Here is a 57671-nt window from a genome sequence, read left to right as displayed (position 1 = left end):
GGCTTAATGCTATTTTGTATCCGCGATGCAAAGCAACATTATGACTACTGCAGTGGTACCCGGATTGCCGAAAATGGCGAGGCAATTCACATCCCCCGGCAAGAAATCAGTGTAATCGTTTTAGACCATATCACGATCGATGGCACAGAATATCCAAGTCAATGGAAAATTGAACTGGCTGACGCAACACCTATTCTGATTGAAACCATCACCAAAGATTCTTTAAATAGGCTGTCGACCCAATATTGGGAAGGTCGGGTAAAAGCAACCAACGGATTTAACGGTACAGGCTATGCGGAATTAGCAGGCTATTGACCATATTGGTATTTAAAACCCTGTAAAACTTTGTTACAAAACTGAGCAACGTTTACGATTATTTTCAGCCAATTCGTGTTAGTTTTCTCACTGATTGCAAAGTGGCTGGCGGCTATCGCTGCGAGGAAATGATTATGAACAAGCTAACCTGTAACGCTGTTGCTGCACTGCTGCTTTTTGCTGCAACTTATTTTTATAGTCCGCAAACCCTGGCAGCATCAGACCACATGCTGATAGATAAATTGTCTGACCAGGCTTATATTTTGCGGTTTTCAAATTCATGGACAAATATTGGTTTAATAAATACAGATCAGGGTGTGGTGCTAATTGACCCGGCCGCAGGAACCGCCAATCTGGAACAATTAAGCCAATTTGTCGCTGAGACGTTTCCACATGCAACATGCTTTGTGTTAAACACCCATGGTCATCCTGACCATACTAGCGGCAACGATTATTTTCAGTCCAAAGGCTGCGCGCTTATCGACAATGTTGACAACTTTGAGGAGCTTCAGGCGCTTCGGTTCAGTTCCCACACCGGTAACGACCAGGTGTTTTATCACAAGCAAAGCAATAGCATTTTTGTCGGCGACATCTATGAAACCAGAGGTAAAGCCATTCCTTCATTCTGGTCTGGCGGTCTGGCGGGGCTTAACCGCGCTGTGGCAGGCATTGAGTCGCTTGGCGATAACTCGGCAGTTGTTATTCCAGGGCACGGCGCGCCGGCAACTAAAGAAAAATTAGCGTTATTCAGAACAAACACCGCAGCCTGGGTAGCCAGAGTACAAGCGCTTAACGATGATAACATGGCCGCCAGCGACATCAGCAAAGATGAACAAATCAGAAGTATTTATGAAAAATTCAATGTCAATGACGAGCAGCCATACATAGCAGAGCAGGCGCTTATCAGATTTATCGAAAGAACTTTGGACACATTTGAGCAATAAATGTAACCAAGGAGCACCTACAAGGAGCAGTCGATGAAGGCCTGGTTTTTTGTTTTATTCGCTGCAGTTGCTCCGGCTTGTGTGGCAACTGTCCATACCGACGTGCCAACGTCCCCCGAGCCGGCAAAGACCTATGTGATTTACCTGCATGGCCGGATCATTGAAAACGCCGGCCCTCGCCCCACCGATCCGCGTTTCGGGCTTTATGACTACCCTGCGGTACTGGGGGCGCTCGCTTCCCGTGGGGCAGTAGTTATTTCGGCACAGCGCCCGCCAGACACTGATATGAACGCTTACGCTGGTATTGTTGTCGCGCAAGTCGAAGAATTGATAGATCGCGGCGTCCCGCCTGAAAACATAGTTGTTGCCGGCTTCTCCAAAGGCGGCGGCATTGCAATACGGGTTTCTAGTATTCTGCGACGGCCGCAAGTTCGTTTTGTGCTGTTGGCGGCTTGCTCTCGCGGTTCAATGCCAATCCAACTACGATTAACCGGCCATGTGCTTTCGGTCTACGAGGCCAGCGATACCCTGGCAACGAGTTGCCAGTCACTTGCAGAGCTGACCGAGCAGCCGCAGTCGTTCAAAGAGATCAAAATAGCTACCGGCAATTTGCATGGTGCCTTCTATCTGCCGCATGTCGAATGGGTTGAGCCAGTACTTGATTGGGTTCACCGGGCCGGTGACTAATTCGTTTTATGCATTTTTGCCGGCTTAAAGCAGATGGTTTCAGCAGGGTTGCGACAAATCTCAAGGTGGTGTAGCAGCCAGCCAATCGGCAAGCTGACTGGCTGGCAAATAGCTATTATGGTTACCGCTATAACGAATAAGTGTGGCTATGCCGGGTGCAAAGGCCTGATGCAGTGCTTCGCTGTGGGCGTGGCCTATTATTTCGTCCTGCTCTGCGACTAACAGCAGGGTGGGGCTGTTAATGGCTGGCGCATACTCAACCGATTTATAGCTATCTTTTAACAACCACTGCACCGGAATAAACGGAAACTGCCGGCTTGCCAGCGCGCTCAGGCTATCAAAAGGGGTAATTAATACCAGTTGTGCTACGTTACGCTGCGCCGCTAGTTGCACCGCGATGCCAGAACCGAGGCTGCGCCCTATCACGGTAATGTCACTATGGTTGCTTTGCAGCTGGTCATACAGTGCCAGCGCATCGGCAACCAATGCCTGCTCTGAAGGTTTACCACTACTGCCACCATAACCACGATAATGCATCAGATAAATAGCGTGTTCAGGAAACGCCGCGGTAAATTCCGGCAAGGACACACTGACATCCTCGGCATTGCCGCCAAAATACAGCAGCGCCTGCGCACTGTCGCGCGCTTTGCGGCTAACCAGCACGGTAGCATCAGCTTGTTGCAACAGCAGCGGATCAGTGGCTGGCAACTGCGCCGCTACCGGGAAATAAATTAACTGGCGCTGCAACAGATACACTAATAAGCACAGCAGGCAATAGCCCGCCAGCAGGTAACCTGCAAGGGAAAACAGCATACGCATGTTCTGGCCGCTGGTATTACATCAATAAAAGGCAGCTTAGCGCACCCATCGGCGAAAGCAAAACGACTGCATGTTATAGATGTCGATTTACCTCTTACTCAGACTCATTTCTCATTAACGTACACATCGCCGATATTTACTGAAGCCAGTTTGGTATGCGTTTTGCTACCTATTCATTGAAGCTGATGAATTCTCCCCTTTTTTCGGGGCATTCATGCACATTTTTCCATCAAAGGAGAAAAACTATGAAATATATTCAAAAACTCGCCCTTCCTGCACTTATTGCCAGTTTAATGGCTGGCTCTGCAGTAGCAGCAGAGGGATTATACTCGATGGACAAGCTTGAAGATGCTGAGGTATTTGACAGCACCGGTGAAGAAATTGGTGAGGTCGAGAATATCCTGATGGGTAACGGTATGTCCGTCCATTCATTAGTTATTGAGACTGGCGAAATACTGGGGCTTGGCGGCAGAGAAGTCGTCGTTCAACGTGGCGATTTTACCGTTGCTCCAGAGTCGGGCAAAAAAGGCTTTAGCAACGTGGAGTATGAAGTGCATTTGGAAATGACCCAGGACCAGTTAAAGCAACGGCCCGAATACACTCAGGACTGGTGGAACCAAACCAGTGCTTCGCTGCAACAGACCTGGCAGGAGACCAAGCGCGTTAGCGAAAGCGCCTGGGAGGATACTAAAGAAGCCACCTCTTCAGCCTGGTATGAGTTAGAAGAAGGGGCTGAGGATTTAGGCGACGACATCGATGATGCGACTAATTATAACTAAATCCAGCCGTCCGTGACAAAGGGCCTGTCAGGCCCTTTATCCATCCATCTTTCTTTTATTCAGCTTATATTTTCAGTACTTATTTTGAGTGCTAAGGTGTCGGCTACTTTGTCCTGAATAGCTTGCCGGTTTGGGTCCCAGTATATCTGGATAAACCCCAGCAACCCTGTGGTAACTCGCCGTGTTTTTCAAATGCTTAAGTATGGCAAAAAGGGGAGTTTGACTCAATGCCGGCTCTGCAGGCAGCCCTCAAAAACGTTAAATTGCTTTTCAAACTCTGGCTAACTACAATGTATTACACTGTCGTTTGGTGGGGGAGTTTATCATGAGCGTTACTACAGTTCGATTGCAGACTGAGGTTGAGGAGCAATTGGAAGCCATTGCGGGTAGGCTTCATCGGAGTAAAGGATGGGTAATCAATCAAGCCTTATCTGAATACTTTGTTAAGCAGAATTTAGAGCAAGAACGCTGGCAACAAACTTTAGATGCCATGGAATCAGCTGCCCAGGGACAAGTGGTTGATGCGAGTGAGGTGCACGATTGGTTGGGCAGCTGGGGCACAGACCAAGAGCTGGATGCTCCGGGGCCAAAGTCTGGATATCAGAAGTGAGATTAGTTTATACCGCCGACGCGATAGAAGATTTGAAGCGTTTGCGGGAGTTTATCGCAGCTCATAACCCAAGTGCAGCCAGCAGGATTGCGGGAGAGTTGATTGCCAGAATTAAGGTTTTGCCAGATTTTCCAAAGATAGGCTCTCCGGTTCAAATGGCACCAGTACCTGATGACATACGTGATATGGTTTTTGGAAAATACATCGTTCGCTATTCACTGCACAGCAATACGATCATAATTCTTCGGGTATGGCATGGACTTGAAAATGAGCGTTAACAAGTTTCCAAACCCACCGGCTGGTTCATTTTGAGAATGCGCAGAGAATAAAACAGATGGTTATAGCTGGGCTGTAACCATCTGTTGTTGCAGTACCGTGCCGCAGTTACTTAATTAATAGTCACTGTATTAATAATTACTTCATTAACTGCTGACTTAAAAAGGTGTACTCGAGCGCAGTTCTTTTGGCGGTTTCCTGCAGATTCGCTGCCGCAGAGTGGCCGCCGTCAATGTTTTCATAATATTCAAAATTGTGGCCATACTGCTCTAACATGTAAGCCATTTTTCTGGCATGAGCCGGATGTACCCGGTCATCTTTGGTCGAGGTTACAAAAAATATTGCAGGATATTCGCCCTTAGGATCAATATTGTGTAACGGCGATATTTTCTGCAGAAAAGCCCGCTCTTCCGGAATATCCGGGCTGCCATACTCACCTACCCATGACGCACCCGCCAGTAAGGTGTGATAACGCAACATATCAAGTAGCGGCACCTGACACACCACGGCATTCCACAAATCAGGCCGTTGGGTATACATCACGCCCATTAATAAGCCGCCATTTGACCCCCCCATTACCCCCAGATGCTCGGGCGAGGTGATTTTTTTGGCAATGATATCTTCTGCTACCGCAATCATATCGTCGTAGATAATCTGGCGCTTCGTTTTTAACCCCGCCTGATGCCAGGCCGGGCCGTACTCACCGCCACCACGGATATTGGCCAGCACATAAACACCGCCTTGTTCCAGCCAGTTTTTACCAAGAATGCCGGAATAGCTGGGTTTCATCGATACTTCAAAGCCACCGTAGGCGTATTGCAGGGTAGGGTTGCTGCCGTCGAGGGTGATGCCTTGTTTGTGCACCACAAAATACGGTATTTTTTCACCGTCAGTAGAGCTGGCAAAATATTGCTGCACCACTAAATCAGCGGCATCAAACCGGGCCGGTGTAGATTTAATCGCTACAATATCAGCGTTGCTGACATTGACCTGATACAGGGTGTCTTGCGAGACAAAGTTTTCCTGATTAACAAAAATAATGTCGCTGTCATCATTGGCTGAAGAGACCGACATCGTGCTGTTATCCGGCAAGGCCAGCTTGTTGTGCTGCCAGTTACCGTCGTTGAAGTCATAAACATAGATCTTGTTGACCACGTTTTCGAGCACATTAAGCACCAGTTTGCTGGCGGTAATCGCTACCCCATCCAGTGTGGCACGTTGATCCGGCTGATAAACCAATTGCACAGCACCAATTTTATTGTTCTGCAGCCAGTTTTGCATATCAAAAGACACTAAATCGCCACTTTTAAAAGAGGTGGCACTGCCTTCCGGGGTCCAGTCTTGTTTCAGGCTTAAAATAAGTTGCCCTTTAAAAATGCCGTTGATACTTGACGTGTTAGGGATCGGCAACTGCACCGGTTCGCCATTTTCCGGGAGCCAATAGTACTCAGACTCGTAAAACGTAATGGCCCGCACCACCATATTTAACTGCTTATCCTGGTGTTTAACCGCATAAGGAAAGACGCCGACATCGGTTTTACTGCCACTAAACACCGTCACCGCTTCGTCCAGCGACTGGCCGCGTTGCAGTTGTTTAATCACATAGGGGTAGCCGCTGTCGGTTAGCATGCCATCACCCCAGTTGGTGCCAACATGCAGGCTGTCTGGGCTATTCCAGCTCAGCGCTGTTTTTGCTTCGGGCAGATAAAAACCGTTATCCACGAAGCTTTTGCTGGCGCGGTTCCACTCACGCATTTCTACCGCATCTTTGCCGCCATCAGATAACGACACCATGCACAGGTTGTAATCGCTTTCTGCGCAGGTTGTTCCGCTGAACACCCAGTTTTTACCTTCGGCGGCAGAGAGGGCATCAATATCCAGCAGGGTTTGCCATTGCGGTTGTGCTTTGCGGTATTCAGCCAGGCTGGTTTGCCGTAACACACCCCTGACATGGTTTTCATCCTGCCAGAAGTTGTACACCATATCGTTGCGGTAAGTGCCGTACGGGATTTTATCGGTGGCATTGACAATATTTAACGCCGCTTGCTGATACTGGCTGAAACGCGGGTCACTGGTAAGTTTGTCCAGCGTGCGCTTGTTCCAGTTGGTGACCTTGGCAAGGGCCTGTTCGCCTTCAACTTCTTCTAACCATAGCGGTGCTTCGCTAATGCTTGCTGTCATGGGTGTTTGCACTTCTTGATTGGCTTGCTTTGCGGTATCTGCAGGGTTACATGCGCTTAGTAAAGATAAGCTCGCAACCGTTACGATCATTTTTAGTTTCATTGTAGCCTCAGGGTTTTATTATTTTTATTGCACTGTATTCAATGTTTAGGGATTTAATGTAGAGGGATTTAATGTAAAGACAGTGGCGGCCAATGTAAACCAGATTATTGCCCAGGAGGTTTACCTGGAATTGGTATATTCAGCTTATATTTTCAGTACTTATTTTGAGTACTTGTTTTGTGTACTTATTTTGAGTACTTGTTTTGTGTACTTATTTTGAGTACTAAGGTATCGGCTACTTTATCCTGAATAGCTTGCCGGTTTGGGTCCCAGTATATCTGAATAAACCCCAGCAACCCTGTGGCAAAGCCTGCGCTATAGCCACCCTGGCGACCAAATGCCTGCCACAGCGTCAGCGGTGTGTTATTCAGCTGCACCACTTTTATCGCCATACAGGCTTTGCCAAGCGTCTGGCCACCATTCCAACTGATAAACAGGGTGAAATAAAACACTGCCCACCCAAAACCAATGCCTAAATCAGTTAAAATGCCTTGCAGCCATTTTAGAACACTGTGATCTGATTGGGCTAACTTTTGCCACCACGAGGTGTCTGCTTCAGACTGGGTGGTGGTTTCAATTAACTTATCGGTAGCCTGCTGCGCGGCTTGTTGGCGATGCTGTTTAATATTGCTCATCGCTTTATTCAGCGCCACTGTTTGCTCTGCCGGTGTCAGTATTGAATCCTCAAGCAAGTCTGTAATCATGCTGTCAATTTCATCGTCGGTAAGCTTACTGCCACGTAACTGTTCGCTGATATTCTCTAACTGCTCATCAGCGCAATCGGCATTGCAGTCTGTGCTGGTAAGCGCAATGGCGCTGGCGGTAATTAGTACACCTTCTTTTACGTTGTAGTCGCTGCGCTCGTCGGTTTCCCCCGGCATCAGTGGTAATAAAAACAACGATAACAGCGCGAAAACGATGACAATATTCCGGCGCCGGTTGTTGTGTTGTAAATGGCAGCGATAAGCCAGATAAGCCGCGACAGGCAGCAGGAATAAAAAGCTACCGGAGGTAAGTAAAGCGATAAGCACACCATCCAGGGCTATTGCCACACCGCGGCGCCACGGCTTTGCCAGGGAGCGACCCACCAGGGCATTGGCTACGGTAAAATCGTGCGGGGTAACCACTTCGCGCACTTGCTGCGGGGAAAGCTGGTGGCCATTAAGGTCAACATATACCCCCGGTGATACTTCCGTAATGCTGGCATTACCGTCAAACTGGTGCAAACTCATCACAATGCTGCTCTACCATTTTAAAAAAATTCAATTTACCCTAAACCGGCCGCAAAGCTATTGTAATATGTTCCCCAACGTTTAGGGTGATAAAAAGACGACCTGAAGCCGTATATTTTTGATTAAGAAAGGAGTTAGCCGATGCACTTTCTGCTTATCTATGACACCGCGCCAGATTATTTGCAGCGACGTGCTGAGTTTCGCTCGGCGCATTTGGCATTGGCCTGGCAAGCTGTTGAGCGCGGCGAATTACAGCTGGGTGGTGCGGTGGGCGAGCCAGCAGACAGCGCTTTGTTACTGTTCAGCTGCGACAGTGCAGATATTCCAGCTGCGTTTGCCAAAGCCGACCCTTACGTAGTAAACGGCCTGGTGACAAACTGGCAGGTAAAACCCTGGCATACTGTCGTCGGCGAGGGCGCAGCGAACCCGGTAAAAGGTTGAGCGGGCCGACCTTCTTGGGGTTAATGCCTGGTGTTGCTGCCCCCAGTTTTCTGCCTTAGCTACAACAGTTTGCAGACATCTTTTGTTACCTAATAATATTTTTTATTTCATATCACCCCTGCTAGTGTTATCAAGCGCTTAGCCCAAAACCCGTTGCGGCATAACGCCATGTATGGTTGTGATGTTCTTTGCAGCGTTAAGGAGTGGTGGTTGCCGGTTATTTTATCTATTAAAGCGGTTTTGGCTAAATTGCTACTGGCGATCACTATCATCGCGCTGGCGGTGATGGCTTACCGCTGGCTGCTGCTACCGGCTTTGCAGTGGCTGTTTCAGCTTGATGATCCTACTACCGCGCTGCTGCGCCGGGTAGGTATCTTACTGGCTATGTTATTGGCCTATGGTGTATATGTGCGCTATGGCGAAAAGCGGCCTGTTACCGAATTGCAATTTCCACTTACCAAGGTCGCGGTTGGCTTATTGGCTGGTGCTGGGATGATTGTCCTGGTGTCAGCACTTTTATTTGCTGGTGGTGTATACGAAGTAACCGCTTACCGTGGCTGGCAAAGCGGCTTAGCCGATATCGCCTTGGTAATTCTGGTGGCCGCTGTGATTGAAGAAATTGTGTTCCGGGCGGTGTTGTTTCAGGCGCTGGAAAGCCAGTGGGGCACGGTAACAGCACTGTGGCTGCAATCGCTGATTTTCTCCTTGCTACATATCGCTAATATTGATGGCCAGATGGACCTGCAGGCGCTAATTATTACCGTAATATCCGGCACCTTAATTGGCGCGCTCTGGACAGTAATGTATGTTTATGTGCGCAACGTCTGGGTGGTGGCGGCACATCATGCCGCCTGGAATTTTACTGTGGTGCTAACCGGGTTACCGTTATCCGGTCTGGACGACTGGCAAGCAATGGCGCCTCTGCAAAGTGTTTATCAGGGCCCAAACTGGTTAACCGGCGGCGTAGTAGGCCCGGAAGACTCGGTAATTACCCTGGTCATGGTAATTATGTCAGTAGCCGCTTTAATCTGGTTGGCAAAAAAGCAGCAGCGGTTTTATCCATCAGCCGCGGTGCGTCTGGCGCAGGCTGAAACAAAATCGGCGCGTGCATGCTGACTGTTATTTTAAAAGGCGATAGAAATTGAAGTTAGTGCTGTTGCCAGCAGAACTTCCAATTGAAAAGCAATGTTGCCAATCCTTTGTTGAGGCGCAAGCTTTTGTTACAACTTAAAGCCGTGAATAGCTATCACTTGATGCTAAATTGATGTTTTTGAGCAAGGGAAGAGCAATGAATAACTTACAAAAAGCAGGTGGTGTCACAGCGCTTTTTCAGGCTGCCATTTACCTGTCAGCTTTCGTTTTTTTTGGGGCCTTCTGGAATTTCCCTGCCGATGCTGACGCTGTCCAAAAATTTGCTTTCCTGGCTGAAAATCAGGGCATCTTGTCCATCGTAACTTTCACTATCTATGTGCTATTTGGCATCCTTCTGGCGGTATTAGTTCTGGCATTGCATGAGCGACTGAAGGTGAACACCCCAATCCTTTCCCAAATGGCTGCTATTTTTGGGGTGGTTTGGGTGGGGTTGGTAATAGCTAGCGGCATGGTATCGAATATTGGCTTAGCTGTGGCTCTGGAACTATCAGTTCAGCAACCAGAACAGGCTATGGCACTTTGGAGAACGATCAACGCTGTCGTCGAAGGTCTGGGTGGGGGTAATGAAATTGTTGGTGGGCTATGGGTTCTGTTATTAAGTATTGCAGCGCTTAAAGGTAAAGCACTTCCTACAACGCTTAACTACCTTGGGCTTTTTGTTGGCGTTGTCGGTATTCTCACCATTTACCCAGCTGATATATTCACTGAAATTTTTGGAATAAGCCAAATTGTCTGGTTTTCCTGGTTGGGTGTTGTCCTGCTTACAAGTCGTAAAAGCTAACCGGATAAGCAAAATAATATAAATGGCACTAATATACGTGGCACTGTAGCCATAATTGATAAAAGGCGATAAAACTTGAAGTTAGTGCTGTTACCAGGAATGGATGGAACCGGGCTTTTATTTGAGCCATTGGTAAAGTATTTTCAAAACGGTACAGTGCAAGAACACGCAGGCCAAGATCATAGCCTGGCAATACAGGTTATGCCTTTGCCAACGGACGGCGCACAAGACTACCGCACCTTAGCAGCCAACGTATTGGCGCAACTTCCAACAGAAGACTTTGTGCTCATTGCCGAATCATTTTCAGGCGGCATCGCCGCCTGCCTGTCTCAGCAGCCAGTGCCGCATTTAAAAGGCATTATATTTGTTGCGTCATTTTTGTCAGGTCCCAAAAAGTTAATCGCCTGGCTGGCATCGTTTTTACCGCTGCGCCATTTAACAATGCTGCCTTTTTCGGGTGCAGTTTACCGACTGTTGATGCTGGGTAAAGATGCAACACCCGAGCAAATGGCATTGTTTCAGGCTGCGTTAAATACGGTTCCTGCCAAGGTACTTAAAGCAAGGCTCAGAATAATTGCCCAGACTAAGTATGATGGGTTTACATCTGATGTACCTGCAGTATACATAGCGGCGACACAAGACAGGCTGGTACCGCCAATAAAAAAACAGGAATTTGTGCAGGCCTATAGCAATATAACGTTCGCAGAAATTAACGGCCCGCACTTTATTTTGCAGGCAAACCCCAGAGACAGCGCAGCTGCCATAGTAAAAGCTGCTAACTGTATAAAGACTTTGCTGATAACCTAATGCCACAAGGCGTAAAACCTAAAAGTTTGAACAATCATGCTAAATACCGGAAGAGTTAAAGCGACAGCAAATACCGATGCCCATATCGGAAAGGTAGTTTGGAGCTCCGTTAAATCGGTGTGGTTTCTCAGCCATTTACTGGCAACTGTTGTTGTCGCACCATTTGTGTTAACCATGTCGTCCTTCGCTATCTTTTTGCTGCTAACGGCCGTCACACTTTGCTTTGGTCACTCGCTAGGCATGCACAGACTGCTGATCCACCGGTCGTATGAATGCCCGAAATGGCTTGAGTATCTGTTTGTATATCTGGGAACCTTGGTCGGCATGGCTGGGCCGATTGGCATGATGAAACAGCACGATTTACGGGACTGGGCGCAGCGCCAAAGCCGCTGCCATGATTACCTGCTACATGGTTCCGGTATGTTAAAAGACGGCTGGTGGCAACTTAACTGTGATCTGCAATTGAAAAATGGCCCCACCTTTAATATTGAACAGGAAGTGCTTGCTGATCCGTTTTATCGCCTTATTGAGAAAACCTGGATGTGGCAACAACTGGTCGTTGCCGTACCGCTGTATTGGATGGGAGGCTTAAGTTGGTTGGTCTGGGGCGTATCAGTGCGGATAGCGGTGTCCGTAGGTGGCCACTGGCTTATCGGCTATTTTGCGCACAATGAAGGTGAACGAACCTGGCGGGTAGAGGGTGCTGCTGTGCAGGGGCATAATATTCGCCTGGCAGGCCTGCTTTCTATGGGAGAAGCCTGGCACAATAATCATCACGCCTATCCAGGCTCCGCCATGCTTGGGCTATACACCGATGAGCCAGACCCGGGCTGGTGGGTGCTAAATGCACTGCGCAATCTTGGTATCGTTAAAAATATTCGGTTACCAATACAGTTACCGATACGGCCAGAGTTAGTTACTGAGGCTAGCGATCTTGATAGCCGGGTAGAGCGAGTGCCGGAAGACTGTGAGATTGCTAAGTTTATCAGAAGAGGCTGACGCCAATGATCCTATTGAAAATTGGCAAGATTCAAAGCCTGCCCCCGTGACTTAGTATTCCGGTATCAAGTCCAATCAAAAGGGTCAAAACCATTGATTGTTAGTCGTAATCGCCTAAGCAAAGCAATCTCCATGATATCAATGACTCTGACCCCATTGGTCAAGATCTGCCCCTGAGGTTTCAAGGTAGCCAAAGCAATGGAGCGGCAAGATAATGACAGTTGTTTTTTTGGTCAAACCAGAGTTGCGTGTTGCGCAACTTGTGTCTAGAATATTCATGTCGCTGATAAAGGTCACGAACAAGGAGGTGACGATTGCGGGTAGTTGTCAAACCTGGAAAGGAAGCATGCACAGAGGCAGCTATCAATAGCCTTTCCGCGCTTGCGCGGGAAGAATTAACGGACATAATTGATATTCTTGTTAATTCGATATCACTGCAGGAGGCCAAGGAAGTTTTGTTAGACGATATGGTGTTACAGGGCAACAGTTTCAGTGTATCGATACGGGAAAACTTTCAGTTTGTGGTGGCTGGCTTAATTGGAGAAAGCGAAGACGACGAAATGCTTATGATTGAGGTTATTAGCTACAGCTAAGTTGTATTGGTGTAAAGTTGTTGCGCTATTTCAGCGCGCTGTTCTGAGCAAAGGTAATTAATGAAATGAAAAATACTACTGAATTACTGACCAGTGAAAACCTGCGTGAGATGGGCCTGATTGGCGCGCCAAAAGGGGCTGGTGCACATTTCAAACGCTTTCTGCAACGTAAAAACCTGACAGCAGCTGATGCCGCCCGAGATCTCAATGTGGCTAAATCTACAATTACCCGTTTTATAAACGGCGAAAGTGAGTTAAGTATCGACCTGGCAACCAAGATTAAGCGGGTTTATAACGCGCCGGTAGACGTGTTCTTTAGAATTGACGCCCAGTACAAGGCGTATGTTGTTTCGCAAAATATCAGCAAGTCAGTGGCATAAAAAATGGCAGGCGATTTTTCATCAGGGCACCGTGTTTAATCCACAATAATCTTCGGAAATCTTCAGTTATGCGCGTCAGCTTAAGACAAAAAATTATTGCCGTTTGTGACAAAAAAATCCTCGCCAAAGGCGAAACAGTCGGGGTTTCGTTTTATGCCTTTTTCGCCAATAAAAATGATGACCCCCAGCTACTGATGGAAGCGGCAACCTGGTGGATCCACACCCACCGGCTGGACCATTTTGAGAAAGCACTGAAAATAAAGCAGCTGGCTATAGCAGGGCTTTAGTCGCCACCAGCACGCCATTATTGTCGGCATAGACATACTGGCCGGGAATAAAATCTACTGCATAATTTTGGCGCGGCAACAGCTGTTACTTACCTGGAGTGTTAAAAACTAAACTATTAGTTGCAAGACGTTTAGTGTTCAGCTAGATTAAAAACTAATTATTTAGTAGGTGTCGTATATGGTCAGGAAAAAATCACCCGAGCTAACCAGTGCTGAGCAAAAAGTCATGCAGGTGTTGTGGCAGCATGGCCCTTGCTCTGTGAAAACCATTACGGCTGAATTGAACAAGCAAGCCGCATTAGCCTATACCACGGTGCAAACCTTATGTCGTATTTTGCTCGATAAAGGCCATGTGCAATGTGAAAAGCAGGGTAAAGCCTTTATTTATGAAGCAATAACCGTGCAGCAGGAAGCGCGTACTCAGGCACTGACCGCCTTACTAAAACGTTTTTTTGGTGGGTCACCTACCTTGCTGGCACAGCATTTACTGGAGCAGCAGCAACTGCCCGCAGAGCTGCAGCAGGAATTGCAGGAGCAAATTGATGCGCAGGCCAGCCACGCTGCTGATACGGAAAAGCAGGAGCACTGAGCATGTATGAATTCAGCTGGTTGCTGTTTTATTTACTGCTCCATCTGGGGATTGCTGCGTTAACAGTACCCTGGCTGTATTGGCTTGGCAGAAGCCGCTGGCAACCTGCGCCGCAACTTATGTTGCGTTGCTGGACCGCGCTTATCGTACTGCTGTTTATCTTACCTATGTTGCTGCTAACACTGACTTCTGAGGGCAGCCTTGAGTCGCAACCGCTTAACAGTAACGTAGCTACATTGCCCTTTCAGGCTGAACCATTAGCTCAATTGCGCTATTCTGAGCCCGCTACCGCTGAGGCTGCGCCAGAAATGACCCAACGCTTCGCGTTAACGCCGCAACTGTTTTATTTATTGTCGCCACCAGTATGGTTACTGTTGTTATTGCCGTTAGTTTGTCTGGCGCAAGGTTATCGTTTTTACCAAAGTTACCGGCTCAGCCGTCGGTTATGGCAGCAGGCACAGCCAGTAGTGCTGCCGCTAGTGCTGCCAGCAACTGCAAACGGTTACCCCGGGCTATATCAGCATCCGGCAATCAGCAGCGCAATGTTGTTGGGCTTGCGTCACCCCAGGATCCTGTTACCCACTCAGTGGCTGCATAGCTTATCTGCAGAGCAACTGCAGCATGTTATTGAGCATGAAAGGATGCACTGGCAGCGTGGTGATTTAATGGCTTTTTACTTACAGCAACTAGCGGGGATTGTTTGCTGCTGCAGTCCGTTGTGGCGGATGTTGAGCCGGCAGTTAACCAGCTATCGGGAATTAAGCTGCGATGCTGCCGTGATTGCAGGTTTAAGCCAGCCTTATCGTTATGCCCAGACATTGCTGGACTGTAATAAGAAAATGGTTACAGCTCAGCCGGCAATAATGGCAATGCCCTGGCAGCAACAACCTTTGCTGGCACGACGTATCAGCACGGTATTACAGGGCTCTACTGGCAGAATAACGCCGGTGGCTGCTCTGATGCTTACTACAATAGCAGTGATGCTGCTGCTGACTTATGGCCTGACACAGCATTGGCAAGTTGCCAAACTTCCCAAACAGCACGGGCAGATAACGCTAAGTCAGCTTGGGCCCTTAGATGAGTTGATCCGCAGTATAAAGCAGAACGATTTACCAACCGTACAGCAGCTGATTAAAAAAGAGAATTTGCTAAATCAAGCCATGCCGGGCGAGGGTACCCCACTGATGGTGGCAGTACGTTATGAAAACACCGAAGTGATTAACGTTTTGCTAAAAGCGGGTGCCGATGTCAATGCCAGCAGCAGAGGCGATGGCAACGCACTGATTATTGCAGTACAGCGGCGCAACCTGGCACTGGCTCAGCAATTAATCGCCGCCGGGGCCGATGTCAATGCGGTAGTGCTGGCTGATGAAACCGCGCTGATCAATGCCAGTTATCTTGGCGACCTGGCAATGGTGCAATATCTGGTAAGTGTCGGTGCCAGAGTGAATCTGAAAGTTGAAGCACCGCTACTGGATGGCCGGGAACTGCGGTCCGCGCTCAGCCGCGCTGCCACCGACGAGATCCGGACCTATCTGCGGGCACAAGGAGCCAGCCTCTGATGATTCGACGACAACCTTAACCACTTTTCACCTTGTATCAATGTTTTTGCAGGTCTCTTTGAGGCTGATGGCGAAGCTTTGTCTGCAAAAAGAAGCTTTGCCTGTAACAAAGTATATAAATTCGGAGCATAACTAATGAAAAAAATACTGTTAAGTTTACTTGGCCTGCTGTTAGTTGCCGCAATAGCGATACTGGGCTACTGGTTTTCCGGATGGTTGCCACTAGCTGTCGCGGTGCCCCAGCAAAGCGAGCTGTATTCGCAAGAGTTCGGGCAGGCGGCTGAGCAAGCTATGGCAGAACTGGTTCTGGCACAGCAGGAGCAACAATTTCCGGCAGTTACGGCCGCTGTCGCCTGGCGCGGTAAGCTTATTTGGGCAGGCGCAGTGGGTTACGCCGATTTGGAGACAAAGCAGGCTGTTAATATTAACAGCCAGTTTCGGATTGGCAGTACCTCTAAAGCCGTCACTGCCACCAGCTTAGCCCGGGCAGTGGCGGCTGACAGTATTGATCTGGATAGTCCGATCAGCCGCTATATGGCTGACTTACCCAATCCGGCATGGCAAAATTTTACCGTGCGCCAACTGATGTCCCATACCGCAGGTTTGCCGGGCTATCAGCAGAACACAGATAGCATGGGTGCTATCAGAACATTGTTGAAGCAACGTAACTATACCGATGTCGAACATGCACTTAGTGTGTTTGATAGCAGCGAATTGTTGTTCAGTCCCGGTGACGGTTTTCATTACAGCTCTTTTGATGTCAACCTGGCCAGCGCCGTGCTGCAAAATGCCACTAACCAGCCATTTTTGCAGTATCTTGCGCAATCAGTCAGTACGCCATTACAACTAAGTTCGTTGTCAGCAGACTATGCCGACCGGTTTTTACCCAACAGGGTTAGCTTTTATTTCACCTATGATGGCTATGCTAAACCGCACTGGCCGGTGAATTTAAGCCAGAAGTGGGCCGGTGGTGGCTTAGTGGCAAGTTCTGCTGATTTAGCAAAATTAGGCTCTGCCTGGTTTAACCCGGAGTTTATTCCTACCGCTTTGCAGCAGGAGTTCTGGACACCGCAGCGCCTGAATAACGGTGAGGTAAATGAGCAGGGTTATGCTCTGGGCTGGCGCCATTTCTCACAGGATCACCTGATCTGCGATAAAGAAAACCGGCTGCGTCATGCCGTGAGTTCGGTGCATCATGGCGGTGTGTCTGATGGTGCGCAAAGTTGGTTAGTACTCTACCCTGATTTACAATTAGTGGTGGCAATGAACATTAATACGGTGAAAGAAAATTACTGTGATTTTGCCGGCCAGGCAGCCCGGATTACCCGGCCTTTTTTGCAGGAAATGGCACCGGAGTGGCTATCGCCGCAGCCTTAACTGCATATTCAGGGGCAGGGTTAGGTCTGGCATTTGCCATCAGATTAACAAGGCAAAATGCAATACCTGACCCTCAGGTTTAAATGCTATCAGCCATAAATGGTGGTTGGTACTTAGTCCAAAACTGGCTGCTAAAGCGGTTTTGCGGGTCATACTGCTGCTTTAATTGAAAAAATTCAGGCGCGCGCGGATAAGCTTGTTGAAATTGTGCCGGTGTTGCGCTGGGTTGATAAGGCAGGTAATAGGTTCCGCCATGCGCCAGTACCGCCTCAATAAGCTGCTGACTCCAGCGGTCGGTGTGCTGGCGGGCATGCTCATCAGTACCCTGGCGGTAATATATAACAAAGGCGAAGGTTTCTTCAGGTGCCCATGCCAGCAAAGAACCTTTGTCCGCCAAAGCATGTCTTACTGAAACGTTTAACACGTTAACCTTATGCTGTTGCAATACCGCCGCCAGTTGTGTGGCAAAAGCATCAAAATTATTAACCGGCACAAAATACTCGCGTAAACCATAAGTCTGCTTTGTTCTGTTTGCAGGTTCTAACTCTCTTACATCATAACTGGCTTCATAATTGCGCCAATGCACGGCGGGCTGGCGATACAGCACAGGATCCAACCAGTGCTGTCGCAGCCGTTTTGCAAAATCATAATCAGCCACAAAATCAGTTAGTGCTGGTTGCCACCAGTAGCGGGCGTCAGGGCTATGCAACCTGCTAGCTACTGTAACCGGGCTGTCTGTCGTCAACCATGATACTGCGGCTATTTGGTTATAATGCGGTGGGTAAAGCACAGCATTGTGAAACACAACTTGAGAATTATCTCGGATCTGTGCCTGAAAAAAATCGTGGTAGTCCTGTGCAGCCATGTTGGTTACCTGGCGCTGCACCCGGCTGTTATCAGTAAGTTGTAGGCTGGCCTCAAGGATAATACCCATAGCGCCATAGCCGCCGATAGCAGCATAAAACAGCTCGCTGTTATTTTCGGGCGTAGCTGTAATTACGTTGCCATCGGCCAGCAACAGTCTGATCGCCTGCACTGAATTAATTAATGGCCCCTCGCCAATATAGCGACCATGGGCGTTCACACTCAGCGAGCCGCCAACAGTAAAGTCAGCATAGCTTTGCATAATTTTTACTGATAAATCATAGGGATCAATATGATTTTGAATGGCTCGCCAGGTTATACCTGCCTGCACGGTAATGAGTTTTTTATCCGGAGAAAAGTTAACAATGTTGTTATAACTGCGCATATCAATATGCAGGCTGTCTGCCAATGCTGTCTGACCTCCCTGACTATAACGTCCACCACCAACAGATACGGCGCCGCTTGAGTTCAGCAGTTGCTGCACTAATTCCGCCTCAGTTTGGGGGGCAATTACCTTCGTGACAGTGATGGGATTTAGCTGGGTAATATCGTTAATAACAAGAGGGTTAGTGGCGACTGCAGACTGAGTCATATAAGGCAGCAGATAACTTAAACACCAACATAGCAACACTACCACTATTGCCAGCATGGCAATGCTTAACTTCTTAATCATCTTTCACAGCATCCCTGTCATTTAACAGCGCATAAGATAATTAACCCACACATAAATAACAATGTGTTAGCGGATATATTTAACGTGCATCCAGGCTTGCTGGAAATTATTCTACAAACAGCTCATCACCAGGTTGGTCAACCGGGCCTTAGCTGCTGTTAGTCGTGGCAAAGTACATCAAAGCAGTTAAGGCTTAGCCGATTTAAATACTTGACGGTATTTAAGTTTAAAGTAAGAGTGGTATTCGTTTGGGGGTAGTCTGACAATGCAAAGCTTTCGGTGGCAAAAGGCAAGACCTGACCCTGAGGTAGTGACCCTGAGGTAGTTTAAACTTTCAGGCGTTTAACCGTCTTTGCTGGCTCAACACGCATATCTAACACCCGCCACACTACCACTTCATCGGGCTCCGGCATTTTGTAGTAGACCGCGAATGGGAAGCGATGCGCCAGCATGCGGTAATAACCGAAAACCTGCTGGTGGATGCCTGCGTAAATTATTAAAGAATCGATGTCACTGAAAAGAGAATCAAGGAAGTAGTCGCCAAGATATTCTCCTTGCTGCTGATAAAATAAATGGCCATTGTTCAGGTCTTTTATTGCCGCAGTAAGAACCTGTATTTTCATCGGAATTTGTCGCGCAAACTTTCTTTAGCCAGCTCCCAATCATGGGTGACTTCATCACCTTCTCTGACAGCAAGCTCAGTCTGCTGCAATGCCTGCTGATGCCAGGCTGGGGAGGCCAACTGTTCGGCCCCTTCGGCGGTAAGCTCTTGCCACAAGGTTTCCATAACCTGCAGTTTTTCAGTGGTAGAAAGCTGTTTAATTTGTTCAGCGGTAATCATAAAACTGGCCGTAGTAAGTAACTTTGGCAAAGCATAGCAACAGCGCTTGGATAACTCAAACCAACTGCTTAGTCGCCACCAGCACCCCATTATTATCGGCATAGACATACTGGCCGGGAATAAAATCGACTCCGGCGAAGGTCACCGGCACATTAATGTCGCCTAAATCGCGTTTGTCGGTTTTCATTGGGTGTATGCCCAATGCCTGCACGCCGAGTGGGGTTTGGCGGATGATGTCGATGTCGCGAATATAGCCGTTGACAATAATACCTTGCCAGCCATTTGCTGCCGCTTGTTCGGCCAGCATGTCGCCGAGCAGGGCATGGCGTTTTGAGCCACCGCCATCAACCACCAGCACCTTGCCCTGGCCCGGTGTTGCCACCAGTTGTTTTACCTTGGAGTTATCTTCAAAACATTTAACGGTAACAATTTCTCCGCCAAAACAGGCTTTAGCGCCGTAGTTAGTAAAAATGGGCTCGGCCACGCGAATGCAGTCGGCGTGGGCGTCGCATAAGTCGGGTAGGGTAAATGGCGGCATTATGGTTGTCCTTTTTGTGTCAGCGTGATGGTTTGTGCATGGCTCGAACCGGTTTGCCCACGCCAACACGTCGTGAACCCATCCATGGGGACTCGTTTCCGCCCGTCCGGGGCTTCAACGGTTGGCTTAGGGCAAACCTAATCTCGCTTATCAACTCCGGCTTAGCGGTTGGTAAAAGCCGGTTCGAGCATTACACCAGAGTTCGCCCCCTAATCTCGCTTATTAACTCCTGCTTAGCGGTTGGCAAAAGCCGGCTATTACACCTGCGTCTTTATACTTGCCTCTTTATACCTGCAAATAGTCCAGCATCCCTTCTGCGGCTTTGCGGCCCTGGGCAATGGCGGTGACCACTAAATCAGAGCCTAATACCATATCGCCACCGGCAAAAATTTTCTGCTGGTTGGTCTGAAGGGCATAAGGGCTTTGTTCAGAGGCAACAACCCGGCCTTTGCTGTCGAGCTCGACGCCCATATCAATTAGCCACTGCGGTGGGCTTGGCTGAAAACCAAAGGCGATAATGACTGCGTCGGCCGCCAGTACCTGCTCGGAGCCTGCTACCGGTTGTGGGCTGCGCCGGCCTTTAGGATCGGGCGCACCCAGCTCCGTTCTGACCACTTTTACGCCGCACACCTTGCCCTCGCTGTCCACTTCAATACCCAGCGGTTGCAGGTTAAATAAAAACTCTACCCCTTCTTCGCGGGCATTTTGCACTTCTTTACGCGAGCCCGGCATATTGGCTTCGTCGCGCCGGTAGGCACAACTTACCTTGGTAGCGCCCTGGCGAATCGAGGTACGGACGCAGTCCATTGCGGTATCGCCACCGCCCAGTACCACCACGGTTTTGTCTTTTAAGCTGACAAACGGATGCTCGGTTTGCCAGCCCATCAGGTTATTAATATTGCCGATTAAAAACGGCAGCGCTTCATACACGCCGGGCGCATCTTCATTAACCAGGCCGCCTTTCATTGGCGTGTAGGTACCCAGCGCTAAAAACACCGCATCGTATTCGTCCAGCAGGCTGTCGAAGCTGACATCAACCCCGACATTGGTATTTAACCGAAACTCGATACCCATACTTTCAAAAATATCGCGCCGGCGGCTTAATACTTCTTTTTCCAGCTTAAACGGCGGAATACCGAACGTCAGCAAGCCACCAATTTGCGGATAGCGGTCGAATACCACCGGCGATACGCCATTGCGCACCAGCACATCGGCGCAGGCCAAACCGGCCGGGCCGGCGCCAATTACGGCTACCCGGAGGTCGGTTTTAATCACCGCCGATAAATCGGGTCGCCAGCCCATTTCAAAGGCTTTGTCGTTAATATACTTTTCAATACTGCCAATGGTAACGGCGCCAAAGCCTTCATCCAGGGTACAGGCACCTTCGCATAAGCGGTCTTGCGGGCAAACCCGGCCACACACTTCCGGCAGGCTATTGGTTTTATGCGACAGCTCGGCCGCTTCAATAATTTTGCCTTCGTTTGCCAGCTTTAACCACTGCGGAATATAGTTGTGCACCGGGCACTTCCATTCACAGTAGGGGTTGCCGCAATCGAGGCAACGGTCGGCCTGACCTTCCACCTGGGTGTTGGTCATTGGCTGATAAATTTCCACGAACTCTATAGTACGTTCGCTGTGTGAGCGTTTGGGCGGATCAATCCGTTTAACGTCAATAAACTGATATACATTCTGTGCCATAACGTTCCCTTTGCCCTTACATCGCCTGAACCCGCAGCTCGGCAGAAGAGCGAGCGCGGTGTCCCAGCAAGGTATTTACATCGCTGGTTTTTGGTTTAACCAGCTTAAATTTGCTTAAGTAATTGTTGAAATCAGACAGGATGCGCTGCGCTTTATCGCTGCCGGTTTCTTCCACGTGTTGATGCAACAGGCTGCGTAAATGCTCCTGTAATATTGGCGTGCTGATCTCCAGCGCCTCGACCAGCTCCGGGTTTAACCGCAGTTCCAGGTCGTTCTGCTCGTCCAGTAAATAGGCGAAGCCACCGGTCATGCCGGCACCAAAGTTAACGCCGGTGCAGCCCAGTACCACCACCACACCGCCGGTCATATATTCACAGCAGTTATCGCCGGTACCTTCTACCACCGCTAACGCGCCTGAGTTACGCACCGCAAAGCGCTCGCCGGCCTGGCCGGCGGCATAGAAGCGGCCGCCGGTCGCGCCGTATAAACAGGTATTGCCGGCAATGGCGAAGCCGTTTTTGGCAAAGCTGGCGCCTTTGGCCGGGAATATTGCTATCTGGCCGCCAGTCATGCCTTTCCCGACATAATCGTTGGCATCGCCCTGCAGTGCTAAGTGCAGGCCACCGGCATTCCACACCCCAAAGCTCTGACCGGCGGTGCCGGTAAAGCGTAAGCGGATAGGATCGGTTGCCATGCCCTGATTGCCATGTTTGCTGGCAATAAAGCCTGATAACGCCGCGCCGACCGAGCGGTCGGTATTGCGGATGGGCAGGCTGAGCTGGCCACCGGTTTTATTCAGCACCATTTGCTCGCAGCGCTGCAGCAACAGCTGATTAAGCGCGCCGGGGTCAAATGGCGTGTTGTTTTTAACGCAATGCAGCGGTTTATCCGAGCTAACACCGCTGGCCTGCAATATCGGGCTTAAATCCAGTTTCGCTTGCTTCTGGGTTTCGCTGGCTTTGGCTTCCAGTAAATCGGTGCGGCCAATTAACTGGGTAAGCTCGGTAACACCAAGTTCTGCCATCAGTTCACGCACTTCTAACGCTAAAAACTTAAAGTAGTTCATGACCATTTCCGGCAGGCCGGTAAAATGGTCGCGGCGCAGGGTTTCATCCTGAGTAGCAACGCCGGTCGCGCAGTTATTTAAATGGCAAATTCGCAGGAATTTACAGCCCAGCGCCACCATGGGCCCGGTACCAAAACCAAAGCTTTCGGCGCCCAAAATAGCCGCTTTTACCACATCGAGGCCGGTTTTTAAGCCGCCATCTACCTGCAGCCGTACTCTGTCGCGCAGGCCGTTTTCAACCAGCGCCTGATGCACTTCAGCCAGGCCCAGCTCCCACGGGCTGCCGGCGTATTTCACCGAGGTTAATGGGCTGGCGCCGGTGCCGCCGTCATAACCTGATACGGTAATTAAATCGGCATAGGCTTTAGCCACGCCGGTGGCGATAGTGCCGATACCGGGCTCTGATACCAGTTTTACCGAGATCAGTGCCTGTGGGTTAACCTGTTTTAAATCGAAAATCAGCTGGGCTAAATCTTCAATCGAGTAAATATCATGATGCGGCGGTGGCGAAATTAAGGTAACGCCAGGCACTGAATAGCGCAGCCGGGCAATTTCGGCGGTGACTTTTTCGCCGGGTAGCTGGCCGCCTTCACCGGGCTTGGCGCCCTGGGCCACTTTAATCTGGATCACTTCAGCATTAACCAGGTAATGCGGCGTTACGCCAAAACGGCCCGAGGCAACCTGTTTAATTTTGGAGTTTTTCTCGGTACCAAAGCGGCGCGGATCTTCACCGCCTTCACCGGAGTTTGAGCGCCCGCCGAGCCGGTTCATCGCAATCGCCAGCGCTTCGTGCGCTTCGGGGCTGAGTGCACCGATAGACATCGCTGCGCTATCAAAGCGCGGATATAAGTTTTCGGCAGCTTCCACTTCATCAAGGGCTATGCCGTCAGTGTCACTGGCCAGTTGCAGCAAGTCGCGTAAATGAGCGACCGGCCGCTGGTTAACATGGTTACTGTAAACCCGGTAGTCTTCGTATTTGCCCGAACGCACCGCTTTTTGCAGGCTGGTTACCACATCCGGGTTATAGGCATGGTACTCGCCATCGTGTACGTATTTTAATAAGCCGCCGTGGTTCATTGGTTTGCGCTTTAACCAGGCAATATTGGCCAGTTGCTGCACGTCCTGTTCAAAATCAATAAAGCTGGCACCGCCAATCCGCGAGGCAACGTCGGCAAAGCATAACTGCATAACGTCTTTATTAATGCCTACTGCCTCAAACAGGTTAGAGCAGCGGTAACTGGCCACGGTCGAAATGCCCATTTTCGACATGATTTTATAAAGGCCCTTATTAATGCCTTTACGGTAATTAAGCACCGCCTGGCGGGCACTTAAGTTTATGGTGCCTTTTTCAACCAGTTGCTCGACCGTTTCATAGGCTAAAAACGGATAAATACCGGTCGCGCCTAAGCCAATTAACACCGCAAAGTGGTGCGAGTCGCGGGCACTGGCCGTTTCAATAATAATGTTGGAATCGCAGCGCAGCTGGGCATTGACCAGTGCCAGTTGCACCGCCCCGACGGCCATGGCCGCCGGAATAGGAATCAGGCCTTGCTCAATGCGCCGATCGGTCAGGATCACCAGTACCACTTTGTCGTCACGTACAGCAGTTACCACAGCATCACATAACGATTTGGTGGCCTGCTCTAAATTGTGCTGCTGCGGGTCGAAATTTAACGAAAACACCTGGTTTTTATAGTATTTCTCGTCAGCCTGCCGCAGTTGCTTTAAGTCGGAATACATCATCACCGGCGATTCGAACTGAATACGGCGGGCATAACCGGCGGTTTCTTTAAACACGTTATGCTCGCGGCCGATGCTGGTCGCCAGCGACATGACATGCGCTTCGCGCAGTGGGTCGATAGGCGGGTTCGTTACCTGGGCAAACTGCTGGCGGAAGTAATCGAACAGGTTGCGCGGCTTGCGCGATAACACCGCCATGGGCGTATCATCACCCATCGAGCCCACGGCTTCCTGACCATCTTTGGCCAGTACCGTCATTACCTGTTCAATTTCTTCATAGCTGTAGTTAAATAACTTGTGATACACCTGCATGGTGTCATCATCAAATACCCGTTTGCCGATTAAATCGGTTTCATACTTTTCATAAGGCACCAGCCGCTGCACGTTGTCATCAAGCCAGCTGCGATAGGTATGGCGCGCCATCAAATCATTATCAATTTCATCCGAGCGCCAAATCTGGCCGGTAGTGGTATCGATGGCCAGCATTTCACCCGGGCCAACCCGGCCTTTTTCGACCACTTCATCCGGGGTGTAATCCCAGATCCCGACTTCAGATGCCAGGGTAATCAGTTTGTCGCGGGTAATCACAAAGCGGGCAGGGCGCAGGCCGTTCCGGTCGAGGTTACAGGCCACATGCTGACCGTTAGTCATTACAATGCCGGCCGGGCCATCCCACGGCTCCATATGCATCGAGTTAAATTCGTAGAATGCTTTTAAGTTATCGTCCATTACCCGGTTGCCCTGCCAGGCTGGTGGCACCAGTAACCGCATGGCACGGAATAAATCCATACCGCCAGCTAGCAGCAATTCCAGCTGATTATCCAGCGAGCTGGAGTCAGAGCCGGTCTGGCTGACAAAGGGCGCGGCATCCTGTAAATCGGGTAACAGTGGTGAAGCAAACTTATACTGGCGGGCACGCGCCCACTGGCGGTTACCGGTAATGGTATTAATTTCACCGTTATGCGCCAGGTAGCGAAATGGCTGAGCCAGCGGCCAGCGAGGCATGGTATTGGTGGAGAAACGCTGATGGAATACGCAAATAGCCGTTTCCATCCGGATATCGGCTAAATCGGTGTAATAGCGTGGTAAGTCGGCCGGCATCATCAGGCCTTTAAATACCGTTACCAGCGATGAGAAACTCGGGATATAAAAATCGGCATCGGCGCTTAGCTGCTGCTCTACCCGGCGGCGCACCATATAAAGGCGGCGCTCTAAATCATGATCGCCCCAGCCGTGCGGCGCATTAACAAATACCTGCTCAATTTGTGGCATCGATTCCAGCGCCAGCGGGCCCAGTACGCTGCTGTCGGTAGGGACAGTGCGCCAGGTCACCAGGCTCAGGGTTTCGCGGGCAATTTCTTTATTAATTATTGCTTTGGCTTCAGCCGCTTTTACCGGATCCTGGCTGAGGAAAATCATGCCGACGCCATATTTTTTCGCCAGATTCCAGCCGTTTTCTTCGGCAATTGCCCGGAAGAAACTATCGGGTTTTTGCATTAATAAGCCACAGCCGTCGCCGGTTTTGCCATCGGCAGAAATACCGCCGCGATGTTGCATCCGATCCAGGCCATTAATGGCGGTTCTGACAATCCGATGGCTGGCCGCACCTTCAATATGTGCTATCAGGCCAAAGCCACAATTTTCCCGCGCCTGACTATGCTGATACAACGCCATGCCTTACCTCCAAACTTGCCTTGCAAATATATAATTATCTATAAAATATGAATTATTATTCTTTTATTATGATTGTTCGCTTGTGAAAGAAAATAACGAGTGTTCTTTCAGTGACTAATGCGCTGTAGTGCATTTGCTCTAAAGTGTTTACTTGTCTAAACACTGCGAGCTGAACAGGTATACTAAGAATAAGTTAAAAAAGCAAGTGAAGTTTAACCGTCTGGCCGTCTATTTGAAATTGGAACTGCTGTGCTTAAAATGAAAATAAATTACATGAATTGGCGTTATTTCCGCCATCTATAGCAGGTTGGCATAAAAAAAAGCTGCCACAGCAGCTTTTTTGGGGCCGGCCGCAGCAATGCTTTGCAAATATTTATGCTAAACACCGCTGCAGGCTGAAACTATTTTTCAAACATGCCTTTAACGGTGGCTTTGCCAGCTACCACCAACTGCCTGCCCATCGCAAAAACCTGGTTTATTGCCAAATCATCGCGATTAAGCAATACCAGATCGGCATCAAGGCCAGCGGCCAGCCGGCCTTTCTGGTGCAAACCCAGCACAGTGGCAGGGGCCTGGCTGATGGCACAGATAGCATCACTGATACTGACCTTATGCTTTAAGATGGCATCCCGGGCCGACTGATACAGGGTGCTTACCTGACCAACCTGCAAACCAAGCAAGTCGCCACTTTTACTGTAGATAGGCAAACTGGCATTACCGTCTGAGCTAAGGGTAAGTTGCATTGGCTTAATACCCGCCTGCAGCGCTTCGGCCAGCGCCTGAGCCGCAGCAACTTCGCCATGCTCCAGATCGTAGGCGGTGGTGCTGGTGGTAAAGTCAATTACGCCGCCCTGGCTGGCAAACTCTAACCCGGCGTTAAACACCGCCCGGTTGCGGTTCATATGGGTAGGATAGAACTGTTTTACACTGAGCTCAGTACCGGCAACAGCATCATAAATTGGCTGCAGAATGCGCTCACCCGCACCCATATGCACACTGACAATACCGCCTTTGCCAGACAGAATACCGCCCACTTTAGCCGCTGATGCCACTTTTCTGATTTCATCTGTGGTTGGCTGCGATGAGCGGTGATCGCTAATAGCGATTTCACCGACCCCGATAAATTTATCGATCAGAATAAGGTCATCAGTAATGCTGCCGGTCAGAGTACGGCAAGGCACCTGATAAGAGCCGGTATGACAATAAGTGGTGATACCTTCAGTTTGCAGCGCATGGGCTTTTGCCAGTAAGTTGGTCAGCGTTCTGGTGGTGGCATCGGTACCCAGTACCCCTATCGCCGTGGTAACACCACCTAATGTTGCGTCAGTTAGTTGCATTTCCGGGGTGCGGGTGGCAAAGCCGCCTTCACCGCCGCCACCAATAAAGTGGACCAGCGAGTCAACAAAGCCCGGTACGGCAATATTGTTGCTGCCGTCTATAACGGTAAGGGGCAGATCGCTGCCGCCAGTGCTGAATTGCGAACCAATGGCAATAATTTTGCCGCCGGCCATAATTATGTCTTGTTTGCCAAGATGCTGTGGCGCGTAAACCTCGACATTTTTAATCAGAAAAATTGTGTTCAAAATAACCTCGTTACTGATAGCCAATAGCAACCGCAACCAGCATAAAGATGCTGGCCAGGGCAAACAGCCACAGTTGTAATTTCCAGACGAATTTCAGCCAGATAGTCCAGTCTACCCGAACCACGCCCAGGCAGCCGATAAGTGCGGCAGATGTAGGAATAATGCAGTTAGTCAGGCCGTCACCGAGCTGAAAAGCCAGCACAGCAATTTGCCGGCTTAAGCCGACCATATCGGCCAGCGGCGCAATCAACGGCATGGTTAGCGCAGCCTGGCCTGAACCGGAGGCGACAAAGAAATTAAATACCGACTGAATAACCAGCATCAGCCAGGCGGATAAATAAGCCGGTAAGTCGCCGAGTGCCTGGCCTGAATAGTACAGCAGGGTATTCAGCACCGACGGCGTTTCTGGATTATCACCACCGAGCAGCAGCACTATGCCTTTGGCCATACCGACAATCAGCGCAGCCGGCAGTAACTCAGCAGCACCTTGCTTAAAACCATCGGCAGCGTCGTTTACCCTGAGCCTTTTACCCACTACCGCGATGATGGCGATAACTATACCGATAGTAAAAAACTGGCTGGCAATTTCCGGAATATAGTACTGGCGGGCGGTAACCCCCCAGATAATCCAGATGAGGCCGGCAAAAAATGCCAGTAGAATGACACTGTCGATATTGCTGTAGCTGTTTACTGCCTGCTGCTGTTGCTGGCTTCGTAACTTCTGATCGCTGGCAAAGCTGAGCGAGCTTTCTGGGTCGCGTTTAATTCTGGCGGCGTAGCGCATGGTAAAAATAACCCCGAACAGGGTAAACACCAGCCACATCACTAAGCGCAGATCAGCACCCGATAATAATGGGATCTCGGCAATGCCCTGCGCAATAGCCACATTAAATGGGTTCATCCAGCTGGTGGCAAAACCTATCTGGGTAGCTATGTAAGTTACCAGCACGGTGGTAATCGCATCGTAGCCCAGCGCCAGCATTAACGGCAGCAGCACGATGCAAAAGGCAATGGCCTCTTCTCCCATGCCAAAAATGGCACCGCCTAATGAGAACAACACAAACAGCAACGGAATAAACACAAATTCCAGTCGTTTGGTGTTTTCAATTAACGCCAGAATGCCATTGTGAATCGCCCCGGTTTTCATAATGATGCCAAAAGCACCACCGGTAAGCAGGATAAAGGCGATAACGCCTACTGCCGAGCCCCACTTGTTACCTGACACCATGCCTTCAAAGGCATAGTTTAAAAAGCCGACCCCGCCGCCTTCAGCAAACAGCGGCACACCGGCACTGCTGTCGGTTGCCAGGGTAAAGCTGCCAGGGTCAATCCGGCTTTTGGTTTTAACGGCACTGTCAGTTTCCGCGGCCACTTCAATAATATCGAATGAGCCGGCCGGAATAAGGTGCGATGCTAACGCTGCCAGGATCATCACAAAAAACAGGATGACAAAGGCGTCCGGCATCGACACCGGTTGTTTTACTTGGTTAGCCATAGTGTAAGCCTTGTAATAGCTATCGGTGATTGGCGGGCGTGAGAGCTATAGTCTCACGCCCACCGCTTTGCTAATTAAAAGAAATAGCTAAAGGATACACGATAGTTGCGGCCAAAGGCGTTGTGGTTAATCGAGTCGAAGCCACGGCTGTTGCCGTACACTGCTGGCGGATCACGATCCAACAGGTTGTCGACAGTAAAGTTTAGCGAAGCATGTTCAAAGTCATAACCAATATTCGCTCGCAGGGTGGTCCAGGATGACACATCACGATTGCCGTCTGCATCAATCAACCCTAACTCATCCAGCTCGTCCAGGTTGCGGCTACGCAGCCGCGCGGTATCGTCCTGATAGGATGAAGTGTAAAGCGCGGTCAGGCCCAGATAAAGCGCCTCACCACTCCAGGAAATACTGGCACTGCCAATGTTTTCCGGGTAACGGAAGGTGCCAATAAGCGCTTCAACTTCATCCGAGCCCGCTTTATTACGATCAAACTCCAGATAATGAGTCCAGTCCAGGTCCAGACCTAAACGGCCACCGGCTAAATCAAGCGTATGACTGAAGCGGGCATCAATGCCGCTAACGTCCTGCCGGCCAACGTTATCCAGCTGGATCACGTGGTCGCGGAATAACGGCAGTTCAGCAAAGCGTGGATTATCATACTCAACCCAGGCATCGAGAATTTCTGCCATATTGGCACCGTCGTCTTCTACGGTGCGTCCGGCTGAATCGGTAACATCGCAGAGTGCCGGATCGTAGGAGATCCCTAGCTCACCGTCAGGTACCAGACCACAATGGCGGACACTGGCGTCAGTCGCCGTGCGGGCCAGCATGGCGGTCATATCGGTATCAACCAGCTTTTTATGCTCAAACTGCCAGTAATCTACCGTCAGGGTGGTGTCCTGAGTTGGGCTCCAGCCAAAGCCGACACTGACAGACTCTGAGGTTTCAGCTTGCAGCGCGGCGTTACCCAGCTCCAGTACATTCGGGCTGCTGGTAAAGCCAGCGCCCTCACAGTACAAGTCTGATACCGTCTGATTAGCACTGCAGTCAAACGTTGCGGTAGTGGTTCTGAGTTTTACCCCTGCCTGAGTAAGTGATGGGGCCCGGAACGACGTTGCCCAGGAGGCTCGCATAACCAGGCTATCCAGTGGCCGCCAGGTAATGCCGACTTTAGGGTTAAAAGTGCTGCCAAAGTCGTCATAGTGATCATAACGGCCCGCCAGTTGCAGCTCGATAGTATCGGTCAGCGGGGCATAAATTTCAGCAAAGGCTGCCATCTGGGTCCGGTCGGCGGCAGACAGGCTGGAGCCAAAACCAAACACATCTACCAGATAGCCGTTGGCAGCACTGGCCTGAGCATTGGCAGAGGGGGTATCGGTAATTTCTTCTTTACGCAGCTCCAGACCAAAGGCGGAACGCACCAGCTGACCATTAAATTCAAATAAATCGCCGCTGAAGCGCGCATCCCAGCCATAAACCGTGCTGACACCATCGCGGGTCGGAACCTCCTGCGCCAGCGCTAACAGGGCTTCGTTGGCAGAATCATTGGCTAAGAATGGGTTGTAAACACCTGCGAGACCCGCGCCACTGCTGCAGCTCAGGCTGTCAGCGTCACTGTCATAACTGGCGATACTGCCATCCTGACATAGCTCGCCGGCAATAGCGGCATGATATTTATAGCGGTTATAAATACCGGCAATCGCTTGCTGCTCTGATTCTGAACGGGATAACAGCACAGCGGTTTCCCAGTCCCAGTTTTCTGTGCTACCTGCCAGACTGCTGACCAGCCGGAATGAATCACTGGTAACTTCTACTGTTCTGGGCGTATTAAAGCGGGCATCAAACCTGAACCCCCACAAGCGCTGACCTGCTTCGCTGGTAAAGGGGTCGATGTAAATTTGATCCAGTAAGCTGTCACGAACCGCATCAGGGAATACGTCAAGCGCCGTTTCCTGCACCCATGGGCCTTCTTCATCACTTATCTGGTTAATTGGCGCCGGGCTGGAAGAGGAAACAGACGAGGTATGGCTATAGAAGAAGTCGGTATTCCAGATCAGATTGTTGCTGAATTCTTTGCGGAAGTTAAAACCGGCAGAGGCGCTTTCAAACGGGGTTTCCAGTACATCGTCCTGATTAGCATAGTAAGCGCAGATCTCTTCGCCCAGTTCAGTAGTCACCAGTGGGCTGGTGCAGCCGGGGCTGGCTATTTCGTTGCCATCTACCGCAGACCAGTAATAAATATTCGGTACGCCCTTGGGTAAGTATGAGTAATTGCTGACCAGATTGGGGTCACGGGTAAATTCACGGTCCTGAGCGGTGTAGCCTTTGCGATCGTATAAATCGGCGAACAGGGTTAAATTGCCGCCCGCCAGCTCAGTGCCTATCACGATATTTGCATTTATCCGGCTGTCGTCTGATGAGGCTGTACTGTTGCCATAGGATAAATTCAGCTCTGCGCCTTCATAATCCTTTTTCAGAATATAGTTTATTACGCCAGCAACGGCATCAGCACCATAAATTGCTGAAGCACCAGTCGCCAGTACTTCTATCCGCTCAATTGCCGCCAGCGGAATGCTGTTTACGTCGACAAAGTTCTGGGTGCCTGCAGCAAAAGAAGATGCCGCAACCCGCCGGCCATTTACCAGGGTAAGTGTTGACGACGGACCCAGGCCGCGTAAAGACGCTGCTGCCTGGCCTGCAGGGGTAGAGGTTGATGTCGCGCCACTTTCAGAGGTAGAGAAAGTGCCACTACCGCCACGTACCTGGCCTAAGTCTTTCAGTAGATCATAAACTGAACTGGCACCGGAGTTTTTAATATCCTCAGCTGAAATAACGACTAACGGCTGGGTGCCTTCCAGATCAACACCTTTAATCCGCGAACCGGTTACTTCAATTCGTTCGACTTTCTGTTCTTCTTTGGCCGTTTCCTGTTGTGCATAGCTAAAAGGAGACGCGAGTAAGCTGCCAGCAATAGCCAGCGCCAGCGGGGTTAATTTACGCATAGTTACACCTGTGTTTTTCAGGCACGCGATCAGCTAAGGATCAGCCATACCTGGTATTTGCTTTATTTTTGCTGTAATGGGTTTGTTCAAACAGAGAACCTCAGGTCAACCGCAGTTGCCTGATAGGTGTCTATTCGTTAAACCACTCGGAAAGGTAGTAGGACGAATAGTGATATGAGCCGAGCATTAGTGCTTTCTTTAACATATCGCTACTTTTAAACGTGAATTATCAGATAAAAACTTTATTCACTGTTGGCAATGCGTGAAAACAGCGCCAAAAGCAATCTTATTTCTACTTCTAATTGGCAAAGATGTCAATACAGGATAATCTACAACCACTAAATATGGGGTTAGCGCCTGGCGCATTATCAGTAGTCTGCAGGCAGTGATTGCCTGAAAAACAATAAGAAAGAGCCGATGAAAAAAATAACTGCTTGTTTATCAGCCATTTTAGTGGCAATGCCGGTTTTTACTCTTAGTGCCAATGATGAAAATAAGTCCATGCCTGAGTACTCAATGCTACTAATGGGTGGCGGTCTTGCAACCTGTAGTTCAACGAGCACCCGGCATTGTTCGAATGAAGACGTGTTTTCAGCTGCGGCTAAAAAGCACAGCCTGTTTCAGTTAAGTGCCGAACATCTGCAAGCGATAAACAGCTCAGGATTCTGGTCTGAAGACCGGATCATTGAACAGCAGCAAACTCTGGCTGTGTTGGAGTTTTTACGCGGCCAGTTAGGCAGCGAGCCGGTTTCTGAGCGTGAGCTGTTAAGATTATGGCGCGGTGCAGAGATAGAGGTTGATGGTATCTGGGTATCTGGTCGCAATGTATATGCCGGCTTAAGCAGTCGGGAGCTTAATTTTGTGCTCGACCAGCTGGAAGTGCCGGTAATGGTAAGTAACGATGCCAACCGCAGCAATCAGCGCAGCCGGGAATATGCTGACTTAGCCAATACCAAAAATAATTTTACCGTTGAGCTGTATCAAAAGTTTGTTGCCATGGCACAGCAGATTGCCGGTGATAAACGTAAGCCACGGATCCTGGTGGTTACCGCATCATCGCGCGATCCTTTTGCTGCTGTAGACTTTTATACTAATTTATTTGCCGAAACCGGAGCTGATGTCAGCTGGCTGCCAATCAGCGCGGCATATCAGGCTGCGTGGCAGGGCGGTGACAAAAACAGCTGTGCCGAATTAGACAAACATCTTGCCGAGCAACACGGTAGCTATCAGCGGCAACGGGTATATCCCGATTTAATGGCCCAGAAATTAGATTTCTGCCAGGCAGGAATAAAGGCTTCGCTGGCGCAGATCCGCCGGGCGGATGGTATATTTTTTAATGGTGGTGACCAGAGCTTAACGTTGCGGGCATTACGGCTTGCTGATGGTTCTGCGTCGGCTGAATTACAGCAGATAGAACGCATGCTGGAAGCCGGCCAGATTGTGGTTGCCGGTACCAGTGCCGGAACTGCGGTAATGTCAGGCGGCAGCTATAATGGTCAGCGTACACCAATGATCACCAACGGCGATAGTTACAGTGCTATGCAGTTTGGTGCCTTTGATTTGCCTGCCCCTGCCGTGGGCTGTGATAAAGATCAGAGCTGCAGTAATGGTCTGGCAGAAAATCATCTGACCTACAGCGGCACCGGCGGCCTGGGCTTATTTCGCTGGGGTGTGCTGGACACCCATTTTTCAGAGCGGGGCCGGCAGGGCCGGTTAATCCGGTTACTGCATGATACGCAAAGCCGCTATGGTTTTGGTATTGATGAAAATACCGGTTTACTGGTTGGGTTTGGTCAGGCTGCAGAAGTACCAGCGGTAAAAATGGCGGTGTTGGGCGAAGCAGGTGTATACGTGGTAGATATGAATAGCGCCAATAGTAGCGGCGAGGGCAGTGCTTTGACATTGCGTAATGTGGTTACTCACTATCTGACCCGCAGCGATGAAATGGAGTTAAACGCTAATCAGTTACGCAGCCGTTTTGCTAACTGGAAGTTTGCTCCGAATAATCTGGCGCAACCGCTGCTGACCTCAGGCGATATATTTGAGCGTGATAACTATAAACAGCTTAGCCATTTACTGTGTATGACCCAGGCCCGGCAGGCAGAGGGCCGAGCCGTTAAGGTGGGACAGGGATCTGCAGTGACGATATACAAAGATCATAGCTCTTATACCCGCCAGGGCACGTTCAGACAGCAGGGTGAAGAGTTAGCCTATTGTTCATATCGAAATATTATGGTTGACCTGCAACCTGCTAATTAAGGTGGTTTTGGCTGAAAACCACATAAAGGGTAGGGCATAATGCAAAGTCCGGTGCACCCAAAGGTTAAAGCTTTTGCTGCATTGATAAAGCGTTGGGGCAAACTCCGCCTCGGCGTGTTGTTATGGCTCAGTTCACTGGCAGTATTAGTGCTGGTGCATTATACCTATGCGGCGCTGTTTGCAGTTGTAGTTGACTGGGCAACGCTGCAGGCGCAACTAATTCTGGCGATGCTGGCCAGCCCCGTGGCTATTTTAATTATTTTTTATCTGGTGTTGCACCTTGATGCCGCCTTACTTTACCTGAAAGACTCTGCCCACCAGGAACGCCTGCTTAATCAGAATATGCAGGATAGTATCCGCCAGCTCAATTTCGAAATTGAAGAACGGAAAAAGGCATTTCAGGCAAAACGGCGTGCTGTCGATGAACTTCGCAAAGAAATCTCTGAACGCAAAAAAACCCAGCAGGAACTGGAAGAGCAGAGTTTGCTGATCCGCTCTATCGTTGATAGCTCTCCCGACTTATTCTATTACCGCGACGAAAAAGGTCATCTGGCCAGCTGCAATAAAATGTTTGAAATTATTATGGGTAAGTCTGCCCAGGAGCTGATTGGCCATCATCCTGCTGATCTGTACACTGAAGATAGTGCCCAGGCTGCCATTTTAACCGAATATGAAGCTGCTGCAGAGTACACCGAGCTAACGCTGGATGTTGAATTTGTAAAACCGGATGGCCAGATACTCTGGTTCGAAATGCGTAAAGTACCATTTTATGATGGCCAGGGCCGTTATATTGGCTTGCTGGGGTTTGGTCGGGATATTACCTCGCGTAAATTAGCCGAACAGGCGCTTGAGAAAGCCTATCAGGATAAAGGCAAGTTTATTGCCACCTTAAGTCACGAGTTGCGGACCCCACTAAACGGCATTGTCGGCTTAAGCCGCCGCTTGCTGGACAGTGAGTTAGGGCCTGAGCAGCATAGCTGGGCCAATACTATTTTCAGCAGCGCCGAGACCCTTGGTAATATTTTTAACGATATCATCGATTTAGATAAAATTGACCGCCAGGATTTGGATATTGTTTTTCATAGCATTCATATCCAGGGGTTTTTAAATGATATTGCGAATTTCGCAGAGCTGATATGCCAGCAAAAAGGCCTGCATTTCAATATGAGCAGCCAGGGCGATTTAGATTGTTATTTAAAACTGGATGCGACCCGGTTGCGCCAGGTGCTGTGGAATTTATTAAATAATGCGGTCAAATTTACCGCTCAGGGACAAATTTCGCTGGATTGCCAGCTGAGTGTGACTACAACTGGTGCAGCCAGCTTACTGTTTAAGGTGCAGGATACCGGGATAGGTATTGCCACTGCTGAGCAGGAGCGTATTTTTGACATGTACTATAAATCCACTGACGGGCGCCGGTTAAGTATTGTTGGTTCAGGTATAGGCTTATCTGTATCGCGGGCGTTGGTCGAGGCCATGGGCGGTAAAATTTCATTGAGCAGCGAGCCGGGGCAGGGCAGTTGTTTCAGTGTGCAACTGCCGACGGAGCAAGCAGAGGCACCGATTGTCAGTACGATAACTTGCCCTGAGCTTACGGTGTTATTAATTGAAGATGTGCCGCTGAATGCTGAAATAGCAACAGCTTTGCTCGAGCAGCGGGGACATACTGTGATCCATGCCGAAACGGGAGAAGATGCGATAGCACTGCTGGAAACGGAAGATGATATCGATCTGGTGTTGCTGGATATGCAGTTGCCGGATATGAGTGGTGATCAGATTGCCCGCTATATGCGAAGCGAAAGCCATTTGCAGACTATTCCGATAGTGGTGCTTAGTGCCAATGTCCGAAAAGCTGAAGAACAGCTTATTGATGTTCAGGTTGATGGTGCTCTGGCCAAACCTATCAACACTAATAAACTGGACCAGATGCTGGCCAGGTTGTTTTCGCCAAGTGCCTTAAAATTACAGCAACTGAATCCGGTAAAGCCGGCCAACGGTGATAATCAAATCCTGGATCTGGTTACGTTACAAGACTATATGCAGTCGCTGGGACCTGAAGCAATGAAACGTAGTGCCCAGTTGTTTGCTCAGCTACTGCCCGGTTACATTAGCAAGATGATTGAAGCAGCTGTGCAGCAGCACCCGCAGGACTTTAAAGAATCTGCCCATAAACTGAAAGGGGCTGCAGCTTCAGTAGGTTTATTGTGGGTGCAACAGCAGGCTAAAAAGTTTGAACAGGAAACATTAGGCTGGAATGGGTTGGAACGACAACTGGTTGATTATCACTTAAAAGCAGAGCAGCACCTGGCTGCTCTGTATGAATTTATTGAAGCTAATTAGCAACCCGTTGTTTCAGGTTGCTAAAGAGGTTACTTGTCTATCTTACCGACAAAACGATAACCTTCACCATGGATGGTGCTGATTAACTCCGGGCTGTCGATATCAGATTCAAAATGTTTACGAATGCGACGGATTGTGACGTCTACTGTCCGATCATTCGGCCGCAGTTCACGACCAGTCATATGGCGGATTAGCTGTTCACGGGTGAAAATTTTACCCGGGGTGTCCAGCATTAAGCGTAGCGCGCGGTACTCGCCTTTTGGTAAGCGACGAGCCATACCCTTGGGTGAAGTCAGATTGCGGCTGTTTTCATCCAGGGTCCAGCCATTAAATTTAACAATACTTTTATGCTCTTCCACTACCGGTTGGGCAACGGTGCGGCCCAGCAGGTTACGGGCGCGGATGGTCAGTTCACGGGGATTGAATGGCTTGGTCAGATAGTCATCAGCACCAATTTCCAGGCCTAGGATCCTATCCACTTCACTGTCACGACCGGTTAAGAAGATTAAACCGATATTTTCTTTCTGACGCAGTTCACGAGCCAGGATCAGACCATTTTTACCAGGTAAGTTAATGTCCATGACAACCAGATTAACTGGATTTTGTTCCAGCTTTTGATACATCTCTTCGCCGTTAACTGCTTCGATGACATCATAGCCTTCACCCTGGAACAGATTAACCAGATTGAGTCTGGTAACTTCTTCATCTTCAACAATCAGAATCACAGGTGTTTGCATTAGAGTTAAACCTTATGTGTTTTTTGTGAACAGTATAGCTTACTAATTACTATAGTTGCTGTGGACATGTCAAATACTGGCGCAATTATAGCGGGCTGCCCAATTGTTAACAAGATTTTTGTTAACAATTGGTCTTAATGAATTAGCAGGTTCTTATTTTTAGATAAAAAAATTAATCAATACAGATAGATAAGTCTATACTGTATTTTTGTGACTGGTATTTATAACCGGGAAGTCAATCAGGATCTTCACGCCAAAACCCAGCGTGCTGTCAAAACTGATTTTACCATTTAACGCCTGAGTAACCAGATTATATACCAGGTGTAAGCCAAGACCACTGCCGCCTTCACCGCGTTTGGTGGTTACGAAGGGATCAAAAATCCGCTTCTTAATTGTCTCAGGCACCCCGCTGCCGTTATCGCTGTAACAGAGCTGGCAGCGGGTACCGCTTAAATTTACCGAAATATGTATTTCGCCCTGGTCCATGGCATCAAATGCATGGATCAGGCTGTTCATAACCAGATTAATCAGGATCTGATTTATCGGCCCGGGTTTGCTTTCAATCGTCAGTTCGGCCGGACATTCTACTATGACCTGATGGCGGGTCTTTTTCAGATTGGGGCGTAAAGAAAGTAGTACTTCATTGACAAGCTGAGCCATATTAAAACTGCGCTGACTATCACTGGACTGATCGACAGCAACTTGCTTAAAGCTGCTGATTAAACTTGCTGCACGCTCAAGATTACGATAAATAATACCGAGATTTTCTTTGCTTTCATTCAGAAAACGACCCAGCTGCGATGACGTGAGTTTTTTATCATTGAATGCCCGCTCGATGCCCGTCAGTTTATCTTGCAGTAAAGTGGAAGCGGTTACGCCCAGACCAATTGGTGTGTTTACTTCATGTGCCACCCCTGCCACCATTTGTCCCAGACTGGCCATCTTTTCAGTTTCAACTATCTGGTTCTGGTACTGATGCAAAGTGGCCAGGGTGTTAAGCAATTCCTGATTAGACGATTTCAGTGCTTCGGTCCGTTCGCTGACCTTCTGCTCCAAGCCCTGATAAAGTTCACGGATTTCAGTTTCGGTGTGTTGTTGCCTGATAATTTGCCGCTCGATTTTATCAAGCATGGCATTCAGTGCTTTACCAAAAACATTAAATTCTTCAATGCTGTTTTGCGGCGCGCGTAAGTGATAATCCTTTTCTTTTGCCACTTTTTGCACTAACTGTAATAACTGATTAATCGGTGTGGTAAATCGTTGCTCCAGCTTACGGGCGAGTAAGAAGGCCACAATTAATGCACATATGATGATGAATAAATCGATTAGAATCCGGTTCTGAATGTAAGTCTGCAATTCATGCTGACTTGCTCTGATAAAAACATAGCCAGCCAGCGTATCGTCCAGTCTGATTTCCTGGCTTAGTTCAATATAGTTATCACTTAGTTTTGGCTCTGTAAAAGAGGCCACCTTTTCAAGTTGTGCCGGGTAAGGGCCGACGCCGCGGGCATTATAAATTGAATACAGTACTAACTTATCTGAAGATTGCTGTAGCCGATAAATATGAATGTTGTGAAACATCGGAACTGCTTCGAATGAGCGTAGCCGGCTTTCTTCAATGTGAGCATAATCGTTAAAAATATTTTCCCGCTCGTCTATAAATCCAGCCTCTGACTGAATTATAGCTTTTTCAGCGGCAGCAAAGCTGGCCTGGGCGTTAAAGGCAATGATGCTGGCGTAGCTTTTAAGCTCATTAATCAAAGCGGTTCGTTGCTGTTTAATATCCTGCAAGGTAGAGGCGAGCATGGAAACGCAGATAGTCAGACTGCAAATTGTCATTACACCAATAAATAGCGCACTTCGGATGGTGGCGGTTTTTGAGCTGGTGTTGACTACTGCTTTCATGCATCGCTCACTTTTAGCTGACATTGCTGCAACTGTTCCAGATTAAGTATTGATGTTATGCAGTTAATGTTCATTTAGCAAACCTGTTTGGTGTTTTTATAATGCGCGGGTATAGTTAAGCTGGTTGCTATAAGTGAGTGTTACAGATGTCATTATGGGATACTTACAAAGACTGTGTCTTTATCTGCCGGCAACGCCTGGCGCGCCAACTGAATTTTGCCATTATCAGCGCGCAAAATCCGGCAGGTGAATTAAAAAGTTCTCATCTGAACTTATGTCTCGACAAACGATTCGAGGGGTTTCTGCAACAAGCCCGTCTTCCATTTCGTGCGGTAACAGGGGCATCAGCAGATTTGAGTTTTCAGGAAAAGAGCTGGATAGTGTTTTGTGATAAAGCTCAGGCGTTGCAACTGGGACATGATTTTCAGCAGAACGCTATTTACTGGGTAGAGCAAAACAAATTATATCTGGTACCAGTACTTTATCAGCATACCGAAGAATATCTTGGCTTATTTGACAGCAGAGTTATATTGCTGGCTGATTAACGTTGATGTTGCAATATTGCCAGGATCACCGGCAAGTCATCGCCAAACTGCACCTGGTACTGCCGCCTCAGCATATTCTGCTCAATTTTCTGTTGCTCATTGTCGGGTTGTTGCAGCAGCGGCTGAAAATCAGTAACGCAGATGCATAGCAACTGCGTTGTATTGTGCGACGGTAACTTATCGGCCCGATACAACTGATGCGGGCAGGCTTTAACCCGATTTTTATGCTGAATGCACTGCTCAGGAACGGCGGCCTGCACCGGAGACACTGCGGTAAACAGATAAGTAAGACCCAGTAAAACCAGCACTGTTGACCGCAATCTCATTAAATTACCTTTTAATTGCCTGATATATAACAAAACCATCAGCCTTCGCCAGTACCGCTACATTACCAAAAGTTTGCTCCAGCAGCGTCTGGTAAGCCAGATGCGAATTAGCCACCAGCGTCAGGCTGCCACCTGCTTTTAATCGTGCCTTACTCTGGCTGATAAATGCTTCGCTGATACTATAGTCGGTTTTAATGCCGGTATGAAACGGCGGATTACTGACAATGTGGTCAAAGCTGGCGGGTTGAGCCGGCAGTCCATCGGCTGTTATTACCGTACCTTGCAGGTTGTTGGCCCGCAATGTCTGAGTTGTAGCCTCTGTCGCCAGCGCACTGACATCGGAGCAGTAAAGATTAATGTCGCTGTTATTTTTCTTCAGAAAAGCGCCAATAACCCCACAGCCACAGCCAAAATCCAGTACTGAGCCTTTCGTGATATGTTGCAGATGGTTAAGCAGTAGGGCAGTACCGGTATCCAGCTTGCCATGATTAAACACCCCGGCAATCGAGCATACTTTTAACGTGGTTTGAGCAATGGTAACTTGCTGCTGACTGAAAACCGGCTTAGGTAACGCTGATAATGAGCCAGTCAGGCAGTACCACAAACAGTGTTTAGCATTATCCAGTTTATGCGCCTTGAGCCCAAGCTTGTCGGCATGGCTGCCAAGGCTTTTAATGCCACCTTTATTATCACCCACCAGATAGATCTGACTGCTGTCCTTTAAAGCCGGTGCAATGGCGGCAAGACTTAAACTGAGTTGCTCTTTGCTTTTTGGGTAATAAATAACGACGGTATCAAACTGTTGGTTAAATTCAGGTAAGGCGCTGAAATAGCACGTTGTATCTGCCAGTTGCCAATTTTCAGCGGTTGCCGCATTAGTGGTATAACAGCACAGGGTCGCATCAGTTGGCAGTTCTGGCAGCAGGCTGCGGGCCAGCTCATCAGCCGGGGGTTCTACAATTAGTATCTTGCCGGTTAAATCGGTAATATTACGCAGCAGCATCTGGCTGGTATTGGCTAGCATCAGCTTGTCCTTGTAAACATTAAATCCCAGACGCCATGGCCAAGCCGCTGGCCGCGCTGTTCAAATTTTGTCAGTGGCCGCTGTTCTGGCCGTTCTACATAATCGCCGCTGGCTGAGACATTTTCAAAGCCCGGCGCTGCCTGCATTACCTCTAACATATGCTCTGCATAGTTTTGCCAGTCTGTCGCCATATGAAATACACCGCCAATTTTTAGCTTCTTGCGTAGCAGCTGGACAAATTCCGGCTGGACAATCCGTCGTTTATGATGGCGTTTTTTATGCCATGGATCCGGGAAAAACAACTGAACAGTATCAAGGCTCTCGTCAGCGATGCTGTCATTTAATACTTCAACCGCATCATGTTCAAATAAGCGTAAGTTACTTAAGCCAGCTGCTGCTGCATCGCCCAGGCAGGCTCCAACGCCGGGTTTATGTACCTCAATGCCGATAAAATCTTTGTCAGGAGCGTTGCTGGCCATTTCAACCAGCGACTTTCCCATGCCAAAACCAATTTCCAGTACCACCGGTGCGCTGCGGCCAAACACCTGTTGCAGGTCCAGAGGGCTGTGCTGATAACTTAAACCAAATGCCGGCCAGTGGTTATCAAGGGCGTTTTGCTGGCCTTTAGTCAACCTGCCTTCGCGCAGCACAAAGGAGCGGATTTTGCGCATATAAGGCACACTTTCGCCTTGTTCTGTTGACGGTTGCTGTGGTTCAGGTTGGACTGGGGTGTTGCTCATTGTTGGCTCCGAAATCAAACTGCGGCGCACATTATGCGGATATTAGACGATAAGCTCAACCGACTTTGCGTTGGCTTTACGGCCCAAGCTGCTTATACTGCGCAGCAATTGGCAACATGGTGATATAACGACGGATATAAGTGGGGCAGGCTGTTGCAAAAAGATATTGCTAATTGGTTTTCAGATCAGCTGCTTAGCTGGTATCAGCTGCATGGCCGCAAAACCCTGCCCTGGCAGATAAATAAAAGCCCGTACAAAACCTGGCTCAGCGAAGTGATGCTGCAACAAACCCAGGTGGCTACTGTTATTCCCTATTTTGAACGTTTTACAGCGCGCTTTCCCGATGTAACCCGTTTAGCCGCAGCATCACAGGACGAAGTGCTGCATTTGTGGACCGGGCTCGGTTATTACGCCCGGGCCCGCAATTTACATAAAGCGGCGCAAATTATCGCTGCTGAGCATAACGGTGAGTTTCCGGTTGAATTTGAACAAGTGCTGGCATTGCCGGGCGTGGGGCGCTCAACAGCCGGTGCCATTTTATCATTAGCGCTGGGCCAGCATTACCCTATTTTAGACGGCAACTGCAAAAGGGTGCTCAGTCGGTTTGCCGCTGTTGCCGGCTGGCCAGGTAATAAAGCGGTTGAACAGCAGTTATGGCAGCTGGCAGAGCAGGTTACTCCCGCCGGAGCGGAAGTAACAGCCTTTAATCAGGCGATGATGGATTTGGGCGCGACACTTTGCAGTCGCAGTAAACCACGCTGCGCTGAATGTCCGCTCAAATTAAATTGCAAAGCTGCTCTTGCCGGTGAGCAGACAAGTTATCCCGGCAAAAAGTCCGCTAAAACCCTACCTGAAAAACACAGTTACTGGTTAATGCTGCAACATCAGCAGCAGGTCTTGCTGCAACAGCGGCCGGCAAGCGGGCTGTGGGGAGGCTTGTACGGTTTTATTGAATTTAGCAGTGAGCAGCTGCGCGCAGATTATATAGCGCTAAATCAGCTGCAGGTTACCTCAGGTCTTGACCTGCCAGCCTTTCGCCATACATTCAGCCATTTTCATTTATGGATAACCCCGCAACTGGTAAAGATTAAAACCAAACCTGCCAGTGTGCAGGAGCAAACTGACGCACAATGGTTTACAATAGCGCAACTACCGCAGGTGGGGTTATCAGCACCCGCTAAAATCCTGCTACAGCAAATGCAGGCGTTACAGCCCCCTGAATAAGGAGCAATTTTTATGAGCAGAACGGTTTTCTGTCAGTATTTACAAAAAGAAGCACCAGGCCTGGATTTCCAACTGTATCCGGGTGAACTTGGCAGTAAAATTTTTGACTCGATCAGCAAGGAAGCCTGGAGCAAGTGGCAGGCCAAGCAAATTATGCTGATTAACGAGAAAAAACTGAATATGATGAATCCTGAGCACCGGCAGTTTCTGGAGCAACAGATGGAAGCCTTTTTGTTTCAGGGCCAGGATATTGAAATCGAAGGCTATAAGCCGCCAGCCAGTTAATTATTGGGTTAAGCAAATCTATGGCGCGTCGTCTGCCACCATTAAATGCATTAAAAGCTTTTGAAACAGCGGCCAGGCACCTTAGTTTTACTAAGGCAGCGGAAGAAATGTATGTTACCCAGGCTGCTATCAGTCATCAGATTAAAGCGCTGGAAGATCATCTGGGTTTAAAGCTGTTTATGCGGAAAAACCGCTCACTGTTGCTGACCGAAGAAGGGCAAAGCTATTTTCTTGATATCAAAGAAATTTTTCTGCAATTACATGAAGCCACTGAAAAATTACTGGCCCGTGGCGCCAAGGGCTCTTTAACGGTAAGTTTGCAGCCAAGTTTTGCAATTCAGTGGCTGGTTCCCCGCTTAAATCAGTTCAGCGAGCAGCACCCGGATATTGACGTTCGGATTAAAGCCGTTGATTTAGACGAAGGTTCGCTGACCGACGATGTTGATGTTGCTATTTATTATGGCCGGGGCAACTGGCGAAATTTGCATGCGGACAAGCTACACACTGAATACCTGTTACCCGTGTGCTCGCCGTTACTGCTAAATAGCGGAAAACCGCTGAACGAGCCGACCGATCTGGCAAAGCATAATTTATTACACGATGGCTCGCGTCGTGCATGGAAGGCCTGGTTTACCAGTCAGGGCTTTAAACAGTTTAATGTCAATCAGGGGCCTATTTTCAGTCATTCTTCGATGGTGCTGCAGGCTGCTATTCATGGTCAGGGTGTGGCGCTGGCGCATAATGTGCTGGCCCGGCCTGATATTAATTCCGGCCGTTTAATCGTGCCGTTTAACCATGTGCTTATCAGTAAAGACGCCTATTATCTGGTCTGCCGGGAAAACCAGGCTGAGCTGGGTAAAATTACCGCATTCCGGCAATGGATGGTGGATATGGTAACAGCCGAGCAATTACTGTTCGCCGAACAACAATTTACTAATGCCGTTGCCATTGACTAGCGCCAAAGCCCGTTTAATTCTGGCGCATGGTGCCGGTGCGTCAGCCAGCAGCCCCTTTATGACTGAGCTGGCTGCTGCGCTGGCAGCGCACCATATTGACGTGCAGCGCTTTAATTTCCCTTATATGCAGCGCAGTATTGAACTGGGCGGCAGAAGGCCACCGGATAAAATGTCTGTATTACAGCAGTATTTTACTCAGCAGCTTGAGCAGACAGATGCCAGCTTGCCGCTGTTTATCGGCGGGAAATCGATGGGAGGCCGGGTTAGCAGTATGCTGAGCTTGTCTGAGGCATCCGGGGTTAACGCTATATTTGCTTTCGGTTATCCGTTTCATCCGCCTGGCAAAAGCCAGTGGCGGACCGCACATTTCAGCAGCCTGGCAGTGCCACTGCATATTTTACAGGGCGAGCGCGACCCTTTTGGCAAACGCGCTGAGCTCACTGATTTAAGCTGGCCAAAGGTTAATGTGCACTGGTTAACGGCGGCCGATCATGACTTTAAACCGACCAAGGCAAGTGGCCTGAAGCAACAGGATGTTATCTGTGCCGCGGCTGCTTATTGCAATAAGGTAATCGATGAAATACTTCTGGCAAATCAGTAACAGCCTGACCGCCTTATATGGCGCGGCTGCAGTAGGGCTGGCAGCCGCGCTGATGCACCTGTGGGCCGCTCTGGAGCACAAAGAATTTGGCCGCTTAATAAGTGCCATTAGTATGCTGGCATTTCATGCACTGGCGCTACTGACAGTGGGCCGTAATTCGGCCGCTGCAAAATTACAAAAGTTAGCGGTGCTATGCTGGCACATCGGGCTCTGGTTATTTTGCTGGACCTTATTTGCCGGGGTGCTGACATTACCCTTGTATTATTCTGCCCTGGCTCCGCTTGGCGGACAAATTTTGATTATTGGCTGGTTGTTGCTTGCACTAAGCGCCTGGCAAAAGGATGTTAAATGAAACAACTATTATTATACTGCCGGGCGGGTTTTGAAAAAGAATGCGCTGCAGAAATTCAGGACAAAGCAAGTAGCTTTGATGTGTTTGGTTTTTGCAAACTAACAGCAAATTCAGCTTACGTTATCTTTGAAGCTTATGATGCTGATGGTCTTGCCGAGTTTTATCGGGACTATCCATTTGAGCACTTTATTTTCATCCGGCAATGGTGTCTGCTGCAGGCTGAACTGCTTGAATTGCCGTCTGAAGATCGAATAGCACCGGTACTTGAAGCTCTTGTTGCTGCTGAATTAACCGGCTGTGGTGAGCTACGGGTTGAATATCCTGAAACAAACGATGGTAAAACCTTATCAACCCTGGCGCGTAAATTAACCGTACCTCTTCGTCAGTCTTTGCGCAAAGCCGGCGTATTATTGCAGAAAGAGCAAAAACGAGCGCCGGTTTTGCACGTCTTGTTACTTAGTGGTCAGCAAGGTTATGTCGGCTTGTCTTATCCGGAGAATAACAGCCCGCTGGAAAACGGTATTATGCGGTTGAAGTTCCCCAATGACGCGCCTAGCCGGAGCACCTTAAAACTGGAAGAAGCATTTCTGCAGTTCATTCCTAAGCCTGAATGGGATAAGCGTTTAGGCGGTGGACTAAATGCGGTTGATTTAGGCTCCAGCCCTGGTGGTTGGACCTATCAGTTGGTTAAACGCAGCATGATGGTAACTGCTATTGATAATGGCCCTATGGCTGAGTCGCTAATGCAAACTGGCCAGGTCAAGCATTTAACGGTTGATGGTTTTAAGTTTGAGCCGCAAAAGAAAAATGTCTACTGGGTTGTCTGCGATATGATTGAGCAGCCGCAGCGGGTTGCCGAGCGGATGGGAGATTGGCTGATTAACGGCTGGTGTCAGGAAGCTATATTTAACTTAAAACTGCCGATGAAAAAGCGCTACGAAACTGTAACCGGGATATTGGCGCAGCTGGAGCAGCGGCTGGTAGATGCGGATATTAAATTTCGCTTGCATGTTAAGCACCTGTACCATGACCGTGAAGAAGTCACGGTGCATGTGCAAAACCTGGTTTTGAAATTCTAAGCGTGTCCTTATTTTTTCATTTATTTGAGTTGCGCGCTGAATTATTCAGCGCTTATCTCAAGCTTCAGCCAAACCAGACGATGATCTGAGCTGGCCCCGCGGGTGCCAACCAACGGATAGTCGGCCTCATTTTTTGCCGGCCAGAACACGCCGCCATCTTGAATGTTAAAGCCGAAATCTGAAGCCAGCACATAATCTGCCCGCATCCGCCAGCCGGCGGTATGGTATCTGGCGTGGGCCAGTTCAGGGGTATTTTCGGCTGCTCCCAAACTTGCCGGCGTGAAGTTTTGCCCTATTCTGGGGTGGCTAACCAGCGCTTTGATTGCTGAGTTTATTGCATCACCGTCACCATCTGCAGAGGCATTTAAATCGCCTAGTAGCACAAAGCGGCGTTTTTCAGCCAGACCGCCAACATTACCACTATCGTCATAAATATAGCCGGCTTTGTCGGGATTCAGATAATCCAGCCAGAAGCGGATCTCATCGTGGTTGCGAATGCCGTTACGGTTTTCAGGACCATCAAAAACTGGTGGAGTAGGGTGGCTGGCCAGTATGTGTACTGTTTTGTTATCGACGGAAATGGGTACATCCCAGTGTGATTTAGATGACAATGGCATTTGCTGCCAGGCTTCCTTACTGTACCAGGGGCTGCCATCCTGTTTTATTGTTGGCATAAAGCCGGGCATATCACGCCATTTAAAGTGCTGGAATGTCCTGACATTTGCCGTATCAATCGGAAATTTAGATAAAACAACCATACCGTACTGGCCCGGGTAAAAACCAAAGCCCCAGGCATCAGCACCAACCCCTGTCGCTTTACCATCATTGTCCAGATCAAACGGACTGGGTTGGCCGGTGTTAACGGTTGAGTAGTAAAAGTACGGGTAATCTATCGGCTCGCTACCTTGCTGCGCCTGGTTAAGGTAGTTTTTAATAAAGGCCTGAACACCGCGTTCTGGCTGTTCTATATAATCAAACTCATTCAGCAGCACTACATCTGGCCGGATCCGCTGAATAATGGCTGCAATATTTTTTACCTGCAGGTTGTCGCTCTTTGCCAGAATGTTAGCCAACACCTGACTGTTACCCATTTCGCCCCTTGGCAGATAATTGCTGGATTCCATACTGACGTTAAAAGTAGCAACTTTTATCTCAGTAGTTTGTGCGGCCATAGACACTCCGGGGGTAAGCATTAATAAGCCAAAGTAAAAGTGTTTAAGCATAGTAAAAGTGAGTTTTATAAAAGGTTGTTCAGCATAACGGCGCGCTAATTAAAAAACCAGTAAAGCGCAGACATATAGCCGGTAATGATATTTTTTGAGCAATTTAAGGTGTGATTATTCGCAACTCTGACCAGCCATGTTACACTTGCGTGACAGGCGAGCTTTGACTAAAGAAGAACTTAAAAGTTCCCGGTTAAATTGTGATGTAACGAAAATGACATAAAGTGTCGTTACACTTAGCCCCAGCTTGAAAATAACATCTGTATTCAAACGGAATTAGAACACTACCATTAACAACCAGGTGAAAACGATATGAAAATTAAGAGTATAGCGCTTGCGGTAACACTTGCACTTGGAGCAAGTAATATCGCGCTGGCCCAGGAAACCTCATCAGCTGTGCGGGGTGTTGTTACTACAGAGGCTGGTTCTACTGTAGCAAACGCCACTGTTACTGTTACCGATCAACGTAACGGTACAACCAGAACAATTACTACCAATGAAACAGGTACTTTTTCTGCCCGCGGCTTACAGGTTGGCGGCCCATATGTTTTAACAGTAGTGGGGCCAACCGGCCGTACTCAGACTATAGATAATGTTTTTCTGACCTTAGGCGAAACTCAGAATCTGAATGTCGTTATCCAGCAGGCTGATGTTGAGCGTATTGCGGTCACCGGATCGGTAATCAGCAATGCCAACTACGGTAGTAAAAGTCCAGCCGCTAATTTCAGCTTAACTGATTTACAAACCATTCCTGCTATCAACCGTGATTTAACCGATATCGTTGCTGCTGATCCTCGTATTTATATCGATGCTGGTTTTTCCCGTGGTATTCAATGTAATGGTGCCAGCCCACGCTTTAACAGCCTAACGGTTGATGGCGTGAAAATGAATGATAACTTTGGTTTAAACAGCAATGGTTATCCTACCGAGCGTATGCCGTTTTCTTTCGATGCGCTGCAACAGGTGTCGGTTGAATTTGCACCATTTGATGTAAAATACGGCGGCTTTACTGCATGTAATATTAATGCGGTTACTAAGTCAGGCGGCAATGAATTTAAAGGATCAGTATTTTACGACTTTACCAATGAGTCTTTGCTTGGTGATAAACTGGAAGGTACTTCGCTGACCAATGATGATTTTGATGAGAAACGTTACGGGATTAATCTGGGCGGTGCCTTAATCAAAGATAAGCTGTTCGTATTTGCTGCTTACGAAATGTATGAAGGCGCCGATACCTTTACCCGTGGTCCACAAGATTCAAATGCAGGTAGTCCAGTCGCTGGTTTAAACCAGGCCGATTTAGATCGGATAGCGCAAATAGCATCGGATGTTTACGGTTATAATGTTGGTGCACCTATCGGTTCTTCACCGGTAGAAGACGAAAAACTGCTGGTGAAGCTTGACTGGTATATCAACGATGCGCACCGTGCAGCCCTAACCTATAACTACAACGATGGTGGCTCGGTTCGAGAGTCTGATAGTTTCGCATCTGGTTATGAATTTTCAGACCACTACTATAACCGTGGCGCTGAATTTGAATCTTATGTTGCCCAGGTTTTCTCAGACTGGACTGATGCGTTCTCAACTGAAATGCGGTTAGGTTATTCAGAACTGATTAACAGTCAGGTTAACATCGGCCCTGGTGGTTTAGGTGAAGTACAAATCTCAGTAAACAATGGCTCCCGGGCAACTGTATTTCTGGGTGTTGACGATTCGCGTCAGTCAAACAGACTTAACTATGACACTACCTTCCTGAAACTTGCTGGTACCTACTCGTTAGGTGACCATCTGATTTATGCTGGTTATGAGTTTGAAGAATATAATGTATTCAACATGTTCGTTCAGCATTCAATTGGTGAATATCGCTTTGATTCAATAAATGATTTTGAAGCAGGTGTGCCGGCTCGCATTTACTACGGTAGTGGCGCAGGCACCAACAATCCCGAAGATGCTGCGGCTAATTTTGGATATAGCAATCATACTTTGTATGCTCAGGACGAATATTATTTCTATGAGCACGATCTGACGGTAACCTTTGGTCTGCGTTACGATTGGTACAGCAGCAGCGATAAGCCACGGGTAAACGAAAACTTCGTTGACCGTTACGGTTTTGCCAACGATACCACTTTTGATGGCGAAGGTTTAATTCAGCCACGTTTGGGGATTAACTGGAATGTTAATGACCAGCTGGAGGTTCGTGGTGGTATTGGCTTATATTCAGGCGGTAACCCGAATGTTTGGTTAGCGAATGGCTATCAGAACGACGGTGTAACTCAGATCCAGATTGAAGACCGCTCTCGTCCAAACTTGTTTGAAATTCCGTTGTCTGGTTCAGGCCGTCCGTTGTATGACATTCCTCAGTCAATTTTTGACCAGGTTGCTAATGCCTCAGGTGACAGCGCGGTTAATGCTGTAGACCCGAACTTTAGTCTGCCGAAAGAATGGAAATACGCAGTTGGCGCTACTTATACCTTTGAAGAAGGTACAGTAGTAATGGCGGATATGATGTACACAGTGGCAAAAGACCAGTCTATTGTCCGTGACATTTCGCAAGTTCAGACAGGTACTTTATTTGACGGTCGCCCTATTTACTCAAGCGTTGATGGCAATCGTTCAGGTGACTTCCTGTTGACTAACGCCAGCTCTGACGCGAAGCAGTTCTCGTTCAGTACTTCTGCCAGTAAACGGTTTGATTACGGTCTGGACCTGACTTTAGCGTACGCCTATATTCAGTCTGAAGACTCAAACCCAATGACCAGTTCGGTGGCGTTCTCTAACTTCGCGAACTATGCCCGCAGTGATTTTAATGATCCGGGTACTGCTACATCTAACTATGAAACACCGCACCGCTTTACCTTCAGAGCAACTTACAACCATGATTTCTTTGAAGGTTATACCACGTCAGTGAGCCTTTTAGGTTCTCATAACAAAGGCCGGCCTTACAGCTACACCTTTGAAAATAACTTTGCCGGTGACGCTGCCTCAGGTCGTCAGCTGTTATATGTACCTACTGGTGTGAATGACCCGAACGTAGTATTTGGTGCCAATGATGATGGTGAAGCATTTGACACTGATGCGTTCTTTGCCTTTGTTAATAACAGTGGTTTAAGTAAGTACGCTGGTGGTATTGCAGAGCGTAACGAGTTTTACAGTGACTGGTGGACTAAGTTTGACCTGCGGATATCTCAGGAGTTACCTGGCTTTATGCAAGGTCACAAAGCGAAAGCCTTCTTTGTTATCGATAACCTGACTAATCTGTTAAACGATGACTGGGGTGTATTATACGAAGCCAGTTTCCCGCAAACTGCAGCTGTAGTTGATGCTGACATTAATGCCCAGGGCCAGTATGTGTTTAATGAGTTTACAAATCGTAATCCACAAGGCCGTGTTGCTACACCGTCTCTGTGGCGGATGACTGTAGGTATCGAATACAAGTTCTGATAACCAATTCTGCTGAAAATCGAATGCCCGCTTAATGCGGGCATTTTTTTTAGCTGTTTTTATTTCTATCTGCTGCATTATTAGCGATAATCGCCAGCTGTTTTCCGCAAAGTAGGCGTTGTTGTGGCTAAAAATACTATTATTGCTATTGCCGGTGCTTCAGCATCGGGTAAAAGTTTGTTTGCATCAACGGTATACCAGGAATTGGTAGCAGAACTTGGTGGTGAGCGAATTGCAATTCTGTCGGAAGATGCTTACTACCGGGATCAAAGCCATCTGTCTTTTGATCAGCGGGTGCTGACTAATTATGATCATCCTTCAGCATTTGAACATGCTTTGCTGGTTGAGCATTTACAGCATCTACGGGCTGGTCAGAGTATTGAAATGCCACAATACAGCTATAAATTGCATACCCGGCTGGACGAAACCATTAAAGTACAAGCCGCTAAAGTGATTTTGGTAGAAGGCATTTTGCTGCTTAATGATGAAAAACTACGTCAGCAGTTTGATATCAGTGTGTTTATGGATACGCCACTGGATATTTGTTTGTTACGCCGAATTAAACGGGATCTTGAAGATCGCGGCAGAAGTCTGGCATCTGTTACCGAGCAATACGAAACAACAGTACGACCGGCATTTTTCGAGTTTATTGCACCGTCTAAACAATTTGCCGATTTGGTAGTAACCCGTGGCGGTAAAAACCAGATCGCTATTGATATTATAAAAGCAAAAATTCGCCAGTTACTGGCAGAATAATAATAATCAGGGAATAACGTATGATGGGATTAGTGGGCATATTTGCCTTATTGCTGGTAGCAATTGCGGCTTCAGCGCATCGCAGCCGGATAAACTGGCGTACTGTTGGTGGCGCTTTTGCAATTCAACTGGCCATTGGTGCTTTCGTGCTATATGTGCCGTTTGGTCAGGATGTGCTTTACAGCATATCGCAGGTAGTGGCCAATGTTATTGGTTATGCCAATGCCGGTATTCAGTTTTTATTTGGTGATTTAGGCAATTTTTCTCAGGGCTTTATTTTTGCCATCCATGTATTAACCATTATTATCTTTTTCTCATCATTAATTGCAGTGCTTTACCATATCGGTTTAATGAGTTGGGTTATCCGGCTGATCGGCGGTGGCTTGCAAAAACTGCTTGGTACCAGCCGGCCGGAATCTATGTCGGCAGCCGCTAATATTTTTGTTGGTCAGACTGAAGCGCCCCTGGTGGTAAAGCCCTTTATCCCAACGATGACCCGCTCAGAGTTATTCGCTGTTATGGTCGGCGGTCTGGCGTCAGTAGCCGGGTCAGTGCTGGCTGGCTATGCCGGCTTAGGGATTGAGCTGAAATATCTGATTGCCGCCAGCTTTATGGCCGCTCCGGGTGGCTTTTTAATGGCAAAGATAATATTGCCGGAAACTGAGCAACCCAAGAATGAGCTAACTGAAATAAGCACTGAAAAGCCGCACACTAATGTTATTGATGCCGCTGCCGCCGGCGCTTCCAGTGGTATGCAACTGGCGCTGAATGTCGGTGCAATGTTATTGGCATTTGTTGGTTTAATTGCCTTGGTTAACGGCATTGTTGGCGGTGTTGGCGGCTGGTTTGGTATTGAGAATTTGACCCTGCAGCTTATTTTTGGCTATGTGTTTCAGCCACTGGCTTTTATTCTGGGCGTTTCCTGGGAAGAAGCCCGGTTGGCGGGCAGCTTTATTGGCCAGAAACTGGTCATTAACGAGTTTGTCGCATACCTCGACTTTGTGCAGGTGAAAGATCAGTTAAGCGCTCATACTCAGGTAATAGTGACTATTGCTTTGTGTGGTTTCGCAAACTTCTCGTCAATTGCTATTTTATTAGGCGGTCTGGGCGGAATGGCTCCGGGTCGCCGGGCCGATATTGCTGAACTGGGTTTAAAAGCCCTGCTTGCTGCAACATTGGCCAATTTGATGAGTGCTGCAATTGCAGGACTCTTTTTTTCCTTAGGCTAACAAACAGGTCTTTTATATGACAAAGCAAGTTCCAACGTTAGATATAAGACGGTTTGCCACCGACAAAGATAACTTTGTTGCCGAAATTGGCAAAGCCTACACTGAGTTTGGATTCTGCGGCATTAGCGGCCATGGAATTTCAGATGACGTGGTAGCAAATACTTACAGCGCAATTAAACAGTTTTTTGCCTTACCCAATGAGGTTAAAGCAAAATATCACAAGCCAGGACAGGGCGGTGCCCGGGGGTATACCGGCTTTGGTGTTGAAAAAGCCAAAGACTCTAACCACCCTGATTTAAAAGAGTTCTGGCACGTTGGCCGCGAACTGGAAGGGCCTGCGCCACATCCGTGTTTATATCCGAATGTCTGGCCGGTTGAAGTGCCGGGGTTTAAGGATGCGACGTATACGTTATTTACTGAACTGGAACAGTTGGGTAACCGGGTGCTGGAAGCGTTAGCGTTGTTTTTAGGCCAGGATCAGCATTACTTTGCCGATAAAGTGAATTACGGCAACTCGATATTGCGGCCTATTCATTATCCGCCAATTAAGGATACCTCTACAGAGTCAATTCGTGCTGGTCGGCATGAAGATATTAATCTGATCACGTTGTTGGTTGGCTCTAATGAAGCAGGCCTGGAAATTTTGCGCCGTGACGGTAGCTGGTTACCGGTAACTACTATTGAAGGCACCATAGTGGTTAATATTGGCGATATGTTGCAGCGGCTGACTAACCATGTGTTGCCATCTACAACCCACCGGGTTGTTAATCCTGCTGGTGTGGCAGCGGGCGAACCACGCTACTCTATTCCGTTTTTTATGCACCCGAATCCGGATTTTGTGATTGAAACACTGGATACGTGTATCAGCAAGGACCGGCCTAACCTTTACCCGGAACCAATTAACTCCAACGACTATTTAATGCAGCGGTTGGAAGAAATTGGCTTACTGAAAAAAGCCAAGTAATAAGCAGTTTGCTCAGCAAATAAGCGAACGAGTAAAAACGAGCAGAATAGTTGAATTCAATAGTTGACTAGTTTTTTTGAATCGCTATACTGCTCGCCATGTTAAGCACCTGCTTCGAAAGTAAAGTGTAAAACATACGCAGATGTGGTGGAATTGGTAGACACGCAAGCTTCAGGTGTTTGTGCCCACAAGGCGTGAGAGTTCGAGTCTCTCCATCTGCACCAAATTAACCGGCCTTGGCCGGTTTTTTTGTTTTTATCATCCCTGATAAATCCTGCTACGCAGGCCAGCTGGAGCTGTCTAAAACTGTTCCAGCCAGTTTTATGTGCCTGCAATCCGTGCAGGCATCCCTCTGGGACCAGCCTTAGGCTGTCCACAAAACGGCAGGATAGCCGTTTTGCACAGCTCTGCTGCCGTAGGCGAGTATTAGGGATGATGCGAGTGAAAAACGTTCCTGCGCTTTTGTGTTTTTATCATCCCTGAATTTATCTTTTTAGCTCGATGCGGCGGATAAAGTCTTCTACCAGAATATCGTATAGTTTGTTGCCCAGGTGCAGGTCTTCTACGCCATCATCAATATTCGGGTTGTCATTTACTTCTATCACATACACCTTATCACCATCCTGTTTTACATCTACCCCATATAAGCTATCACCAATAGGGGCACAGGCGCGGATAGCCGCATCCAGCACATGCACCGGTACTTCATTGACTGCGCAGGTACTAAAGCCGCCACTTTCTGTTTTTGCTTTGCCATGTTTATAAATTTGCCAGTGATTGCGGGCCATAAAGTATTTGCAGGCAAAAATAGCCTGGCCGTTTAACACGCCAATCCGCCAGTCATACTCAGTAAAAGTATAGCGTTGTGCAAGGATAATGGCGCTTTGTTCAAACAGGGTTGCCAGGGTAGAACGCAGTTCAGTCAGGGTTTTTACCTTGATAACCCCCCGTGAAAAACTACCATCCGGTATTTTCAGCACAAGTGGCAAGCCGAGGCTATCAGCTGCTCGCTCCAGATTATCTTCATCCTGTTTAAATAACATCAGGCCATCTGGCATTGGCACTTTATGTTGTTCAAATAAGGTGTGCAGATACACTTTATTGCCGCAGCGCAAAATAGAGCTGGGATCATCTACTACGGCCAGCCCTTCGCGTTCAGCTTTTTGCGCCATATGAAAAGTATGATGATTTACCGCAGTTGTTTCCCGGATAAACAACCCATCAAACTCTGCCAGCCGGTGAATATCCTTCGAGGTGATTTGCTCGACATCCATTGCTGCCTTTTTTGCAGCCCGGACAAACAGTTCCAGTGACTTAGGTGTGCAGGGCGGAAACTTCTCTTTCGGATCAACTAACACAGCTAAGTCATACTTAAATTTGCGGTTAGCGGGTTCCAGCCGCCATATCTTATGGCTGTATTTTTCCAGAATATTACCAAACAGGCTTTGCTCGGTTTCGGTGAGTTTGTTGACACTGCCAATTTTCAGGGTTTTAACCTGCCAGCGGGTTTTCTTTTGCAGCTCAACTCTGAGGATGGGTACCGGAAAAGCCTCAAACAAATAAGAGGCTACCTTTCTTAATGCTTTATGCTCTGTTTCCCCAAAGTAGATATTAAATGTCAGCTGGCTTGCAGTTTCTTCGGCCAGATCTTTATTTAGTTGTTGTAGCAGCGCCACGGGCACTTCATCAGCAATATCGGCAATTTCGTGGCGGTTAAATTTATTAAAAGCCCGTACCGATGGCATAACATTATGGCCGCGCGCTTCAGCGAGCAAAGAACAATAGTAGCCACTGCCCAGATAATGCGATTGGCGGCACAGGTTGATGACCCGTACCCGCTGTTTCTGTTTTGCGGACCACTTCAGATAAGCGGGTAAACTCATTACGCCGTCATACTGATGAAATGGTGCCCAGTCCTGAGCTTTATCTACTATTATTATCAGTTTCGCCATGTTGCCTCCTGTTAGCGGGTTTAGCCTGACTTATTATGGCATTGAATGACAGCAAATTATTTTTCAGCATAGCATCAGAATTTCTTACTGGCATTTCAATTGGATAACTGTTGTGATGCATTTAAGATGCTATTAAGAATGATGTTTAGGGTAAAATTTTATGGTTAAGTCAGAGCAGGACCACGATATCAGATTGCGACCAGCCATGCTGGCTGATGTTCCTGCTTTACAGTTTATTGAGCACCGCTGCTTTGATTCAGACAGATTAAGTATTCGTAGTTTTCGACGGTTCATTACTGAAAAACGTAGCGACCTGCTTGTGCTTGAAGTTGGTGACACGTTGGCAGGATATTTTTTATTGATTTACCGGCGGGGCACGAGCCTTGCGCGATTGTATTCAATTGCCGTGGATCCCGCATTCAGGCAGCGGGGGTTTGCCGGGAAGCTGATGGCTGAAGCTGAGGTTCAGGCAGCTAACAGGTATTGTGCATTACTGCGATTAGAAGTACGCAAAGATAATGAGGCGGCAATAAAACTTTATAAGAAATTACAGTACCATGAGTTTGCGATAAAACATGACTTTTATGAAGATCACTCAGATGCAATCTGTATGCAGAAGCAAGTGATACAGTTTAAGCGTGACTCGGTAACCCGTCAGGTTCCCTATATCGCGCAAACAACACCGTTCACGTGTGGGCCAGCCAGTTTATTAATGGCTTTCAATTATTTTGAACCAGGCTCATTTAATCCTTATCAGCATGAAATCGAGCTATGGAGGGAGGCCACCACCATATTTATGACCAGTGGCCACGGCGGTTGTGGTCCAAGAGGATTAGCATTAGCGGCGCATCGTAGAGGGTTTTCTGCAGAAATCTATCTGAATAATGATGGTTTACTGTTTGGTGACAGTGTGAGAAGTGAGGCTAAAAAAGCGGTTCTGCAGCGGGTACATGACGCTTTCAGGCAACAAACTGAGCAGCAAGGTGTCACAGTTCATCATGCTGAACTTACGGTAAGTGCAATTAAACGGTATCTGCAACAAGATAAATTGATCATTGCTCTTATCAGTACCTGGCAATTTGATAAGAGCAAAGCACCGCACTGGGTAGTGGTGTGCGCTGCCGATGATAATTTTATCTATATTAATGATCCTGATACGGCTGACATTCCCTGGTTGTCGACAGCGGAGAGGCAATATATTCCAATCGAATATAAAGTGTTTAGCAAAGCTTTCAGCTATGGCAAAAAGCGACTTAAGGCAGCTGTTATTATCGGAGCGCAGCAAAAGTAAGCGGGTTCTGTAGATATTTTGGTTAAACCGTCTGCTTTTTGTGCGAACGAATCATTGCCGCAGGTTTTTATTGATTTACTGCTTGCAGCTCTGCTAAAACGCCCTATAATGCGCGCCATGCCAAGGGGTGCTGCGCTAAGCAGGCTTCAGGTGAGATAAACCGGATTGCAAAAATCTTTCGAAAAGACCCTTGACAGTCAGGTTTAAATCACTAAAATGGCGCCCTCGCTTCAAGGTGGCAACGAAAGCCCTGAAAAGCGGGATTAGTAACAAAGGGTCAAATGTGACAAGCTGTTTGGTAAAAAAGACAACTTATCACGCTTGACTTAAAATCTGGGAAGTGTAACATACGCCT

The 57671-nt window shown here is 48.4% G+C and carries 50 protein-coding genes and 1 tRNA gene (1 of these 51 running past the window's edge); 32 read left to right on the top strand and 19 right to left on the bottom strand.

All coding sequences use genetic code 11. The features are described 5' to 3' along the window. The 3 genes from R3187_RS17340 to R3187_RS17330 form a co-directional block, all read left to right on the top strand. Positions 1–315 carry the end of a lipocalin-like domain-containing protein gene (locus R3187_RS17340; protein ID WP_318968323.1) on the top strand. Its footprint begins 744 nt before the window's first position, so the window shows 315 of its 1059 coding nt (coding positions 745–1059); its start codon lies beyond the left edge, outside the window; the stop codon is at positions 313–315. A gap of 134 nt (positions 316–449) precedes the next feature. Then, entirely contained in the window at positions 450–1259 is an 810-nt protein-coding gene (locus R3187_RS17335; protein ID WP_318968322.1) for an MBL fold metallo-hydrolase, read from the top strand. Between the two features lie 33 nt (positions 1260–1292). Continuing rightward, a complete protein-coding gene (locus R3187_RS17330; RefSeq protein ID WP_318968321.1) occupies positions 1293–1946 on the top strand; it encodes an alpha/beta hydrolase in 654 nt (217 codons plus the stop codon). Positions 1947–2006: 60 nt separating this feature from the next. On the opposite strand, the gene R3187_RS17325 is transcribed toward R3187_RS17330, so the two are convergent. Next, a complete protein-coding gene (locus R3187_RS17325; protein ID WP_318968320.1) occupies positions 2007–2759 on the bottom strand; it encodes an alpha/beta hydrolase in 753 nt (250 codons plus the stop codon). Between the two features lie 251 nt (positions 2760–3010). Between R3187_RS17325 and R3187_RS17320 the strand changes: the two genes are divergently transcribed. From R3187_RS17320 to R3187_RS17310, 3 genes are all read left to right on the top strand, one after another. Then, a complete protein-coding gene (locus tag R3187_RS17320; RefSeq protein ID WP_318968319.1) occupies positions 3011–3544 on the top strand; it encodes a PRC-barrel domain-containing protein in 534 nt (177 codons plus the stop codon). Positions 3545–3869: 325 nt separating this feature from the next. Further along, positions 3870–4154 carry a CopG family ribbon-helix-helix protein gene (locus tag R3187_RS17315; protein ID WP_318968318.1) on the top strand — a complete coding sequence of 95 codons (285 nt, stop codon included), beginning with the start codon at positions 3870–3872 and terminating at the stop codon, positions 4152–4154. Continuing rightward, positions 4151–4432: a type II toxin-antitoxin system RelE/ParE family toxin gene (locus R3187_RS17310; protein WP_318968317.1), complete on the top strand. Its 282-nt coding sequence runs from the start codon at positions 4151–4153 to the stop codon at positions 4430–4432. Before R3187_RS17315 ends, R3187_RS17310 begins: the two co-directional genes overlap by 4 nt. A 136-nt stretch (positions 4433–4568) precedes the next feature. On the opposite strand, the gene R3187_RS17305 is transcribed toward R3187_RS17310, so the two are convergent. Further along, positions 4569–6701: a prolyl oligopeptidase family serine peptidase gene (locus tag R3187_RS17305; RefSeq protein WP_413229043.1), complete on the bottom strand. Its 2133-nt coding sequence runs from the start codon at positions 6699–6701 to the stop codon at positions 4569–4571. Positions 6702–6898: 197 nt separating this feature from the next. Then, on the bottom strand, positions 6899–7945 hold the full coding sequence (locus R3187_RS17300; protein WP_318968315.1) for an RDD family protein: 1047 nt from the start codon (positions 7943–7945) through the stop codon (positions 6899–6901). A 141-nt stretch (positions 7946–8086) separates the two neighbouring features. Between R3187_RS17300 and R3187_RS17295 the strand changes: the two genes are divergently transcribed. The 11 genes from R3187_RS17295 (at position 8087) to R3187_RS17245 (ending at position 16913) form a co-directional block, all read left to right on the top strand. Next, positions 8087–8386, top strand: coding sequence for a YciI-like protein (locus R3187_RS17295; RefSeq protein ID WP_318968314.1), 300 nt, complete (start codon positions 8087–8089; stop codon positions 8384–8386). A 210-nt stretch (positions 8387–8596) separates the two neighbouring features. Continuing rightward, positions 8597–9502 carry a type II CAAX endopeptidase family protein gene (locus R3187_RS17290; RefSeq protein WP_318968313.1) on the top strand — a complete coding sequence of 302 codons (906 nt, stop codon included), beginning with the start codon at positions 8597–8599 and terminating at the stop codon, positions 9500–9502. 172 nt (positions 9503–9674) lie between these two features. Next, complete coding sequence (locus tag R3187_RS17285; protein ID WP_318968312.1) at positions 9675–10319, top strand: hypothetical protein; 645 nt, start codon at positions 9675–9677, stop codon at positions 10317–10319. A gap of 84 nt (positions 10320–10403) precedes the next feature. Continuing rightward, complete coding sequence (locus R3187_RS17280; RefSeq protein ID WP_413229042.1) at positions 10404–11126, top strand: alpha/beta fold hydrolase; 723 nt, start codon at positions 10404–10406, stop codon at positions 11124–11126. A gap of 36 nt (positions 11127–11162) precedes the next feature. Further along, positions 11163–12125 carry an acyl-CoA desaturase gene (locus R3187_RS17275; RefSeq protein ID WP_318968310.1) on the top strand — a complete coding sequence of 321 codons (963 nt, stop codon included), beginning with the start codon at positions 11163–11165 and terminating at the stop codon, positions 12123–12125. 314 nt (positions 12126–12439) lie between these two features. Further along, positions 12440–12718, top strand: coding sequence for a hypothetical protein (locus R3187_RS17270; RefSeq protein WP_318968309.1), 279 nt, complete (start codon positions 12440–12442; stop codon positions 12716–12718). Positions 12719–12783: 65 nt separating this feature from the next. Further along, positions 12784–13098, top strand: coding sequence for a helix-turn-helix transcriptional regulator (locus tag R3187_RS17265; RefSeq protein ID WP_318968308.1), 315 nt, complete (start codon positions 12784–12786; stop codon positions 13096–13098). Positions 13099–13166: 68 nt separating this feature from the next. Then, positions 13167–13385, top strand: a complete 219-nt coding sequence (locus R3187_RS17260; RefSeq protein WP_318968307.1) for a DUF6500 family protein — start codon at positions 13167–13169, stop codon at positions 13383–13385. Between the two features lie 178 nt (positions 13386–13563). Beyond that, positions 13564–13974 (top strand): BlaI/MecI/CopY family transcriptional regulator, encoded by a 411-nt coding sequence (locus R3187_RS17255; protein WP_318968306.1) that lies wholly within the window; start codon positions 13564–13566, stop codon positions 13972–13974. A gap of 2 nt (positions 13975–13976) precedes the next feature. Then, positions 13977–15536, top strand: coding sequence for a M56 family metallopeptidase (locus tag R3187_RS17250; RefSeq protein ID WP_318968305.1), 1560 nt, complete (start codon positions 13977–13979; stop codon positions 15534–15536). 135 nt (positions 15537–15671) lie between these two features. Then, complete coding sequence (locus R3187_RS17245) at positions 15672–16913, top strand: serine hydrolase domain-containing protein (protein ID WP_318968304.1); 1242 nt, start codon at positions 15672–15674, stop codon at positions 16911–16913. 79 nt (positions 16914–16992) lie between these two features. Here R3187_RS17245 and R3187_RS17240 read toward each other — a convergent pair whose 3' ends face one another. The 9 genes from R3187_RS17240 to R3187_RS17200 all read right to left on the bottom strand — a co-directional run bounded on the left by R3187_RS17240 (position 16993) and on the right by R3187_RS17200 (position 32087). After that, on the bottom strand, positions 16993–18450 hold the full coding sequence (locus tag R3187_RS17240; RefSeq protein WP_318968303.1) for an FAD-binding oxidoreductase: 1458 nt from the start codon (positions 18448–18450) through the stop codon (positions 16993–16995). A gap of 326 nt (positions 18451–18776) precedes the next feature. Beyond that, complete coding sequence (locus R3187_RS17235; protein ID WP_318968302.1) at positions 18777–19073, bottom strand: type II toxin-antitoxin system RelE/ParE family toxin; 297 nt, start codon at positions 19071–19073, stop codon at positions 18777–18779. Next, complete coding sequence (locus R3187_RS17230) at positions 19070–19291, bottom strand: addiction module protein (RefSeq protein ID WP_318968301.1); 222 nt, start codon at positions 19289–19291, stop codon at positions 19070–19072. Before R3187_RS17230 ends, R3187_RS17235 begins: the two co-directional genes overlap by 4 nt. 55 nt (positions 19292–19346) lie before the next feature. After that, entirely contained in the window at positions 19347–19829 is a 483-nt protein-coding gene (rraA, locus tag R3187_RS17225) for a ribonuclease E activity regulator RraA (RefSeq protein WP_318968300.1), read from the bottom strand. 285 nt (positions 19830–20114) lie between these two features. After that, on the bottom strand, positions 20115–21527 hold the full coding sequence (locus R3187_RS17220) for an FAD-dependent oxidoreductase (RefSeq protein ID WP_318968299.1): 1413 nt from the start codon (positions 21525–21527) through the stop codon (positions 20115–20117). A gap of 16 nt (positions 21528–21543) precedes the next feature. Continuing rightward, positions 21544–26007 carry a glutamate synthase large subunit gene (gene gltB, locus R3187_RS17215; RefSeq protein WP_318968298.1) on the bottom strand — a complete coding sequence of 1488 codons (4464 nt, stop codon included), beginning with the start codon at positions 26005–26007 and terminating at the stop codon, positions 21544–21546. 401 nt (positions 26008–26408) lie between these two features. Beyond that, on the bottom strand, positions 26409–27590 hold the full coding sequence (gene iadA, locus R3187_RS17210; RefSeq protein ID WP_318968297.1) for a beta-aspartyl-peptidase: 1182 nt from the start codon (positions 27588–27590) through the stop codon (positions 26409–26411). Positions 27591–27600: 10 nt separating this feature from the next. After that, positions 27601–29085, bottom strand: a complete 1485-nt coding sequence (yfcC, locus tag R3187_RS17205; protein WP_318968296.1) for a putative basic amino acid antiporter YfcC — start codon at positions 29083–29085, stop codon at positions 27601–27603. Between the two features lie 74 nt (positions 29086–29159). Continuing rightward, positions 29160–32087 carry a TonB-dependent receptor domain-containing protein gene (locus tag R3187_RS17200; RefSeq protein ID WP_318968295.1) on the bottom strand — a complete coding sequence of 976 codons (2928 nt, stop codon included), beginning with the start codon at positions 32085–32087 and terminating at the stop codon, positions 29160–29162. A 417-nt stretch (positions 32088–32504) separates the two neighbouring features. Between R3187_RS17200 and R3187_RS17195 the strand changes: the two genes are divergently transcribed. Continuing rightward, positions 32505–34346 carry a cyanophycinase gene (locus tag R3187_RS17195; protein WP_318968294.1) on the top strand — a complete coding sequence of 614 codons (1842 nt, stop codon included), beginning with the start codon at positions 32505–32507 and terminating at the stop codon, positions 34344–34346. Positions 34347–34385: 39 nt separating this feature from the next. Then, a complete protein-coding gene (locus tag R3187_RS17190) occupies positions 34386–36686 on the top strand; it encodes an ATP-binding protein (protein ID WP_318968293.1) in 2301 nt (766 codons plus the stop codon). Between the two features lie 29 nt (positions 36687–36715). On the opposite strand, the gene arcA is transcribed toward R3187_RS17190, so the two are convergent. Further along, positions 36716–37423: a two-component system response regulator ArcA gene (gene arcA, locus R3187_RS17185; protein ID WP_019676687.1), complete on the bottom strand. Its 708-nt coding sequence runs from the start codon at positions 37421–37423 to the stop codon at positions 36716–36718. Between the two features lie 195 nt (positions 37424–37618). Further along, entirely contained in the window at positions 37619–39328 is a 1710-nt protein-coding gene (locus R3187_RS17180) for an ATP-binding protein (protein WP_318968292.1), read from the bottom strand. Between the two features lie 146 nt (positions 39329–39474). Here R3187_RS17180 and R3187_RS17175 point away from each other — a divergent pair, with 146 nt between their 5' ends. Continuing rightward, positions 39475–39873, top strand: coding sequence for a DUF3293 domain-containing protein (locus R3187_RS17175; RefSeq protein WP_318968291.1), 399 nt, complete (start codon positions 39475–39477; stop codon positions 39871–39873). Here R3187_RS17175 and R3187_RS17170 read toward each other — a convergent pair. Genes R3187_RS17170 through trmB form a run of 3 tightly spaced genes read right to left on the bottom strand, consistent with a single transcriptional unit; the run spans position 39870 to position 41963 of the window. Next, entirely contained in the window at positions 39870–40199 is a 330-nt protein-coding gene (locus tag R3187_RS17170) for a hypothetical protein (RefSeq protein WP_318968290.1), read from the bottom strand. The genes R3187_RS17175 and R3187_RS17170 overlap by 4 nt on opposite strands. 4 nt (positions 40200–40203) lie before the next feature. Continuing rightward, a complete protein-coding gene (locus R3187_RS17165) occupies positions 40204–41223 on the bottom strand; it encodes a class I SAM-dependent methyltransferase (protein WP_318968289.1) in 1020 nt (339 codons plus the stop codon). After that, entirely contained in the window at positions 41223–41963 is a 741-nt protein-coding gene (gene trmB, locus R3187_RS17160) for a tRNA (guanosine(46)-N7)-methyltransferase TrmB (protein ID WP_413229041.1), read from the bottom strand. The genes R3187_RS17165 and trmB overlap by 1 nt, the downstream gene beginning before the upstream one ends. 153 nt (positions 41964–42116) lie before the next feature. On the opposite strand from trmB, the gene mutY reads away from it, so the two are divergent. From mutY to rlmM, 6 genes are read left to right on the top strand one after another with little or no spacing between them, the layout of a single operon-like run. After that, positions 42117–43187: an A/G-specific adenine glycosylase gene (gene mutY / locus R3187_RS17155; RefSeq protein ID WP_413229040.1), complete on the top strand. Its 1071-nt coding sequence runs from the start codon at positions 42117–42119 to the stop codon at positions 43185–43187. Positions 43188–43199: 12 nt separating this feature from the next. Beyond that, positions 43200–43472, top strand: coding sequence for an oxidative damage protection protein (locus R3187_RS17150; RefSeq protein ID WP_217669277.1), 273 nt, complete (start codon positions 43200–43202; stop codon positions 43470–43472). A gap of 20 nt (positions 43473–43492) precedes the next feature. Further along, positions 43493–44428: a transcriptional regulator GcvA gene (locus tag R3187_RS17145; protein ID WP_318968288.1), complete on the top strand. Its 936-nt coding sequence runs from the start codon at positions 43493–43495 to the stop codon at positions 44426–44428. Beyond that, entirely contained in the window at positions 44421–45029 is a 609-nt protein-coding gene (locus R3187_RS17140) for an alpha/beta family hydrolase (RefSeq protein ID WP_318968287.1), read from the top strand. Before R3187_RS17145 ends, R3187_RS17140 begins: the two co-directional genes overlap by 8 nt. Next, a complete protein-coding gene (locus R3187_RS17135) occupies positions 45004–45381 on the top strand; it encodes a DUF423 domain-containing protein (protein WP_318968286.1) in 378 nt (125 codons plus the stop codon). The genes R3187_RS17140 and R3187_RS17135 overlap by 26 nt, the downstream gene beginning before the upstream one ends. Next, positions 45378–46460 carry a 23S rRNA (cytidine(2498)-2'-O)-methyltransferase RlmM gene (gene rlmM, locus R3187_RS17130; protein WP_318968285.1) on the top strand — a complete coding sequence of 361 codons (1083 nt, stop codon included), beginning with the start codon at positions 45378–45380 and terminating at the stop codon, positions 46458–46460. Before R3187_RS17135 ends, rlmM begins: the two co-directional genes overlap by 4 nt. A gap of 41 nt (positions 46461–46501) precedes the next feature. Here the strand turns inward: rlmM and R3187_RS17125 are convergent, their stop codons facing one another. Beyond that, positions 46502–47632 carry an endonuclease/exonuclease/phosphatase family protein gene (locus R3187_RS17125; RefSeq protein ID WP_318968284.1) on the bottom strand — a complete coding sequence of 377 codons (1131 nt, stop codon included), beginning with the start codon at positions 47630–47632 and terminating at the stop codon, positions 46502–46504. Between the two features lie 363 nt (positions 47633–47995). Between R3187_RS17125 and R3187_RS17120 the strand changes: the two genes are divergently transcribed. The 5 genes from R3187_RS17120 to R3187_RS17100 all read left to right on the top strand — a co-directional run bounded on the left by R3187_RS17120 (position 47996) and on the right by R3187_RS17100 (position 54297). Then, a complete protein-coding gene (locus tag R3187_RS17120; RefSeq protein ID WP_318968283.1) occupies positions 47996–51124 on the top strand; it encodes a TonB-dependent receptor in 3129 nt (1042 codons plus the stop codon). Positions 51125–51247: 123 nt separating this feature from the next. After that, positions 51248–51880 (top strand): uridine kinase, encoded by a 633-nt coding sequence (udk, locus tag R3187_RS17115; protein WP_318968282.1) that lies wholly within the window; start codon positions 51248–51250, stop codon positions 51878–51880. Positions 51881–51900: 20 nt separating this feature from the next. Then, the gene (locus R3187_RS17110; protein ID WP_318968281.1) at positions 51901–53109 is read left to right on the top strand and encodes a NupC/NupG family nucleoside CNT transporter; all 1209 of its coding nucleotides are present in this window, start codon (positions 51901–51903) and stop codon (positions 53107–53109) included. A gap of 16 nt (positions 53110–53125) precedes the next feature. After that, positions 53126–54073: an isopenicillin N synthase family dioxygenase gene (locus tag R3187_RS17105; protein WP_318968280.1), complete on the top strand. Its 948-nt coding sequence runs from the start codon at positions 53126–53128 to the stop codon at positions 54071–54073. A 138-nt stretch (positions 54074–54211) separates the two neighbouring features. Beyond that, positions 54212–54297: transfer RNA gene (locus R3187_RS17100), tRNA-Leu, on the top strand. A 261-nt stretch (positions 54298–54558) separates the two neighbouring features. Here R3187_RS17100 and R3187_RS17095 read toward each other — a convergent pair. Next, positions 54559–56025, bottom strand: coding sequence for a RimK family protein (locus R3187_RS17095; protein WP_318968279.1), 1467 nt, complete (start codon positions 56023–56025; stop codon positions 54559–54561). 205 nt (positions 56026–56230) lie between these two features. On the opposite strand from R3187_RS17095, the gene R3187_RS17090 reads away from it, so the two are divergent. Continuing rightward, the gene (locus tag R3187_RS17090) at positions 56231–57316 is read left to right on the top strand and encodes a GNAT family N-acetyltransferase/peptidase C39 family protein (protein ID WP_318968278.1); all 1086 of its coding nucleotides are present in this window, start codon (positions 56231–56233) and stop codon (positions 57314–57316) included. Positions 57317–57671 lie beyond the last annotated feature (355 nt).

The organism is Arsukibacterium sp. (assembly GCF_033721375.1).
In the GTDB taxonomy this organism is placed as follows: Bacteria; Pseudomonadota; Gammaproteobacteria; order Enterobacterales; family Alteromonadaceae; genus Alishewanella.
This window is presented reverse-complemented; position numbering and strand designations above follow the sequence as displayed.

What these genes read in the sequence shown, in the direction of transcription:
- R3187_RS17300 (WP_318968315.1), bottom strand. Translation starts at nt 7,945, where the DNA reads ATGAGTTTGCACCAGTTTGACGGTAATGCCAGCATTACGGAAGTATCA.
- R3187_RS17265 (WP_318968308.1), top strand. Translation starts at nt 12,784, where the DNA reads ATGAAAAATACTACTGAATTACTGACCAGTGAAAACCTGCGTGAGATG.
- R3187_RS17180 (WP_318968292.1), bottom strand. Translation starts at nt 39,328, where the DNA reads ATGAAAGCAGTAGTCAACACCAGCTCAAAAACCGCCACCATCCGAAGT.
- R3187_RS17325 (WP_318968320.1), bottom strand. Translation starts at nt 2,759, where the DNA reads ATGCTGTTTTCCCTTGCAGGTTACCTGCTGGCGGGCTATTGCCTGCTG.
- R3187_RS17135 (WP_318968286.1), top strand. Translation starts at nt 45,004, where the DNA reads ATGAAATACTTCTGGCAAATCAGTAACAGCCTGACCGCCTTATATGGC.
- R3187_RS17120 (WP_318968283.1), top strand. Translation starts at nt 47,996, where the DNA reads ATGAAAATTAAGAGTATAGCGCTTGCGGTAACACTTGCACTTGGAGCA.
- R3187_RS17245 (WP_318968304.1), top strand. Translation starts at nt 15,672, where the DNA reads ATGAAAAAAATACTGTTAAGTTTACTTGGCCTGCTGTTAGTTGCCGCA.
- R3187_RS17240 (WP_318968303.1), bottom strand. Translation starts at nt 18,450, where the DNA reads ATGATTAAGAAGTTAAGCATTGCCATGCTGGCAATAGTGGTAGTGTTG.
- R3187_RS17250 (WP_318968305.1), top strand. Translation starts at nt 13,977, where the DNA reads ATGTATGAATTCAGCTGGTTGCTGTTTTATTTACTGCTCCATCTGGGG.
- R3187_RS17275 (WP_318968310.1), top strand. Translation starts at nt 11,163, where the DNA reads ATGCTAAATACCGGAAGAGTTAAAGCGACAGCAAATACCGATGCCCAT.
- rraA (WP_318968300.1), bottom strand. Translation starts at nt 19,829, where the DNA reads ATGCCGCCATTTACCCTACCCGACTTATGCGACGCCCACGCCGACTGC.
- R3187_RS17145 (WP_318968288.1), top strand. Translation starts at nt 43,493, where the DNA reads ATGGCGCGTCGTCTGCCACCATTAAATGCATTAAAAGCTTTTGAAACA.
- arcA (WP_019676687.1), bottom strand. Translation starts at nt 37,423, where the DNA reads ATGCAAACACCTGTGATTCTGATTGTTGAAGATGAAGAAGTTACCAGA.
- gltB (WP_318968298.1), bottom strand. Translation starts at nt 26,007, where the DNA reads ATGGCGTTGTATCAGCATAGTCAGGCGCGGGAAAATTGTGGCTTTGGC.
- R3187_RS17090 (WP_318968278.1), top strand. Translation starts at nt 56,231, where the DNA reads ATGCTGGCTGATGTTCCTGCTTTACAGTTTATTGAGCACCGCTGCTTT.
- R3187_RS17330 (WP_318968321.1), top strand. Translation starts at nt 1,293, where the DNA reads ATGAAGGCCTGGTTTTTTGTTTTATTCGCTGCAGTTGCTCCGGCTTGT.
- R3187_RS17220 (WP_318968299.1), bottom strand. Translation starts at nt 21,527, where the DNA reads ATGGCACAGAATGTATATCAGTTTATTGACGTTAAACGGATTGATCCG.
- R3187_RS17195 (WP_318968294.1), top strand. Translation starts at nt 32,505, where the DNA reads ATGAAAAAAATAACTGCTTGTTTATCAGCCATTTTAGTGGCAATGCCG.
- R3187_RS17200 (WP_318968295.1), bottom strand. Translation starts at nt 32,087, where the DNA reads ATGCGTAAATTAACCCCGCTGGCGCTGGCTATTGCTGGCAGCTTACTC.
- R3187_RS17190 (WP_318968293.1), top strand. Translation starts at nt 34,386, where the DNA reads ATGCAAAGTCCGGTGCACCCAAAGGTTAAAGCTTTTGCTGCATTGATA.
- R3187_RS17315 (WP_318968318.1), top strand. Translation starts at nt 3,870, where the DNA reads ATGAGCGTTACTACAGTTCGATTGCAGACTGAGGTTGAGGAGCAATTG.
- R3187_RS17285 (WP_318968312.1), top strand. Translation starts at nt 9,675, where the DNA reads ATGAATAACTTACAAAAAGCAGGTGGTGTCACAGCGCTTTTTCAGGCT.
- R3187_RS17335 (WP_318968322.1), top strand. Translation starts at nt 450, where the DNA reads ATGAACAAGCTAACCTGTAACGCTGTTGCTGCACTGCTGCTTTTTGCT.
- trmB (WP_413229041.1), bottom strand. Translation starts at nt 41,963, where the DNA reads ATGAGCAACACCCCAGTCCAACCTGAACCACAGCAACCGTCAACAGAA.
- R3187_RS17235 (WP_318968302.1), bottom strand. Translation starts at nt 19,073, where the DNA reads ATGAAAATACAGGTTCTTACTGCGGCAATAAAAGACCTGAACAATGGC.
- R3187_RS17095 (WP_318968279.1), bottom strand. Translation starts at nt 56,025, where the DNA reads ATGGCGAAACTGATAATAATAGTAGATAAAGCTCAGGACTGGGCACCA.
- R3187_RS17150 (WP_217669277.1), top strand. Translation starts at nt 43,200, where the DNA reads ATGAGCAGAACGGTTTTCTGTCAGTATTTACAAAAAGAAGCACCAGGC.
- R3187_RS17320 (WP_318968319.1), top strand. Translation starts at nt 3,011, where the DNA reads ATGAAATATATTCAAAAACTCGCCCTTCCTGCACTTATTGCCAGTTTA.
- rlmM (WP_318968285.1), top strand. Translation starts at nt 45,378, where the DNA reads ATGAAACAACTATTATTATACTGCCGGGCGGGTTTTGAAAAAGAATGC.
- R3187_RS17260 (WP_318968307.1), top strand. Translation starts at nt 13,167, where the DNA reads ATGCGCGTCAGCTTAAGACAAAAAATTATTGCCGTTTGTGACAAAAAA.
- R3187_RS17170 (WP_318968290.1), bottom strand. Translation starts at nt 40,199, where the DNA reads ATGAGATTGCGGTCAACAGTGCTGGTTTTACTGGGTCTTACTTATCTG.
- R3187_RS17125 (WP_318968284.1), bottom strand. Translation starts at nt 47,632, where the DNA reads ATGGCCGCACAAACTACTGAGATAAAAGTTGCTACTTTTAACGTCAGT.
- R3187_RS17105 (WP_318968280.1), top strand. Translation starts at nt 53,126, where the DNA reads ATGACAAAGCAAGTTCCAACGTTAGATATAAGACGGTTTGCCACCGAC.
- R3187_RS17305 (WP_413229043.1), bottom strand. Translation starts at nt 6,701, where the DNA reads ATGATCGTAACGGTTGCGAGCTTATCTTTACTAAGCGCATGTAACCCT.
- R3187_RS17255 (WP_318968306.1), top strand. Translation starts at nt 13,564, where the DNA reads ATGGTCAGGAAAAAATCACCCGAGCTAACCAGTGCTGAGCAAAAAGTC.
- R3187_RS17295 (WP_318968314.1), top strand. Translation starts at nt 8,087, where the DNA reads ATGCACTTTCTGCTTATCTATGACACCGCGCCAGATTATTTGCAGCGA.
- R3187_RS17165 (WP_318968289.1), bottom strand. Translation starts at nt 41,223, where the DNA reads ATGCTAGCCAATACCAGCCAGATGCTGCTGCGTAATATTACCGATTTA.
- R3187_RS17175 (WP_318968291.1), top strand. Translation starts at nt 39,475, where the DNA reads ATGTCATTATGGGATACTTACAAAGACTGTGTCTTTATCTGCCGGCAA.
- R3187_RS17230 (WP_318968301.1), bottom strand. Translation starts at nt 19,291, where the DNA reads ATGATTACCGCTGAACAAATTAAACAGCTTTCTACCACTGAAAAACTG.
- R3187_RS17110 (WP_318968281.1), top strand. Translation starts at nt 51,901, where the DNA reads ATGATGGGATTAGTGGGCATATTTGCCTTATTGCTGGTAGCAATTGCG.
- yfcC (WP_318968296.1), bottom strand. Translation starts at nt 29,085, where the DNA reads ATGGCTAACCAAGTAAAACAACCGGTGTCGATGCCGGACGCCTTTGTC.